This window comes from Pseudomonas sp. Sample_11, assembly GCF_004307505.1.
Classification (GTDB): Bacteria; Pseudomonadota; Gammaproteobacteria; order Pseudomonadales; family Pseudomonadaceae; genus Aquipseudomonas; species Aquipseudomonas atacamensis.
Genome location: NZ_RCOD01000028.1, coordinates 1 through 57,671, shown reverse-complemented (window position 1 = coordinate 57,671; position 57,671 = coordinate 1). Strand labels below are relative to the sequence as shown.

Here is a 57,671-nt window from a genome sequence, read left to right as displayed (position 1 = left end):
GTCTACGACACTTCCGGCCCGTACACCGATCCGAACGTGGTCATCGACGTGCGCAAAGGTCTGGCCGATGTGCGTTCAGCGTGGATCGATGACCGTGGCGATACCGAGCGCCTGCCGGGCCTGAGTTCGAACTTCGGTCAGCAGCGTCTGGCCGATGCCGAACTGACCAAACTGCGCTTTGCCCACGTCAACAACCCGCGCCGGGCCAAGGCCGGGGCCAACGTCAGCCAGATGCACTACGCGCGCAAAGGCATCATCACTGCCGAGATGGAATACGTCGCCATCCGCGAAAACATGAAGCTGCAAGAAGCGCGCGCGGCCGGCCTGCTCAAGCAGCAGCATGCCGGCCACAGCTTCGGTGCAAGCATTCCGCAAGAAATCACCCCTGAATTCGTCCGCGAAGAAATCGCTCGCGGTCGCGCGATCATTCCCGCCAACATCAACCACGTCGAACTGGAACCGATGATCATCGGCCGTAACTTCCTGGTGAAGATCAACGGCAACATCGGCAACAGCGCCCTGGGTTCTTCGATCGAAGAAGAAGTGGCGAAGCTGACCTGGGGCATTCGCTGGGGCTCGGACACGGTGATGGACCTGTCCACCGGTAAACACATTCACGAAACCCGCGAGTGGATCATCCGCAACTCGCCGGTGCCGATCGGTACCGTGCCGATCTATCAGGCGCTGGAGAAGGTCAACGGCGTCGCTGAAGACCTGACCTGGGAGCTGTTCCGCGACACCCTGATCGAACAGGCCGAGCAGGGCGTCGACTACTTCACCATTCACGCCGGCGTGCTCCTGCGTTACGTGCCGCTGACCGCCAAACGCGTCACCGGCATCGTCTCCCGTGGTGGTTCGATCATGGCCAAGTGGTGCCTGGCGCACCACAAAGAGAACTTCCTCTACACCCACTTCGACGAAATCTGCGAAATCATGAAGGCCTACGACGTCAGCTTCTCGCTGGGCGATGGCCTGCGTCCGGGCTCGATTGCCGACGCCAACGACGAAGCGCAATTCGGCGAACTGGAAACCCTCGGCGAGCTGACCAAGATCGCCTGGAAACACGACGTGCAATGCATGATCGAAGGCCCGGGCCACGTGCCTATGCAGTTGATCAAAGAGAACATGGACAAGCAGCTCGAATGCTGCGACGAGGCGCCGTTCTACACCCTCGGCCCGCTGACTACCGACATTGCGCCGGGCTATGACCACATCACTTCCGGTATCGGCGCGGCGATGATCGGCTGGTTCGGTTGCGCGATGCTCTGCTACGTGACGCCGAAGGAGCACCTGGGCCTGCCGAACAAGGATGACGTGAAAACCGGGATCATCACTTACAAGATCGCCGCGCATGCGGCGGACTTGGCCAAGGGACACCCGGGCGCGCAGATCCGTGACAACGCGCTGAGCAAGGCGCGTTTCGAATTCCGCTGGGAAGACCAGTTCAACCTCGGCCTGGACCCGGACACCGCGCGCTCCTATCACGACGAAACCCTGCCGAAGGACTCGGCCAAGGTCGCGCATTTCTGCTCGATGTGCGGGCCGAAATTCTGCTCGATGAAGATCACCCAGGAAGTCCGCGAGTATGCGGCCAACCAGCGCATCGACGCGGTCGATGTGGACGTCGCCAAGGGGCTAGCTGAGCAGGCCGAGCGGTTCAAGAAGGAAGGCAGTCAGCTGTACAAGAAAGTCTAGTCACAAGCGGCAAGCGGCAAGCGGCAAGCTGCAAGCGGCAAGCTGCAAGCGGCAAGCTGCAAGATTAGAAGCAGTCCGCGTACCGCTTTTAACTTGCGGCTTGCAGCTTGCAGCTTGCAGCTTGCAGCTTTTTCCTGCTCCTCTTTGAGATAACACCCTTGAGCATTCAACCCGGCACTTATTCCCCCGACCTTGCCGTGCCCGCTGAAAAGCGTGTGTTCGGCGGTCGCGATCTGTTTTCCCTGTGGTTCTCCCTCGGCATCGGCCTGATGGTCTTGCAGACCGGCGCATTGCTCGCGCCGGGCCTGGGCCTGTCCGGTTCTTTGCTGGCCATCTTCCTCGGCACGCTGGTGGGCGTGCTGTTGCTGGCTGCAGTCGGCGTGATCGGCAGCGACACCGGCCTGTCATCGATGGCGGCGCTGAAGCTCAGCCTCGGCAGCAAAGGCGCGAGCCTGCCGGCGCTGCTCAATCTGCTGCAACTGATCGGCTGGGGCTCGTTCGAAATCATCGTCATGCGCGATGCCGCCAGCCTGCTCGGCACCCGCGCCTTCAGCGAAGGTTCGCTGTGGGCCAATCCGATTCTGTGGACGCTGTTCTTCGGTGCGCTGGCGACCTTGCTCGCGGTGAGCGGGCCGTTGACGTTCGTGCGGCAGATTCTGCGCAAGTGGGGCATCTGGCTGCTGCTCGCCGCGTGCCTGTGGTTGACCTGGAACCTGTTCGCCAAAGCCGACCTCGTGGCGCTGTGGGCGCGCGCCGGTGACGGCTCGATGCCGTTCGCGGTGGGCTTCGACATTGCCATCGCCATGCCGCTGTCGTGGCTGCCGTTGATTGCCGACTATTCGCGTTTCGGCAAACGCGCAAAGAATGTTTTCGGTGGCACGGCTGTGGGTTTCTTCATCGGCAATTTCTGGCTGATGAGCCTTGGTGTGGCCTACACCCTGGCGTTTGCGCCGAGCGGTGAAGTCAACGCGCTGCTGCTGGCCTTGGCTGGCGCCGGTCTGGGCATTCCGCTGTTGCTGATTCTGCTCGACGAGTCGGAAAACGCTTTTGCCGATATTCATTCGGCAGCGGTCTCGAGCGGGATTCTGTTGCGTCTGAAAGTCGAGCACCTGGCCTTGGCCATCGGCGTGATCTGCACGCTGATCGCACTGCTGGCGCCGTTGGCGCAGTACCAGAATTTCCTGCTGTTGATCGGCTCGGTGTTTGCGCCGCTGTTCGGCGTGGTGCTGGTGGATCACTTCATCCTGCGCAAGCGCAGTGCTCAGGTCGCCTCAGCCGCATTGCGCTGGCCGGCGTTGCTGGCGTGGCTGGGTGGTGTGAGCACCTACCACTTGCTGGCGAATCTGTATCCGGATGTCGGCGCAACCCTGCCGGCGCTGGTGCTGGCAGGGCTGTTGCAGTTAGTGCTGGGCCGGGCCTTCAGTTACGGCCGGGAAACAGCTCAGGCTTGAGAATGCCGTTCAGGCGCGGATAAGGAATCTTCAGTTCGACGTGGCCCAGCGCATAGGGCGCGATGGTGGTCACGTCGTACTTGAGGATCACGCCACCGTAGGTCAGCGCCACGTGCGGGGTTTTCACGAACGGCCAGTTCGCGACGAATTCCGCCTCCTGATCGAGCTTGGTGCTGATCAGCCAACTGTTGTGCGCCACTTGCGCGGCTTTCCAGAACGCCTCTTCCTGACCCGGCAGCAACATATCGGAGAGATTCAGCACCTTGTGCTGCTGGCGCGAATAGTTGATGAAACCGCGACCCGGCGTGCCGTGGGCGCCGCCGGTATCGAGGTAGCTCGACAGCTCGATGATCACCAGTCCGTCATGCTGCTCGCGTACTTTCGCTTGCAGATAGCTGCTGTTGCGCGGGCCGGCGCTGGCCAGGAACTGCTCGCGGTAGGCGGCCAGGGTTGGCGCTACGGGTGCGTTCTTCTCGGTGCGGGTCATTTGCAGCAGACGTTTTTCGATGATGCCGTCCAGTGCCGGCTCGTCCGGGAAGCGCAGAGTGTCGATGTTCACCAGCGGGCAATCGGGATTGGAACAGCCGGGTTTGAGTTGTTCCGAGGCGTCGCGGGTGGTTTCCAGCGGCGTGCGATAGTTAGGCTGGAACAGGCTGGCACAAGCGCCCAGAGTCAGGGCAATAGCGGCCACAGAGGCAATTTTGAAAAGCGACATGGGCGTCCTTTCGAAAGCAGGGGAAGGCAAAAAGATACCGCTTCGACTCTCAACGGAGCAGTCAGTTCGCCACTAAGCTGATTAGAGTGTGTTTCAGCTTCACCGTCCATCCCGCTGACGGTAAAGGGGCTGCATCAAACGGTGCGGGCGCGTTAGGATGGCGCGAAGTCGAGGTTGCCGGTTGTACGCGCAAACCCCGTAAAGGATATGCAGTAAAGAGGATGATCATGACTGACTTTGCCAACGCCATTCCGACCGCCGTCGATATCGTGCGGCGCGAAAAATGCTACGAGGGCTTCTACAAGCTCGACCGTGTGCACTTGCGCCATGAGCTGTTCGCCGGGGGCATGAGCCGCGAGATCAACCGGGAAATCTTCGTGCGCCACGATGCCGTGTGCGTCCTGCCTTACGATCCGCAGCGCGATGAAGTGGTGTTGATCGAGCAGTTTCGTGTCGGCGCCATGGGCAAGGCCGACAACCCGTGGCTGGTCGAACTGGTCGCCGGTCTGATCGACAAAGATGAGCAACCGGAAGAAGTTGCTCACCGCGAGGCGCAGGAGGAAGCTGGGCTGGACATCAAGGCGTTGTGGCCGATGACCAAGTACTTTCCATCGCCGGGTGGCAGCAACGAATTCGTGCATTTGTATCTGGGGCGTTGCAGCACCGACGGTGTCGGCGGTCTGCACGGGCTGGAAGAAGAGGCCGAAGACATTCGCGTAACGGTCTGGGCCTTTGAAGATGCCTTGCAGGCCGTGCGTGATGGACGGATTGCCAACGCGGCGAGCATCATCGCCTTGCAGTGGCTGGCGCTCAACCGCGCCGAAGTGAGGGGGCTATGGTCGTAAACAAGCTGCGCGATCGTTATCGGGTTGACCTCGTAGGGCTGCAAGCCGCCTGCGAGGCCAACTACGCGCGCCTGATGCGACTGCTGCCGGACATGCGCAACGAACCCGAGGCGCGGCGTATCGCCGTGACCCAGGGCGAGCAGATGCTCGGCGTGCTCGCCCTCGAAGTGCTGCAGACCTGCCCGTACACCACGACCTTGCAGGTACGCCAGGAGCACAGCCTGCCATGGTTGCCGGTGCCGCAACTGGAAGTGCAGGTCTACCACGACGCGCGCATGGCCGAAGTGGTCAGCGCCGAACATGCACGACGCTTTCGCGGCATCTATCCTTATCCGAACGCCGCCATGCACCAGCCCGATGAAAAGGCCCAGCTCAATGTGTTTCTGGGCGAATGGCTGAGTCATTGCCTGGCGTTGGGGCACGAGTACGAAGTCGTTCGCTAGTTGTGAACTGCGTCCGCTTCGGCGGTTTCCCCTTTTTGTCATCCCCCAGCATAATTGCCGCACCCATCCATTGCGTGCCTAGCCCCGGGAGAGCGCCTTGCCCAGCGTATCGACAATTACCAGCGCCGACCCGGCGCTGCTGGTGCAGTTGTCCGACAGCCACCTGTTCGCTGAAGCGCACAGCAAGCTGCTGGGCATGAAGACCCGCGAGAGCCTGCAACAGGTCATCGACCTGGTGTTGGCGCAACAGGCGCAGATCGATCTGCTGCTGGCGACCGGAGATATTTCCCAGGACGGCACGCTGGAGTCGTATCAGGCCTTCCGCCACATGAGCGCGCAGATCAATGCCCCGGCGCGCTGGATTCCCGGCAATCACGACGAGCCGATGGTCATGGCCGAGGCGGCGGTGCAGAGCACGCTCCTGGAGCCGGTGGTCGATATTGGCAATTGGCGGGTGACGATGCTGGATTCGGCGGTGCCGGGTTCGGTGCCGGGCTATCTGCAGGATGATCAATTGCAACTGCTGGCCCGCGCGCTGAGCGAGGCGCCGGAGCGTCATCATCTGGTGTGCCTGCATCATCATCCGGTGTCGATCGGCTGCGCGTGGATGGAGCCGATCGGCCTGCGCAACCCGGAAGCGTTCTTTGAAGTGCTGGATCGCTTCCCGCAGGTTCGCGCGGTGTTATGGGGGCATGTGCATCAGCAAATCGATCGCGAACGCAATGGCGTGCGCTTGATGGCCTCGCCTTCGACGTGCATCCAGTTCGAGCCCGGGAGTGCGGATTTCAAAGTGGGCGAGCAGGCGCCGGGGTATCGCTGGCTGCGGTTGTTGCCGGATGGCCAACTGGAAACCGGCGTCGAACGAGTCACCGACTTCGAGTTCACCGTCGATTACGGCTCCAACGGTTACTGAGACCTCCGTGTAGGAGCTGCCGAAGGCTGCGATCTGTTGATTTTCGCTTTAAAAGACAAGATCAAAAGATCGCAGCCTTCGGCAGCTCCTACAGGTGCATTTGTATGGCCCATCCAATGCAGACTCCCTGTAAACTCCGCTATCTTTCGCCGACAGCCAGGGAGCTCAAATGTCCGGTTCGATCCTCTATATCCACGGTTTCAACAGCGCGCCGGCCTCGAAGAAGGCCTGTCAGCTGGTCGCGGTCATGGAGCGGCTGGGTTTGAGCGAGCAATTGCGCGTGCCGGCGCTGCATCACTATCCGCGCGAAGCCATCGGTCAGCTCGAGCAGGCAATCGCCGAGCTGGGCCGGCCGTTGCTGGTGGGAAGTTCGCTCGGCGGCTACTATGCGACTCACCTGGCCGAGCGCCATGGCCTGAAAGCCCTGCTGGTCAACCCGGCGGTCAGCCCGCACCGGATGTTCGATGGTTATCTGGGCACGCAGCAGAACCTCTACACCGATGAAACCTGGGAACTGACCCACGACCACGTCACGGCGCTGGCCGAACTGGAAGTGCCGCCACCGCAGGATCCGCAGCGTTATCAGGTCTGGTTGCAAACCGGCGACGAAACGCTGGATTATCGCCTCGCCCAACAGTATTACCGCGCCTGTGCCTTGCGCATCCAGGCTGGCGGCGACCACAGTTTCCAGGGCTTTGCCGGGCAATTGCCGGCGTTGCTGAGTTTTGCCGGCATGGCTGCCGATATGTATCAGGCAATCGATTTCACCACGCTGTGAAGTCTTGCCCCTCTTTCATGAATGACTGACGACGAGACCTTATGGCCACTCCCAGCGCTAGTTCTTATAACGCCGACGCCATCGAAGTCCTCTCGGGCCTCGACCCGGTGCGCAAACGCCCCGGCATGTACACCGACACCAGTCGGCCGAACCACCTCGCCCAGGAAGTCATCGACAACAGCGTCGACGAAGCCCTGGCCGGCCACGCCAAATCGGTGCAGGTCATCCTGCACGCCGACCATTCGCTGGAAGTCAGCGACGACGGCCGTGGCATGCCGGTCGACATCCACCCGGAAGAGGGTGTGTCCGGCGTCGAACTGATCCTTACCAAGCTGCATGCGGGCGGCAAGTTCTCCAACAAGAACTACCAGTTCTCCGGCGGTCTGCACGGGGTGGGTATTTCCGTGGTCAACGCGCTGTCGACCGAAGTGCGCGTACGGGTCAAGCGTGACGGCAACGAATACCAGATGACCTTCAAGGACGGCTTCAAGGCGTCCGAGCTGGAAATCGTCGGCACCGTCGGCAAGCGCAACACCGGCACCAGCGTGTACTTCGCGCCGGACCCGAAATACTTCGATTCTCCCAAATTCTCCATCAGCCGCCTCAAGCACGTGCTCAAGGCCAAGGCTGTGTTGTGCCCGGGCTTGCTGGTCAGCTTCGAAGACAAAGGCACCGGCGAGAAAGTCGAGTGGCATTACGAAGACGGCCTGCGCTCTTATCTGGTCGATGCGGTCAGCGAATTCGAACGTCTGCCGAACGAGCCGTTCTGCGGCGCTTTCGCCGGTAATAAGGAAGCGGTCGACTGGGCGCTGCTGTGGCTGCCGGAAGGCGGCGACGCGGTGCAGGAAAGCTACGTCAACCTGATCCCGACCGCCCAGGGCGGTACGCACGTCAACGGTCTGCGTCAGGGCCTGCTCGACGCGATGCGCGAGTTCTGCGAGTTCCGCAGCCTGCTGCCGCGCGGCGTGAAGCTGGCGCCGGAAGACGTCTGGGAGCGCATCGCTTTCGTCTTGTCGATGAAAATGCAGGAGCCGCAATTCTCCGGCCAGACCAAAGAGCGTCTATCTTCCCGTGAAGCAGCGGCGTTCGTTTCCGGTGTGGTCAAGGATGCGTTCAGCCTGTGGCTCAACGCCAACCCGGAAACCGGTCTGGCCCTGGCCGAACTGGCGATCAACAACGCCGGCCGCCGCCTCAAGGCGAGCAAGAAAGTCGAGCGCAAACGCGTCACCCAAGGTCCGGCGCTGCCGGGCAAACTGGCTGACTGCGCCGGGCAGGACCCGATGCGTTCCGAGCTGTTCCTGGTCGAGGGTGACTCCGCCGGCGGTTCGGCCAAACAGGCGCGGGACAAAGAGTTCCAGGCGATCCTGCCGTTGCGCGGCAAGATCCTCAACACCTGGGAAGTCGACGGCAGCGAAGTGCTGGCCAGCCAGGAAGTGCACAACATCGCCGTGGCCATCGGCGTCGATCCGGGCGCGGCGGACATGAGCCAGCTGCGCTACGGCAAGATCTGCATCCTCGCCGACGCTGACTCCGACGGTCTGCACATTGCGACCTTGCTGTGCGCGCTGTTCGTCCAGCACTTCCGCCCGCTGGTGGATGCCGGTCACGTCTATGTGGCGATGCCGCCGCTGTACCGCATCGACCTCGGCAAAGAGATTTACTACGCCCTCGACGAGGCCGAGCGCGACGGTATTCTCGATCGCCTGGTGGCCGAGAAGAAACGCGGCAAGCCGCAGGTCACCCGATTCAAGGGTCTGGGCGAAATGAATCCGCCGCAACTGCGTGAAACCACCATGGACCCGAACACTCGGCGTCTGGTGCAGTTGACGCTGGGCGAAGACTTCGCCGAAACCTCGGAAATGATGGACATGCTGCTGGCGAAGAAACGCGCTGGTGACCGCAAATCCTGGCTGGAATCCAAAGGCAACCTCGCCGAGGTGCTGGCCTGATGCAGTTTGGCTGGGCCTTGGCGGGTGCGTTGCTGCTGAGTGCGCTGAGCGTGTCGGCCGAGCCGCTGCAACAATTGCGGCTGCTTTCCGAACACCCGGTCGAAGGCATGCGCGGCGGTAACCTGTCGGGGCTGGCCATGTGCGGCAATGAGCTGTGGACGGTTTCCGATCGCGATGACGAGCAGATCTATCGGCTCGATACCCGCGATCCGGTCTGGCAGGCGCAGACCGTGCACATCGACGTGCCGCCCGTGCCGGAGAGCGGCTTGCCGTGGGGCTTGAGTTCGCGCACTTGGGCGGCGTCGTTCATTCGCGGTGGCGATCTGGATTTCGAGGGCATCAGTTGCGACAGCGTAGGCAATCGCTACATCGTCAGTGAGGCCCATGCGGCGGTGTTGCAGGTGCCGGTCAGTGGCCCGGCGAACTGGCTGAAAATCTCGCCGCTGCTGGTTCGCGAAGCGCGGGCGAGCGGCCTGCTGCTCAAGTTCAATTCGATCTTCGAAGGCCTGGCGATCAACCCGGCCGGTGATCAGATATGGCTGGCCGCCGAACGGCAAAAACGCGGCCTGCTGCTGATCAAGCGCCAGCAGACGGTGTGGGATTGTGACGGTCGCTGCGTGCTGCTCAGTGAGGGCGGCAAGGAGATGCAGCCGCCACAGTTTCCCAAGGCGAAAGCGGTGCATCGCGACTTTTCCGACATTTCCTTGTTCAACGGCAAGCTGTTTACCCTTGAACGCAACGCTTTCGAGATCTGCCGTCGCGATGCACAGACGGCCAAGGTCGAGCAATGCTGGTCGTATGCCGGCGAACTGTTGCAGGAACAACGTCGGTATTCGCAGAACTACGGGCTGGAAGAAGCGCTGATCATTGATGCCGAAGGTGCGTGGATCGGCGTCGACAACAATTTTGGCCCGCGTGCTGATGGCGAAGTCCGCCCGGTGGTCTGGCGCTTTGCCGCGCCGGACGGTGGCTGGAGTGCCAGGCCATGAGCCAGCAGCCACCGGGCAAGCGTGCCGGTCGGGTGTTGATGATCCTCGCCTGGTGCGCGGCGCTGTTTCTCGCGACGCGGTTTTTCGGTCAGTGGGAACAGCGCCAGCAGAATCCGAACATCGTGGTCACGTCGGAGCAGGGCGAAGGTTTTATCGAAGTGAAACTGGCGAGCAATGCCCAAGGGCATTTTGTCGCCAGTGGCCAGATCAACGGCGAACCGGTCGAGTTCATGCTCGATACCGGCGCCACTGATGTGGCGATCCCGGCGGATCTGGCCAAGCGTTTGAAGCTGCAAGAAGGTTTCGGCGTGACCCTGAGTACGGCCAACGGCCTGAGCCAGGGCTATCGAACGAAGATTGCCCGCCTGCAATTGGGCGACATCGTCCTGCGGGATGTCCGCGCACTGGTGGCGCCGGGGCTGCATGGCGATCAGGTGCTGCTCGGCATGAGCGCCCTTAACAGACTTGAATTTACCCAGCGCGGTGGCACCATGCTGCTGCGCCAGACAACGAACCGATGAGGCCCGCATGAGCGACTCCCTTGATCTCAGCCTGGACGGTGTAGAACGCCGCTCGCTGGCTGACTTCACCGAAAATGCCTACCTCAACTACTCCATGTACGTGATCATGGACCGCGCCTTGCCGCATATCGGCGACGGCCTGAAGCCGGTACAGCGGCGTATTGTCTACGCCATGAGCGAACTGGGGCTGGACGCTGATTCCAAGCACAAGAAATCGGCGCGTACCGTCGGTGACGTGCTCGGCAAGTTCCACCCCCACGGCGACTCGGCGTGCTACGAAGCGATGGTGCTGATGGCGCAGCCGTTCAGCTATCGCTACACGCTGGTCGACGGCCAGGGCAACTGGGGTGCGCCGGACGATCCCAAGTCCTTCGCCGCCATGCGTTACACCGAAGCGCGGCTGTCGCGCTATTCCGAAGTGCTGCTCAGCGAGCTGGGCCAGGGCACCGCTGACTGGGGGCCGAACTTCGACGGCACCCTGCAGGAACCGCTGGTGTTGCCAGCGCGCCTGCCGAACATTCTGCTCAACGGCACCACCGGTATCGCCGTGGGCATGGCCACCGACGTGCCGCCGCACAACCTGCGTGAAGTCGCCACCGCCTGCGTGCGTCTGCTCGATGAGCCGAAAGCCACGGTCGAGCAGCTCTGCGAACACATTCAGGGGCCGGACTATCCGACCGAAGCGGAAATCATCACGCCGCGTGCCGACCTGCTGAAAATGTACGAAACCGGCAAGGGCTCGGTGCGCATGCGCGCCGTGTACCACGTCGAGGATGGCGACATCATCGTTACCGCGCTGCCGCATCAGGTCTCCGGCGCCAAAGTGCTGGAGCAGATCGCCGCGCTGATGCAGGCCAAACCGTCGAAAGCGCCGCAGATCGCCGATCTGCGTGACGAATCCGACCACGAAAACCCGTGCCGCATCGTGATCATCCCGGTCAATAGCCGCGTCGATCACGAAGCGCTGATGCAGCACCTGTTCGCCAGCACCGAGCTGGAGTCGACCTACCGGGTCAACGTCAACATCATCGGTCTGGACGGCAAGCCGCAGCTGAAAAACCTCCGTGCGCTGCTGGTCGAATGGCTGGAGTTCCGCGTGCTGACCGTGCGTCGCCGCCTGCAATTCCGCCTCGACAAGGTCGAGCGTCGCCTGCACCTGTTGGATGGTTTGCTGATCGCCTACCTCAACCTGGATGAAGTGATCCACATCATCCGCACCGAGGAACACCCGAAAGCCAAGCTGATCGAGCGTTTCGCCCTCAGCGAGATCCAGGCCGACTACATTCTCGACACCCGTCTGCGTCAGTTGGCGCGACTGGAAGAAATGAAGCTGCGCGACGAGCAGGACGAACTGCTCAAGGAACAGGCCAAGCTGCAAGCGCTGCTGGGCAGCGAAGCGAAGCTGAAGAAGCTGGTGCGCACCGAGCTGCTCAAAGACGCCGAAACCTACGGCGACGACCGCCGCTCGCCAATCGTCGAGCGCGCCGAAGCCAAGGCGTTGAGCGAGCACGACCTGCTGCCGAACGAGAAAGTCACTGTCGTGCTCTCGGAAAAAGGCTGGGTGCGTTCGGCCAAGGGCCATGACATCGACGCCACCGGTCTGTCGTACAAGGCCGGCGATGGCTTCAAGACCTCGGCGGCGGGGCGCTCCAACCAGTTTGCCGTGTTCATCGACTCCACCGGCCGCAGCTATTCGGTCGCTGCGCATACCTTGCCGTCGGCCCGTGGTCAGGGCGAACCGTTGACCGGCCGCCTGACGCCGCCACCGGGCGCCTCGTTCGAATGCGTGCTGATGCCCGAAGACGATGCGTTGTACGTGATTGCCTCCGATGCCGGTTATGGCTTCGTGGTCAAAGGCGAAGACCTGCAAGCGAAGAACAAGGCTGGCAAGGCGCTGTTGAGCTTGCCGAACAACGCCAAGGTCATCGCGCCGCGCCCTGTGGCCGATCGTGAGCAGAACTGGCTGGCCTCGGTCACGACCGAAGGTCGCCTGCTGATCTTCAAAATCAGTGATCTGCCACAATTGGGTAAGGGCAAAGGCAACAAGATCATCGGTATTTCCGGTGAGCGCGTGGCCAGTCGCGAAGAATATGTCACGGACATCGCCGTTCTGCCGGAAGGCGCCACCCTGGTTTTGCAGGCTGGCAAACGGACCTTGTCACTGAAAGCCGACGACCTCGAGCACTACAAAGGTGAGCGTGGACGGCGCGGAAACAAACTTCCGCGGGGCTTCCAACGGGTCGATGCGCTGCTCGTCGAAAACCTCAATTAGGCGAGAACGCCTTCCTAGAGCGTTCGATCTGCGATTAAACGCGTAGATCGACGCTTTGGCGCTGGAGTCGGAACGCATATTCACGGATGATATGGCCTTTCAAGCGCCGGCGTGGCCGAGCGTTCTTCATATTTATTGAGTATTTTCACTGTGGTCAGCCTTGTGGCGGCCACCTGGACGGGATGATGACTGCTCTACGCCCCCTTATTTTGTTGCTCGCCGGCGTTCTTGGCCTGGCGGGTTGCAGCGTTCACCAGCCGGTGTCGCTGTACCAACTGGACAGCGGAAGTCCGGTTCAGCCTGCGCAAAGCGCGGGCATGGCGGTTTTGCTGGGGCCGGTGGTTGTTGCCGATTACCTGCAACGCGAAACCCTGCTGCAACGTCAACCGGACGGCAGCCTGCAAGCGGCGACCGACGGTCGTTGGGCTGGCAGCCTTTCGTCGGATATCGATCAGCTGCTGATGCGTCAGGTCGCCGGTCATCTGGACAGCCAGCGCGTGGTGCTGGCGCCGGCCACGGCCGGGTTCACGCCGGATGTGCAGGTTTTGCTGACCATCACTCGTCTGGATTCCGGGGCGAAACAACCGGCGATTCTCGATGCACAGTGGCGGTTGATCGATCGTCGCGGCAAGGTGCGCGATAACCGCATCATTCACCTGCAGGAAACGCACGCTGGCAGCACCGCTTCCCAGGTGCAGGCACAAGGGGTTCTGTTGCAGCGTCTGGCCGAGCAGCTGTCGGTGGCGCTCAAGCCACTGGCCAACCAGCCGCCAGTGGCCGAGGCACCGCGCAAGGCCGCGCCGAAACCCGCAGCGCCGGCGGCGGATGCCGAGAAGCAGCCGAAGATTCCAATGGCCTCGCCGATTCGTACGGATATGGAAGTGTTTCGCTTCTGAGGCTGGAACGAGTCAGAACAGAGCCCGCCTTGTGCGGGCTTTGTTTTGTCTGGAGGTGGGGTGGAAGATCAAAAGCCCCTCACCCTAACCCTCTCCCGGAGGGAGAGGGGACCGATTGGGGGATATTCGATAGCTACACCGACGTGAACGCGCGGAGGTGAATCCATAATCGCCAAGATCTGTCAGGTCGATATATGGCGCCAGACACCTCGGTCGGTTCCCTCTCCCTCTGGGAGAGGGCTAGGGTGAGGGGCTTTTCAGGGATGCACACATTCCAGTAACGCCGCGCACAAAAAAGCCCGCAGACAATCACTCGTCTGCGGGCTTTTGCGTATCGGGCCTAGGCCTTACGCCCGGCGCTCATGCATCCGCGCCAGTTGCCGCTCCAGCATCGATGGATAAGGCTCCATCAACCGCTCCACACAGCACGCGCCTTCAGGGCTGGCGATCGGCCGGATCCGCGCACGCTGGCGGATCAACGCGTCATCGCTGATCTTGCGTTCAACCAGTAGCAGATTGCGGCTGTGTTGCGACAAGGCCAGTGCATCCTGGGCCGAATCGGTCAGCAGCAGATCAATCTGGCTCAGACCGAACAACTCATCGCCCAGGGTCAGGCCCAACTGCAATTGCAGGGTGATGCCGCTGTCTGCGACCTCGATCTGCAACTGATGACCCAGAGCACGAAGCAGTTCGCCGCAGCAGATGGCATTGGTCAGGTAATCGTCGCCGCAATCTTCGGTGTGGAACAGCAACAGCGTGCTGCCATCGTTGAGGGTTTCGATTTCGCCCTGATACAGCGACGCTGCCTGCTCGAGGCAGTCGCGATAGCGATCCTGCAGTTCTTCCAGGCGTGCGCGAGGCAAGCGACGCAGTTGTTCCTGCGATCCCAATTGCACGGCCAGTACGGCGGTGTGCTGTGGCACGTCAGGGCTCGGTTTGCGCGTGAGCGGTTGGGCGGCGCCGTTGAGCGATTCGTCGCGCAGGTCGGCGAAGGCGTCATCTTCATCATCGTCTTCGACGGTGCTGACCAGGTGACGCGGCGCCGGTTTCTTCGCGGCCAGCGGGCGGCTTTCGTCGAAACTTGGATCGCGCAGGTTACGCACCTCGAATTCCGGCTCGTCTTCTTCCTCGGCGAATTCCGGCTCGGGTTCAGGTTCAGGCTCCGGTTCCGGGGCGTAGCTGGCGTGCAGCTGGCGCGCCAGATCGCCGATTTCATCCTGGCGATCGATGCCCGGTGTATGCGCGTCGATGCGGCGCAGCCACACACGCAATTGCAGCAGTGGCGTCGACAGATAACGGCCCATGCGCAGGCTCAGAGCCAGCGACAGTGCCAGCAGAATCGCGCTCAGAATGCCCATGCTTTGCAGGCTGATGGTCATTGGCTGCTGGAACTGATCCATGTCCAGGCTGATGCGCAGTTGCCCGGCCGTCACGTCCTGGAAAGTGATCTTGCTCTCGTACATGCCCTCGGCTTCGCCCAGAAGGCTGTGCTTGGGACGCTGACCGGACTCGGCGAGGATGCGGTTGTCCACACTGTAGATTGCCGCGTGGGCGACCAGTTTGTTCTTGGTCAGGTTGTTGAGCAGCACGTTGAGGCTGAGGATGTCGTTGGACACCAGCAGCTCGGTGGCGGAGGTGGCAGTCTGCGTGGTCAGGCTTTCGCCCAGCGCATCGGCCTGCTCGTGCATGGCCTGCTTGAATTGCAGCCCCATCACCCCGGCATAGATCACCAGGGCCAGAGCGACCAGGATCACGTTGTGGCTGGCAATGCGCAATGCAATCGGTACACGGCGATGGCGCAGTGCACGGAAGATCAGCAGGAAGAAGTTATCGGTTTTGACTGGCGTGGGCCGGTTCACTTGAGCTCGGCTCTTTGTCCGTGAAGTTGACGCGCAGTATAGCGACAGGCCCCAGACCGGCAAAGCGCTCGCGGTGCCCGATGGTCACTGAAAGTGGGTAGAATGCGGTTTTTTTCCAGTTGCGGGGGTGCGCGTTGCGCGAAATCGTCCTGATTAACATCACGGGAGTCGACCGTCCGGGTCTGACGGCGGCCATCACCGGTGTTCTGGCACAAGGTGGTGTGAACATTCTCGACATCGGTCAGGCGGTGATCCACGACACCCTGTCGTTCGGCATCCTGGTTGAAATTCCCGATTCCGAACAGGGCAAGTCAGTGCTCAAGGACATCCTGTTCAAGGGCTACGAACTGGATCAGCAAGTGCGCTTCACCCCGGTGTCCGAAGAGGATTACCAGCAGTGGGTGGGCAATCAGGGCAAGAAGCGCCATATCGTCACCTTGCTGACGCGCAAGGTCACTGCCGGCCAGTTGCAGGCGGTCAGCGCCATCACCGCCAAATATGGCTTGAACATCGACCATATCGACCGTCTGTCGGGGCGCATGCCGCTGGACACTCCGGCCGACAAGGGCAAGGGCTGCATCGAGTTTTCCGTGCGCGGTGAAGCGGCCGATCCGCAGGCCCTGCGCGCCGAATTCCTCAGCGTTGCCCAGGAATTGAACGTCGATATCGCCTTCCAGGAAGATTCGCTGTTCCGTCGCAACCGGCGTTTGGCCGTGTTCGACATGGACTCGACGCTGATCGAAGCGGAAGTCATCGATGAGCTGGCCAAGGCGGCCGGCGTGGGTGACCGGGTCTCGGAAATCACCGAGCGCGCCATGGCCGGCGAACTGGATTTCCGCGCCAGCTTCAAGGAGCGTCTGGCGCTGCTCAAGGGCCTCGACGTCAGCGTGCTCGACTCGATCGGCGCCTCGCTGCGCCTGACCGAAGGCGCCGAAACCCTGTTCGCCGAACTCAAGCGCCTCGGCTACAAAACCGCCATCCTGTCCGGCGGCTTCACTTATTTCGCCAAGCAGTTGCAAGCCAGGCTTGGCATCGATTACGTGTTTGCCAACGAGCTGGAAGTGGTCGACGGCAAGTGCACCGGCGTGGCGATCGAGCCGATTGTCGATGCGCAGCGCAAGGCTGACTTGCTCAAGGAACTGGCGCACAAGGAAGGTCTGCGTCTGGAGCAGACCATTGCCGTCGGCGACGGCGCCAACGACTTGCCGATGCTGGCGATTGCCGGGCTGGGCGTGGCGTTCCGCGCCAAACCACTGGTCAAGCAGTCGGCGAAGCAGGCGATCTCAACGCTGGGGCTGGATGGTGTGTTGTATCTGTTGGGCTTCCGGGATCGCGACGGGCAGTTGTAACTGACAAAGCACAAAGATCGCAGCCTTCGGCAGCTCCTGCATTTGGAATGCATTTCCCTGTAGGAGCTGCCGAAGGCTGCGATCTTTTGCTTTAAAGCGAATTCCACAACGAATCAAAATCCTCCTCACCTCCGCCATTCTGCGCAGGATCCAGCGAGCGATAGGCGAACTGGTTGAAGCTGTGCGTACTCGCCACCCGCCGATCCAGCCCGGCGCGGTGTTCTTCGCCCTGTGTATTGATTAACACCTTGTTGCCTTCCTGAAAGGGCAGGCGCGGCGCAAGCACGGTGGCCGGCACATCGATCGCACTGATTTCCGGCAACAGCAAACCGCGCAAATACTGGCTGTGATCATCTTTCGTTCGGACCAGTTGCAGCCCGCACGGCTGCGCGTGTGGTGCGACCAGTTCAATGCCCATCTGCGTGCCGCTGCCGCGCACCTGGCGGATCCAGCGAATCACCGCAATGCTCCAGCCTTTGCCCTCGCTGTCCTGAATGCCGAGCATTTCCCCGGCCTGCAAGTCCGCCGGTACTTCGCTGGGCCAGGCCAGGCAATAACCGCCGGGACTATGGTTGATCACCGGCAAGGCGTAAGTCGGATAATTCGGCGCGTTGCCCGGGCCTTCTTCTTCGCTCAACTGGTCGTACTGGATTTCCTCGTACGGCAACAGCTCATCGTTACTTTGCGGGGCAGCGTCGAACGCCTGACTCCAGCTGTCCTTTTCGCCCCTGGCCACGACGCTGCTGAAGTTTGCCGCGCGGGCACCGGGATGTTTGAGCAACTCGCTGAAGGTTCGCTCGCCGCCGAGGTAGAAGTGCAGGGCGCTCATGCCAACGCACACGGTCAGCGTGCCCTGGCCGGCGATGCGTTGAAAGCTCCGTTCGGCCGCCTGGCCCCAAGTGGCATGGAGATGTTGCCGGGTATCGATGCTGAGCCCGGCCGAGACAGGCAAAGGTGTCGAAGTCGGCTGTTGCAGCAGGTGCGTTTCGAGCTGTTTGACCAGCGGTTGCGGATCGAAGCCCAGCAGTCCGCTCTGTTGTTCGCTGCGAAACATCTTGCGGTAGCGCGGGCCGACATCGAGTTCCGGACTGACCGCAAACAAGCCGTCGTCGGCGCTGTCGGGATGCAGTTTGAGCAGGGCGCTCCACGGCTCGATCACCTCGGCCAGCCGGGCAATCTGGCTCTGGCGCAATTGATTGCAACGGGCACAGCCCAATAGCAGCGCGGCGATGTAGGTCTGTTCGACGCTCAGTTCGCTGATCAAAAAGGCCAGATCATCGCGCAGCCGCCGTTGTTGCAGCTGCAATTGCGCCGCGCTGCGATACAGCTGGTGCAATTCGAACCACACATGTTCCGGCGGAGAACTGTACAACTGCGTGGCGCGCACCAGTTGCGCCTTGAGAGCATGCGCCGCGCGTTGCAAGGCGGTGCTGACCAACGTCGCGCGGTCTTTGCTGTATTTGGGCAGGATGCGCAGAACGATCTGTTTATAGCCGATGGCCAGCTGACCTTGCAGCGCCTGACACAGGTTGCTGACTTTGCGCGAGCGCTCGTCGAGCATGATCGCCTGATGCAGAAAGTGCCGCTCCAGATGCTGGCAGACGAAATACACCTCGGGCCGCAACAGTTCCAGGAGTTGCAGGCGATTGTCGCTGGGAGTGAGCAACAGGTTCAGTTCGCCGAGGCCTTGATAGAGCAGGCGGGCGGTTTCGCCGATGTTGGCCTTGGGCAGGCCGGCGATCCAGCGCTTGAGGTCACGCGGGCTGGCGTCGCAGAACGACAGGCGCGTTTGCGTGGGAGTCGGAGCGCGCAGCTTGGGAGATAAGATGGTCTGGCTCATGAGCAAAACCATAGCAGCAAATGCCGCGGTTTGCGGAAGCAGCCTCGGCTGCTTCCGCAAATTGGGTCACGCTTTTGGCAGTGCCAGGCCTTGGCCCATCTGCACTGGCGAGCCGGCCACCAGTTCTTCGGCCCACTTCACCTGATCCGGACCAAACAGCACGATTGCCGTCGAACCGAGCTTGAAGCGCCCCAGTTCCGCGCCTTTTTCCAGATGAATCGGTGCGCGTGCGGCTTCGTCGTAGCGGAAGGTTTTCAGCTCGCGCTTCGGTGGCGTGACCAGACCGGCCCACACGGTTTCGATCGAAGCGACAATCATCGCGCCGACCAGCACCACGGCCATTGGCCCGCGCTCGGTATCGAAAATGCACGCCACGCGCTCGTTGCGGGCGAACAGTTCCGGGACGTTTTCGGCGGTGGTCTGGTTCACCGAGAAAATGCGGCCCGGGATGTAGACCATTTCGCGCAGGGTGCCGGCCAGCGGCATGTGCACGCGGTGGTAGTCCTTCGGCGACAGGTAGATCGTGGCGAAATCGCCGCCCATGAACGGCGCTGCGTTGGCCGCATCACCGCCGAGCAATTCGAGCACGCTGAAACTGTGGCCCTTGGCCTGGAAAACGCGACCGTGCTCGATCGGGCCGAGCTGACTCACCGCACCGTCGGCCGGGCTGAGGATCGCACCCGGAGTTTCGTCCAGTGGACGCGCGCCGTCTTTCAACGCACGCGTGAAGAATGCGTTGAAGTGCTCGTAAGCGGTCAGGTCTTCGACCAGTGCTTGCGACATGTCCACTTGATAACGCTTGGCGAACCATTGGGTGAAGGCATTCTTGAACCAGCGCACACGGCATTCGGCGATGCAGCCGGCCAGGCGCGACAGCAGGTGATGCGGCAGCAGGTACTGGCTGAGGATAAACAGACGCTCTTTCATTAGTTGTCCTTAAAAACCTTGAATCTCGACTGGCGTGTCGGGGTGGTTGCCCCATTCGCCCCAGGAACCGGCGTAGCCCTTGACCCGCGGATAACCGAGGGCTTTGGCCACCAGATAAGTGAAGCCCGACCGGTGATGGGTCTGGCAGTGGGTAATGATTTCCTTGTCCTTGGTGATCCCGAGGTTTTCGAGGATCTGCTGCATGTCGCTGCGGATACGCAACTGACGAGTCTGGTCCATGCCGGCGGTCCATTCGAAATTGACCGCACCAGGGATGTGTCCGCCCTTGGCGGCGAGGACTTTCTCGCCGGAATATTCCAGCGGCCCGCGCGCATCCCAGATCGCCAGATCGGCAGCACCGAGACGGCTTTGCAGGTATTCGCGGGTGGCGGTCGGTTCGTCGTGCAGGGTCAGCGAGACCGGGCCACCGACGGCGGCCGGCACCTGAATCGACATCGGCATACCGTCCGCCAGCCAGGCCGGCAGACCACCGTCTATATAGTGGTACTTGTCGTGGCCAATGACATCGAGCAGCCAGATGAAACGCCCGGCCCAGCCACCGCCCTCATCGTCATACACGACGTATACCGCGTCTTTGCGATGACCGAGCTCACCAAACAACGCTTCCAGATCGGCCTTCGCCGGCATCAGCCCGGGCGCCGGTGGCTGGCCGAGCTGGGTGCGTTTCGGGTCGACAAAACGTGCGCCGGGCAAGTGACCTTCGGCATACCGGGCAGGGCTGGTCAGGTCCACCAGAATCAGTTCCGGGGACTCCAGACGCGGCAGCAGGTCGCTCGGCTCGATGACAAGCGGCAAGCCAGAGAAGTCAGACATGTGAGGTCTCCAGAGCACAAAGGGGAGGATTGTAGCGCAGGCTCATTGGCCGCGGCTGCTAAAGCTGTGCAGGGCTTTTTCGATGCACTGCGCGGTTTTGCCGAAGGCTTGTACGGTGATGTCGGCGAACGGCCCGCCACCCTGATCGGCAACGACGATCATGATCACCCGGCCGTTATTCACCAGCGAACGCAAGAATAAGTGCTCGCCGCGAAACAGCGTGCGCAGGCTCGCTGGCAATAAGGCAGAGAATTGCCCGTTGTTCTCCGGCGTGATCCGCACCTGCGCCTGCTGAGCGAGCAGGCGTTGCAGGACTTTGCTCTGGCTGACGACAAAACTCAGCGCCGCCGCATCCTTCGGCAAACCGGCGGTCTGGTGCACGCGCAGGGTCGAGTGCGTGCGGTCGGCCATCAGAATCATCACCCGACGCATGCCGCTCGCCACCAGTGCCTCGCGGGCGGCGACGGTCAGGCTCATGGCATTGGTGAAGCGGCTGGGCTCGGCGAGGAGTTCGGCGCATTGCCGACGCCACTGGCCCAGATCATCCGCATTCGGCGCTGCGGCCGGGAGCATGCCGGCCGGCAAGCGACGAGTGCCCCACGGCCAGATCAGCGAAACCGCCGGGTGCCATAAATCAGGCATCGCATGCTGACGCGCGCTGTTCGCCGCTTGCTGGTGCAACTGTTGCTGCACTTCGTCCATGGAAATTTGCAGATAGAGGCTGGTCAGGTACTGCCAGCGCTTGCTGTGCGGACTGTCCCAGGCCTGTTGCGCCGACAGCGCCAGCCCATTGGCGAGCAGCACGGTATTGGCGGGTTGATTGAGCCAGCGGCGTAGCGTCGGGTCTTCGTCGAGGCGATTTTGCTGGCGCAGTGGGTGCTCGCTGTCGCGGGCGATGCGCAGCACTTTGACCAGTTCGCGTTGTTCGCTGAGCAGCAACTTGTAGCCTTGCTCGACCCAGATCGGCAGATGCCAGGCCTGGACCAGTGCCTCGGCAATCTTCAACAGGCGCACGCCGAACAATTGCTTTTCGACCACACGTGCCGACTCGCCCTTGTGGATCACCCGCAGTTCCCACTCCTCAAGCAACTGCGGATAGGTCAGTGCCAAGGGCCACAGCGGCGACAAAAACAGCAGACTGCCCCAGTGGATGTCCTGCCACAGCCGCGCCAGGCGACTGGCAAAAAAGCCGTTGGCCTGCTGTGTTGCGTGTTGGCTGATCAACTGCAATTGGCGCAAAGCCTTGGGGATCTGCCGGTGCGGTTCGGCGGGCAGGCGCGCGAGCAATTCTTCGGTGCGCGCAAGGCCCAGGCGATTGATTGCCACCTCGAGATTTTCCGCTGGCGCGGCCATGGTGCCGTGGGTGTGACGATTCGCCTCACGGATGATGCTCAAGGCCAGCGCCGGGCTGTCCTGCATCAACTCGGCGATGTCGCGCAGCGAGCTGCGATTGTCGCGGATCGCCCGGCAGACTTTGTCGTGAGCCTCTTGTGGTACGGGCAGGCGGACGCTGTCGAGCAGCTTGACCCAAGCTTGGAGGGTGCTCGGTTTTACCGATGGAATGTTCGTTTCATTAGCCATGTCTGGACGAGATCTTCACTGACTGTAGACGCGCCCGGCATGGGCTAAATTGGCTTTTCGCCTGAACTGGCTATAGTCTGGCGCAGTTTTGCCGATAAGTAGAAGAAGAGATTTTTTAACTTCCGAATATGACCTTGAACCCGACTTAAACAAGTACCTTCTACCTATGGCTAAAATTATCGGCATCATCGTCGTATTCGCGAGCGTGCTCGGCGGATACGTGCTCTCCCACGGCAAGATTGCCGCCCTGATCCAGCCCTTCGAGGTGTTGATCATCGGTGGTGCGGCCCTTGGCGCGTTCCTCCAGGCCAACCCCGGTTACATGACGATGCACGTGCTCAAGAAATCCCTGAGCATGTTCGGTTCGCGTTTTACCCACACCTTCTATCTGGAAGTGCTCGGGCTGATCTACGAGATCCTCAACAAGAGCCGCCGCGAAGGCATGATGGCCATCGAAGGCGACATCGAAGATGCCGCCGCGAGCCCGATCTTCGCCAAGTACCCGGCGGTGCTCAAGGATGAACGCATGACTGCGTTCGTCTGCGATTACCTGCGCATCATGTCTTCCGGCAACATGGCTCCGCACGAACTGGAAGGCCTGTTCGACATGGAACTGTACAGCCTCAAGGAAGACCTCGAGCACCCATCCCACGCAGTCAACGGCATCGCCGACGGCATGCCCGGTTTCGGTATCGTTGCGGCGGTACTCGGTATCGTGGTGACCATGGCTTCGTTGGGCGAGGGCGACCAGGCGTCGATCGGTCTGCACGTGGGTGCGGCACTGGTCGGTACCTTCTTCGGTATTCTCGCGGCGTACGGTTTCTTCGGTCCGCTGGCGCATTCCCTGGCCCACGATGCCAAGGAAGAGCTCAACGTCTACGAAGCCATCAAGGCCTCGCTGGTGGCTTCGGCGTCCGGCATGCCGCCGTCGCTGGCGGTCGAGTTCGGGCGCAAGGTTCTGTACCCGGCGCACCGTCCAAGCTTCGCCGAGCTGGAACAAGCGGTTCGCGGTCGCTAAGTCATGGAAAATAATCAGCCGATCATCGTCAAGCGCGTCAAGCGCATTGCCGCCGGGCACCACGGCGGGGCGTGGAAAATCGCCTTCGCCGACTTTGCCACGGCGATGATGGCGTTCTTCCTCGTGCTGTGGCTGCTGTCCACCGCTACGCCGGAACAGAAGATCGCCATCGCCGGTTATTTCAAGGACCCGGTCGGCTTCTCCGAAAGCGGCACGCCGTACATCATCGACCTGGGCGGTACACCGACCCTGGCGCCGGAAAACACCCTCAACCCGGAAGTGAAGTCGCAGCCGCAACCGGACAAGGTCACGGTCGACACCGATCAGGTTGAAGGTATGGCCGAGCAGGTCGAGAAGGAGCGTCTCGAACTGCTCCTGCAAGAACTGCAGAACAAGGTCGACGAGAACCCGCAACTGCAGAAGTTCAAGGATCAGATCCTCTTCGAGATCACGCCGAACGGTTTGCGCATCCAGATCATGGACGCCGAGAACCGGCCGATGTTCGACTCCGGATCCGCACGCCTGAAGCCGTACTTCGAAGACATCCTGCTGGCCATGGCCGACACCATCAAAGCGGTGCCGAACAAGATCAGCATCAGCGGCCACACCGACGCCAAGCCGTATATCGGCACTGGCGACTACGGCAACTGGGAGCTCTCGGCCAACCGCGCCAACGCGGCTCGCCGTGCCCTGGTCGCGGGCAGCTATCCGGATGCACAGGTGGCGCGGGTGGTCGGTTATGCCTCGTCGGCATTGTTTGATCGGGAAAATCCGTTCAACCCGGTCAACCGCCGGATCGACATTGTCGTGCTGACCAAAAAAGCCCAGGCCGCCATCGAAGGTGCGCAGGGGCCTGAGGCGGCGAAACCGGCAGATCAAGGTCAGAACGGTGCTGCTCCGGCAGCCCCGGTTGATCCGAATGCCTTGCCGGCGGACAAACAGCCAGTGCCGGCTCACGAGTTGCGCGAGCGGTTGAATCTGTTTGACGATGCGGCGCCGAAACCGGCCGAGCCGGGGAGTGCAGCGCCTGCGCCGAAGCAGTAAGTGAAAAAAAGCCGACAGTGATGTCGGCTTTTTTGTGGCTATCACAGGCCGGCACAGTCTCAGAATCCCCGACGAATCCGATTCTTCAACTGTTCATGAAACATCTCCGCATCGCGCTTGTAAGCCCCCTTGACCGATTCGCTGATCGAATCCAGCGCCATCGAGCGCTTGTTCGACACCTCATCACGATACGCATCGATGAAGAAATCCAGATCACTGGCCGTGCTCAGTTTCGGCCACTTGTCCAGATAGATCGGCAATTGCGCCGGCCCGGTCTTGAACGTACAGATCCGCCGGTTACTGATCGTCGCCTCGCCAATTTCGAACGGCACCCACCAGGACTGCGCAGTCTTCTCCGATACCACCGCCAGCAGATGCGTGCACTCGGTGATGTTGCGGGTAATGACCCCGGTGATGTCGTCGGTGGTCTGCGATTCCGGATCCAGTACGTCGAGGTAAGTCCTGATTTTCGCCTGGGTCAGGCGGGTGTTGATGGCGATCGCATGGGCGCGATCCATGTGGCGATAGCTGATAAAGACTGGCATCAGAAATGTCCTTTGAGGGCGAGTTCGCGGTAATAGGCGCCGAGTGCCGTCAGGCGGCAGCCGGTCGAGTGAATGGCGGCGTAGTACATGTGCTCGGCGTCGACCGGTTCGATCAGGCTGTGGCGGTTGCACTTCTGCAACTGGGCGAAGATCTCGCCGTGCTCAGGCACGAACGCCTTTTCGGTGGGTTCGTAGCTGGGGTCGAGCGGGTAGACCGATTCGGCTTCGGCGAACCAGTCCGGTAATTTGCGCAGGATCTCCTTGGGAATCAGCGGCGAGACTTCGCGCAGGGAAATGAACTGCGACACATTGGTCTTGAACACCGGACGCTGTTCCCAGGCGCCGAGAGCGTTGTCGACGAAGGAATACAGACTGCCGGGGGTGATTTTGCCGAGGATATTCGCCGCGCCGCCGTGCAACGCTTGCAGGAGCAGGCCGGTGAACACGCCGTGCTGCGCGCCCTCCAGCGCCGGCTCGGCTTTTTTGCAGGCGGTGAGGATGGTCATGCCTTCGCTGACCATGCTGCTCTCGCTGCGCAGGGCGCGCACTTCGCCGGCCGAACCGCTTTCGCAGCAGTCGAGGATGATCACTTTGTTTTTGATCCGCGTGGCCTTGTCCGCCCAGTTGAGGATGTCGCTGATGCGGATGCCGTCCTTGGCGTTGCGGTAGTCCTGCGGGATCAACATGCCTTCGTCAGTGTCGGCATCGAAACCGCCATGACCGGCGAAATACAGCAGGGCGACGTTGCAGTCACCGGAAAACAACTCGCGGATCTGGTCTTCGAGTTTTTCCCGGCTCAGATAATCCTCGGCGGACGTCAGTAGCACATTCTTGAAGTTGGGGTCGCCATTGGCGTTGCTTTTCAATACCGAAGCCATGGCCATGGCGTCGTTGCAACAGCCGCTCAGCCCGCCGATATGCGTGTAATCGTTGATACCGATGAACAATCCCTTGCGCATGGTCACACCGCCTTGTGCAGGCGGATCGCGCCGGGGATTCTGTGGGTATTGCTCGGGCGGGCGCAGCGAGACAAATGGCTGATGAACACAAGATGTTTTTTCATGGCTTTCCTCGATGGTCGCTGTGAGCGAAGGAGGAAAGAAATGTAGGCCGCTGGCTCAGGCCTACAAGGTCTGCGCGGCAAAACAGAAAGGTCCTGCAAGCAGTCGCGCAAGTGCCTACAGAAGAAGCTGACGTTTAAGAGGAGAGAGGTGAGTCAGATGCAGTCCGACAGCCGGCAACCCATGGCACAGGGTTGCCGGCGCGACTGTTTAATAGCCGTTTTCAGGCAGGCAGGCTGGCGATGATCGAGCGATAGCTGTTCATCCGTTGCTGCTGGATGCGGCCATCTTCCAGGGCCTTGAGCAGTGCACAACCCGGCTCGCGATCGTGCTTGCAGTCGCGGAAGCGGCAAGTGCCAAGCAGGTCATCGAACTCGATGAAACCGGCTTCGACGTCGGCGCGGCTGACGTGGCCCAGACCGAATTCGCGGATGCCCGGGGAGTCGATCAGTTCACCGCCACCGGGGAAGTGGAACAGCCGCGCAGTGGTGGTGGTGTGCGTGCCTTGACCGGATAGCTCGGACAACGGTCCGACGCGGGTTTCGACCTCAGGCAGCAGGCTGTTGACCAGCGACGACTTGCCGACGCCGGACTGGCCGACGAACACGCTGATGCGTCCGTCGAGCTGCTTTTGCAGCTGCTCCATGCCATCGCCGTGGTGCGCCGAGACTTCCAGCACCGGATAACCCAGTGTGCGATACACCGCCAGCAACGCGTTCAGCGCCGGGGCGTTCTGCTCGTCGATCAGGTCGAATTTGTTCAGCAGCAAAAGCGGGCGGATGCCGGCATGTTCGGCGGCGACCAGATAGCGGTCGATCAGGTTGGCGTGGGGCTCGGGCAGCGGCGCGAACACGATGACGATCATGTCGACGTTGGCAGCAACCGGTTTGAGCTGGCCACGGCTGTCGGGGCGGCACAGTTCGGTGCTGCGCGACAGTTGCGCGACGATCACGCCAATGCCCTGGTTGCCGGCGCGCCAGACCACTTTGTCGCCGGTGACCAGCGCTGGCAGGTTGGCGCGCAAGTGGCAGCGGAACACTTGGCCGGCGAGTTCGCCGTCAACGGCTTCGACTTCGACCTGCACGCCGAAGTGGGCGATCACCAGGCCGTGCTGCTCAGGGCCAAGGTCGCCGCCCTCGAGGGCCTCGACCGCCGAGGACTCGCGTTTGGCGGCGCGTGCGGCGCGCTCGCCCTGAATCTTTTCGATGCGCCAGTTTTGACGACGATTGAGTTGGCGTTTGGCCATGGGTGTTCCGTCTGAAGAATGCAGCGATTAGGTAAAACGGCCGCGAGTTTAGCACGCCCGGCCACCGGCCTAGGCTAAACTGCGCAGCATTGCCTAGGAGCCCGAATATGCAAAACCCGCAGAACCTGATCTGGATCGACCTGGAAATGACCGGTCTGGACCCGGACAACGATGTCATCATCGAAATGGCCACCATCGTCACCGACAGTGAGCTGAATACATTGGCCGAAGGCCCGGTGATCGCCATCCATCACAGCGACGAAGTGCTCGCGCGCATGGACGAATGGAACACCCGCACCCACGGCAATTCCGGCCTGACCCAGCGTGTACGCGACAGCCGCATCAGCATGGCTGAGGCAGAAGCTGAGACCATTGCCTTCCTGGAAAAGTGGGTGCCGAAGGGCAAATCGCCGATCTGCGGCAACAGCATCTGCCAGGACCGTCGCTTCCTTTATACCCACATGAAGGCGCTGGAAAGCTACTTCCACTATCGCAACCTCGACGTCTCCACGCTCAAGGAACTGGCCGCGCGCTGGGCGCCGGATGTGCGCGACAGCTTCAAGAAGGGCAGCACCCACCTGGCTTTGGATGACATCCGCGAATCGATCGCCGAGTTGCAGCATTACCGCAAGCACTTCATCAAGTTCTGAGGGAGCGGCTTTCCGCCTTCGCGAGCCTGCTCGCGAAAGGCGCGCCCTCTTCTGGTGCGGCGCTGAAATGGCTAGACTGCGCGCCTTCCTGCCTGGACTGCCATCATGTTGCTGATGCTCTATCTGATCGCCATTACCGCCGAAGCCATGACTGGCGCGCTGTCCGCCGGACGACGAGGCATGGACTGGTTCGGCGTGGTGCTGATCGCCTGCATCACCGCGCTCGGTGGCGGTTCGGTGCGCGACGTGTTGCTCGGGCACTACCCGCTGACCTGGGTCAAACATCCGGAATATCTGGTGCTGACCTCGGTGGCGGCGATGTTCACCGTATTCGCTGCGCGCTGGATGCGCCACCTGCGCTCGCTGTTTCTGGTGCTCGACGCGGTGGGGCTGGTGGCGTTCACCTTGATCGGCTGCATGACCGCGCTGGAAATGGGGCACGGCATGTTGGTGGCTTCCGTCAGCGGAGTCATCACCGGCGTCTTTGGCGGTATTCTTCGCGATATCTTCTGCAACGATATTCCCTTGATCTTTCGCCGCGAACTTTACGCCAGCGTCTCTTTTGCTGCGGCGTGGTGCTACATGTTGTGTCTTTATCTCAATGTGCCGGGTGAACAAGCCATTCTGATCACTTTGTTTGGCGGATTCCTGTTGCGTCTGCTGGCCATTCGTTTTCATTGGGAAATGCCGAAGTTCGTTTATAACGATGAACACTGATAGATCGTGCGTTCTTGTCATTGAAGTTGATTAATGGCAAATATGTTGTTTGTGACTGGCGCGCGCAAATTTCTTACACTTTTCACTTTGATCTTTGCTTGATGGGTATGTAGTTTTTTCGCTGACATATTTTCGATGTCAGTATCAAATTATATTCTTACAAAGGAGCTGCATTGTGAGTGAAAGCATGGATCTTCAAGATAATCAAAATGACAATCCGCCCACTCTGGCGGGGCTGTCCAGTTTAAAAGTCAAGTTTGATGCCGGTAATAATACTCAAAGCAGGGCACTTGTCGCTAATGGCCGAATGCAGGTCAAAGTTCAAGTACTCGTTGCCGGAGTGGACGCCGACGGCAACGCAATGCATGTACCCGCAGATGTAATGGAAAGCATCCAGCTTGTTCATTACGCGACCGGCAAGACCTTGCGCGATGGTTGGGTCGCGAGCGCAGTCCAAGGGCGGTTTACGCGTGAGGCACGTCCTGCACCTGACGCCGAAGACAGGCACGACGATGATCTTGAGAATGACAGCGTTCACCCACAGGTTCGTACGTTCTGGGTTTCCTCATCGAGCGCCGGAACGACTGAGATCGGTGCGCGCCTGTCCGTGAATGGCGAGACGATCCTCAGTAACGGAACCACGCCTGCCAGTGTTCATTACAGCAGCGTGACTGTAGAAGCGGAAACGCCTTCGACATATGGTGTAGACGGAGTATTTCGGTTGTACCAGACCAGGATTGGTAATGAGTCGCCCGGTAACCGTATCTGGAAGTACCATTTGGGACTGTACCCGGGTGGGAAGCAGATCCGGCTGGTCGATTGGATTGCAGAGGGGGCAGAAGAGGGCAAGGATTACGATTTTGCGGGTGGTAACCGGCTTAACGAAATAAAAACAAATTACATGGAATGCATTTTCGTGCGTCCCGAAACATCCAGTGTCGTCGTCTCTTTGCCTGACAGGGGTGATCCGTTTGCATACACTTTTACCAGTGATGCGCAAACATGGAACTCGAAGCATTATCACGTAAATACTCAAAGCGACGGGGAGTTGACCATCGTTCAGGCTCTATCTGAATACTCGAAAAACACCGGGCCACAAAAATATGGCGGCGTCCTCCCCTTCATCGCGATCGATGAATATGGTACTGAGCATAAACTGGCAATCCGCGTGAATTTTCACGAGCGTAATTTATATCTCCAACGAGGCTGAGTTCGTTCACTGATGCAATGTCGGTGAATGTAGTAGATGTATATGCGTTTGGCATTTCGACTGCAGATAAGCTGCCATGTCGATGATCAGGCATATGCACGAAAGTGCTTTTCTGATGACTCGCGTTGGCCCTGCACTCTGTGTGGCCAGCGCACCCCCTCTCAAGGATGAGCGATCATGACTGGCAAACCGCCGAAGATCAAACCTGTATCTGTCCCAACCAAACCCTCCGATTCCAGCATCGATGTCTCCCACCGACCGTTGTCCTCGTCTTCGACAGTGGCGCATTTGACTGTTGCACATCATCAGGAACCGCTGCATTCGCCATCTTCATCAGATCCGCTGGCGATGACGCCTGGCGTCAATGTGAGCACGTCCACGACGTATTCCACATTCGACGAGTTCCCAAGGTTTTCCGTGAACGATTCCCTGGAAAGCTATTGGATACCCTCACAAGAGGGTCTCGATGAGTCCGTTGCACTGGGTATCAAAACCTTGAAGCATCGCCAGTATGTTGCCGTGGCTGATAACCACATCGTGCAAGTGGTCCGAGACGCTGAGAGCGGTCTGCTTCGCGCCACGCATGCCAGAGAACTGCATCCTTCCGGTCCGCTGTTGAGGCCTGACAGCGAGGGCCGGTTGTGGCACCCGGCGGACGACCCTGAGTCGACCAACCCGCTTGCAACTGTCTATTCCGAACACAAACGTGCGGCAGAGCTGCTTACCGGCGCGGAATATTCAATAGAAGATTTTTCTCCATTGATGATCAAACGCATGCTCGCAGTGAGCGGCGTAAACACAACGATAGTGCACAGGTCCGAGATTCATCCCACCTCGCTGGCATTGCTGCAGGACACAGCGAGACGTTTTGCCCTCGATCAAAAGATCCAGCTGTTCATCACCCAGGTGCAACATTCCGATCCCACCGTGCGTGCGCAGGCTGATTCACAACTGCAGGCTTTGTTGCCGCCACGGGCAGATGATCTGAGCGAGCGCGTTATCGAACAATCCAGCGCCTTGCTGTTTGAGCAGAGTGAGCGGGCGTTCGAACTTGATTGCGATGCCAACACATTGCAGATGCGACGGATCTTTCCCGATCTGCCCAAGACAATCGCTCAGGCGTTGTGGCGAGAGGCCAGTGCCGCCGACCATATGCATTTGCGCCTGCAGCCGGGAATGCCGAGGCACATGGCAGAAAAGACGCTGGGGGCGCTACGCGAGGTGCGTCTCGCCAGGGCGTGCGCAGGAATCTATCTGGATTCGGTCGCCAGTCTGGACAGTGATCTGCTGGCATTGCAGATGATCGGCCAGCTTGAATTGTGGCCCCGACAGATTCGTATCGAGATTCGTCGGCAAGCGTCAGAGGGTGAGTTATTGAGTGCTATTGGCGATGCTCGGTCGCCAGTGCGTCACACGTTTATTCGTCAGCATGAAGGCTACGTTATCCAACTCAGCGGCGTCCCGTCACCCCAAGGTCGGACGGATCTGTATGCCGCCGTCTGGCTCCTTTTACTGCCCGGGCAGCGCCAATTGCTCGGTGTAGCGCAGGGCGGTGGTGCGGCTCTGCGGCAGCTGGTACGTGCACAGCCATTGCCGTCGCGCCAACGCGTGAGCGAATTGCTGGGACTGGCACCGGTGCAGGTAACGGCTGTTCCGGCCAGCGCCCAGCACGTGCAAGCGGGGCTGCGAGGGGGCGGCGATGTCAACCCGACGTCGACAAAGTCCGTTGAAGAGCGTGTCCGTGATCTTTATCCGCAGCTTGCCGAACAAGAACTGGCCATGTTCATTTCCGAGCGTCTGAAGTCGGACGCAGCCAGGGTCTTGACTCGCCTGGAGACAGAGTTGGCAACACTGCGTAGTGAGTTGACGATCTGGAGTGCGCAAGGATTGTCGACCCGAACGGATTCATCGCAGGGCGCACCGCAAACCGCAGAGCAACGGCTGGCTCGCGAGCGGTTCAGCGCAAAGCTGCAGGATATCTGGCAGCGCAAGTCGGTTTCGAGGTGGGGGGAGGGCGATTATCACTTTTCTTACTATGTCGATTTTTCTGGTGAGTTACCGAGATTGTCCAGCAGATTCGAGTACGTCACAGAGTTGATCCTGACCGCAAATGAACCGGGCGCACGGATAGGTGCGTTTCTTGACAGCTTTCCCAATATTCAATCTTTGGGAGTCTTTGGCATTGAAATGGAGGCTTTTCCCTCAGGAATATTTCAAATGCGCCAGTTAAGCGAGCTTACGCTGGACGGGTGCTCGCTAAGGCTGTCGGAGGTCGAAGTTGAAGGGTTGTCCAGAATCGAAACACTTACCCGGTTGAATCTGGCAAACAACCCTCTGACGGTTACTCCACATGTAGGCTACATGACAGGGTTAACCGGATTGATGCTGAGCAACGCAAATCTTGCCAGCGTTCCTTCAGGTATAGATACCCTCAGGAAACTGGGTGTGATCGCATTGCATGATAATAATATTGCCGACGTGGGATATGAGTTGTTCGAGATTCCGGATACACAGAATCTGTTTGTCGGGCTGTTAAATAACCCGTTAAGTGACGCATCGAGGCATCGAATTAATCAGTTTCTTGAAAATTCCAGTATGGACCGCAAGATGGAAATTCAGATGGAGGAGGAAGTTCCTCAGTTTGATTCCGATAGTGAGTCCTCTGAGAGCGGATTCTCGACACAGTCAGACAGTGATTGAGTGTTGGCGAAAGTAACAGCTGCTTTATCGGTCTAACACGTACTGACAAGAATAAACCGCTCGGTGGCACCCCTCCTGATTATGTGGGGTTTTGAGGTCAGGAGGGGAAGGAGTTGCAGGGTGCTGAAATCATGGGGCGGGAGCGATGTTATAAGCCTCACATCATGAGAGAGTGGGTTCTTTTTGAATGTATGAGGGTTTGTGTGAGTTGCTGATAGAAGTGTTAGGTTGTTGCTGGCTTACAATTGGTTGAATGTTTCGGCTGTTTTAATTCAAACCGGACCTCAATACTTTGCTGTGTCCTTAAGGGGCGAGGTCTATTAATCGGCAAGGTATTGTGAAATGTTTGATGAGCAAGTTGGTATATCTCGTATCGAGGTAAAACTCGACACCACGAATCATGGTCAGCACAAAGTGCTTTATGCCAACGGTCGCATGCAGGTGCGTGTGTTGGTGCTGCTACACGGGATCGATAACAATGGCGACGGCGTATCGCTGCACGGACATCCCGCATTGCAATCACTGCGGCTGATTGCCTATAACGGTGCTCGCCCACTGGAGGGAGACTGGAGTGTAGCGATTCAGGAAAATCGTTACGCTCACGAAATGTCGGGTGGGGCAACGCGGCTGACAGAAGTCCCGCGGGTCATTGACAACCGGATCAGCAACGCCGCAGATCCGGTACAGATTTTACAATTCTGGGTTTCGGCTTCCCGACCTGGAATCATGGAAGTGGCTGCCGAGATTTCCTTGAACGGCGCGGTATTGCGAAGTAATGGGGTTGGTTTCGACAGCAGTGTCACGCTGGAGGCGATTCCGCCGAAAGAGTACTCGTCGAGCAGCTTTTCATTGAGCAAGTATGACAAGAAACAGAATCGGGGCCTGTATGAGTGGGTTCAGCATTATCATATTGGTCTGCGGGCGGATGGCAGGCAGGTTCACCTCCTTGACTGGTACAGCAGTGAAGTAAAACTTGATCCTTATGATTCCGAAGATGCGGTGCAGGTTTATGTGTCCGGGAATATTCCCGGTGAGCAAGGTAGTCGCAAAACCTTTTATGGGTATATGGCGCCGATATATGGCCCGCAGGCAACATTTCGCAGTCCCCATGGTTACGTCACCGTACCTATCAACAAAGTGCCTGGACAGTTGACGCTCGTTCAGTATGTTTCCGCTGACCCGCAAGCGGCGCGGGAAAGTGATAGCGCCTTCGAATTTGCCGTGATCGATGAATTCGGTTCGGAACACCGGCTTAGTATCGATGGTGATAAAAAGCAGCTCACTTTTATTCTGGATCAATCCAAGCGGTCAATGAAGCGACTTGTCTGACTTCTTGTCTGGTCAGCGTACTTCGCTGGCCAGTGTTGACTGCCAAAATCTGAGTCTGGAAATAAAAGGACGATTTAATAATGGAAAGTAATTTCTCTCCCTCTGTTCATTCGAACGCTTTCAACTTCGGTGAGTTTGTTTCGGGAGGCGTTGATCCCCGTACGGGCATGTATACGTGTGCATTTTCGCTTGGCAAGTTGCACTCGGCAGATCTCAATGGTCCGGAGCTTGCACTTTCAGTGAGTTTCAATCCGCTCAATCAGGCCGATAGTGGTTTCGGCGTTGGCTGGTCTTTGACCCTGACCAATTATGACTTGCGCAGCAAAGTCATGACCTTGGCCAACGGTGAACGCTACAAGGCTGTCGAGACGTCTAGCGGCCTGAAGTTCAAGGAAATGAAACTGCAAAAAGCAAAGGTGTCAGTCACTGGAGCAGGGCGCTATGAAGTCCGATACAAGGATGGTCGGCGGGAACTGCTCAAAGTCCTGGCGGGCACTCAGGTCGCCGTCGCGGAAAAAATAATCGCGGCGAACGGCGTGAGCATTACGCTGAAACATGAGTTGTTCAACCAGTCTCCCCGTTTGGCCGAAGTCCGTGATGCCACGCGCTGCCTGTTGAAAATTTCTCGTACGGCAGGTCAGGTGACGTTGTCGCGATATCCCGACACTACTTTGAGCTCCAACTTCAGGCTGATCTTGAAAAACAGTCGGGTAACGGCCATCGAGCTTCCGGTGGGTAAAGGTTGGGAGCTCGAGTATGAAGTCATCGCTGGGGCCAGCTATGTTCATCGCATCGTCAACCCGCTGCGCGGGGTCGAAATCGTTCGCTACAAGCGGCACGGCCACCGCTTCATCAGCGGTGTGGAACAGACACTGCCGTTTGTTATCGCTCACGATGTCTACCCAGGGCGCGGCCAGCCCAGAGTGTGCAAGACATACACGTACTCCGACCATAACTTCCTTGGGCAGGGCCTCCTTCCAGCCAAGGATAGTGACCTGGATCCGCTCTATCTGGCGCCCAGCAACTACGTTTACACCTCGGATGAGCACTTGCTGGTCAGCGGCAAAGTACATACCCGCATTAAACGCACCTACAACAAATTCCATCTGTTGGTGGCTGAGGTTACGAGCTGTGGCGACGCGCAGATCGCCACTGCCACGGAGTATCACTGTTCCGTTACCAAGCCGTTCAGTGAGCAGGTGGCCCAGTTCCGCATGCCTAAAGTCCATACGGTGACGTACCTCGATCGGCGCACCCAACAGCAGCGTGTGGAAACCACGATCACCGAGTTCGATGGCGAAGGTAACTTGCTCAAGCAGGTTGAGCCCACGGGGGTGACGACTACGACGGAATACTATCCGGCCATTGGCGGGGATAACTGCCCGGAGGATCCGCTGGGCTTTTCCAGGTTCCCGAAAAAGAGGACGGTGACTGCTGCCGCATCGGATGGTGCTTCGACAGTCACGTACTACGACTACGCTTTGCAACCGGCGCTTGAGGGTGCCGAACTGGCCTCTGTGTTACCGGTCGAGGAGCGTTTTTTCGAAGTGGTGGAGGGTGTAGAGGTGTTGCGTTCGAAAACCGCACGCAGCTATCTGAATACGCCCGAGGATCCACTCAAGCATGGAGCCACAAAAGAGCAAAGTGTCACCCTGAATGATAAAAAAACCGCTATCGAATTTTCCTATGAGCTTGAGGGTGACAGGCTGCGAGTCAGGTCCAGCACGCGCGGGTTCGACGGCGCGCTGCAGACCAGTGAGAAGGTGCTTTCGACGCTGACCGGATTACAGGTCTCTGAAGTCGGTGTCGATGGCGAGCACATCGAATATGAATACGATGCAATCGGCCGGGCAGTGGGCAAAACAGTTGCTGCCGGCACCCCCTTTGCGGCCGCTACCCGGTGGGCCTATCTGGCCGCCAGCAAACATCAGCCGGCGACAATAGTGACCACGGATCCTGCTGGCGGCGAGCAAAAAGTCGCCTATGACGGACTGGAACGGGTGATCACCGTTGAGGAAAAGGACTGCGACCATCCCGACAAGGACGGTCTCATTCAGACACGCACGCTTTATGCTGCCTTGCATGATTCGGTCGGTCACAAGGTGAAAGTGACGCTGACTGATTGGCGTGATGGCAAGCCTTGTCCGGTCAGCACTTGCTATGAATTCGATTCCTGGGGCCAGGTCAGCAAGACGCTGCACGATGATGGGCGTATCGAACACAGCGAAGCGGATCCGGTGCTTCGCCAGCAAACCAATTGGCTCCAGGGCATGGGCAAGACGATCACCCTCGTCAATGATTTCGGTAAACCGCTGAGTGTCGAAAGCTTCAATGTGAAGAACAAGAGTCTGGGCAAAACCGTTTACACCTATGACGGTTATGGGCGCACAGCCAGCCAGACAGACCCTGTCGGCAACACCAGCCGATATGAGTACGACGTTTTTGACCGAATGACCCGCAATGTCCTGCCCGACGGCAGCGAGGTCGTGACCGAGTACGCCGAGCATAGTGATGAAGGGCTGGCGATCGACATCAAGGTCGGTGACAAAGTGCTGGGCCAGCAAACGTATGACGGTCTGGGGCGGTTGATCCAGAGTACTGTGGGCGGGCGAAAGTCCGAGGCGGGTTATGAAGCGGGCTTCACTCAGCCGCAGTGGTACAAGAGTGCTGATGGCAAAAAAACCGAATTCACTTATTTGCGGGAACTGGGCGGTTTGCTGACTGAGCGCAAGGCAGAGGACCTGGTCACAACCATGACCTATGACCCCGTCAGTGGCAAACCCTTGACCTGTACCGAAAGCGGCAGGAGCCGCAGCTTTGCCTATCACCCTTCCGGGCGCCTGAAATCCGAAACGACGACCTTCGGCGCTGTCACGAAAGCAACGTCCAGTACCTGGTCCCTGCAGGGGCGACCGATCAGCCACGTTGATGTGCTCGGTACCGACAACAGATCTGAATACGATGAGTTCGGCCGCCTTCTATCCGCCTCGCAAGGCTTGCTGACAACCGAGTTCCACTACAACGCCCAGACGGGGATGCTGGAGTGGACGAAAACCGAAGACACCTCGATCAAGCGTCAGATGATCACCCGGTTCGCCTATGACGATATCGGTCGTGAAACCCGGCGTACGTTCGAGATTCAGGGTCAGCCTGACCAGACCCTCGAATCGACTTACTCGCTGGCTGGCAAACTGGCGCAGAAAGTGTCCAGACGTGGCACTCAACTCTTACGTGATGAACAGTTCACCTACGATGTGCGCGGGCGCTTGATCCAGTACGACTGTGCTGGCACCCAAAAGCCCCGTGACCCGTATGGCAAGGAAATTATCCAGCAGACGTTCACCTTTGATGCGCTGGACAACATTCTTACCGTGCAGACGAAGTTCCCGCTGGGCGTGAATCTGACCACCTTCAGTTATGACAATCCCGATCCGGTACAGCTCAGCGCAGTCAAACATTCCCATGTCGACTATCCACCGGCAGTGACGCTGGAATACGACGCCAACGGCAGGATGGTCAAGGACGATCAGGCGCGAACGCTGGCCTATGACGCGTTCGGACGTCTTGAGCAGTTGTCCGACACAGGGGGATCAGTGATCCGTGGTTACCATTACGACGGTTTCGACGATCTGGTTGAACTGTCGCAACCCGAAAAGGCGACTGTGCAGCGTTACTACCACGCAGGCCGGGTTGCCAATGAGGTCAGTGGTGAAAATTCATTCAGTGTCGTGCGTCACGGTGGCGCGCTTGTGGGCCAGCGGCAACTCGGTCTGAACGCCAGCGCGCAGCTGTTTGGCACCGATCAACAGCAAAGCGTGCTGGCAACACTGGGTAAGGAGCAGCTCACCGATTGCGCCTACAGCCCTTATGGGCATCGTCCTGCCGACGGCGGATTGTTCAGCTTGGCGGGGTTCAACGGCGAACAGCTGGATCCGGTTACCGGGCTGTATCTGCTGGGCAACGGTTACCGGGCCTATAGTCCTACACTGATGCGTTTTCTTGCCCCCGATAGCATGAGTCCGTTCGGTGCGGGCGGATTGAATGCCTACAGTTATTGCCTGGGCGACCCGGTCAACCGGGTTGACCCTACCGGGCATGTCTCCTGGCAATCGATCCTGGGCATCGGCCTGAGTATTCTCGGGATTGTTGCCAGCGTAGTGACGATGGGCGCGGCGACGCCATGGGCAGTGACTGCATTGGGGCTGGCGGTTGCTTCGGGCCTGGCGGGTATTGCCAGCGAGGTGGTCAATGAACTCGCACCGGGTTCTCAGGCGGGCGAGATATTGGGCTGGATCAGTTTTGGTCTCGGGCTCGCTTCGCTCGGTGCAGGTTTGGCGGCGGGTGCAAAAGCTGCCGTGAATGCGGGCAGGAAGATGGCTTCAGCCTTTGGCAAAGGTCTCAGTCCTGGTGCCAAGGACTCCGCCAAAGCGGCACGACATATGAAAAAGGGCGGAAAAGGCGCCAGGGATGCGACCAAAAAAGCCAATGCAGCTGTGGAGGAAACGGCGCAAGAGCCTTGGCAATTGCAGAGAGCCAGGGAAAACTCAATCTCGACTGAGGCCAGGGATAAGATGGCTGAAGAGTTCTACAGGCATGTGGAAAGCAATAAGTCACCCAGACAAGCTGCGGGCTTGACCGAGATGTATTACGAGGAGTTCGGCGCAGCCGGCAATGGAAGAAAAGTAACGCATGTCTTTTTTGCGAGGTCGAAAGGGCGTGGGGAACGTATTTATCTTCTGGAAGACAGTAATACGAGAGTTTGCAAAGTCCTGCAGGCGGGCGGCCATTGGGACGAGGGGGACACCAACGCAATAATGAGATCGGCCAAAAATATGGTTACAGCGCGTAGATGAGCAGGCTGAGAACTTTGCCTGCACGTTATGGGTGTGAAGGTCTGGAGTGTTGTTCGAGCGCCCACTCCACATGTTCTTTGACCAACTCGGACGGATAATCCCGTCGCGCCTTCAACGCTTCCAGCACCGGAATCGTTGAAGGCGCATTTCCCAGCCCCACCGCCAGATTGCGCAACCAGCGCTCATACCCGGCGCGCCGCAATGGCGAACCTTCGGTGCTGCTTAGAAACTTCTCTTCATCCCACAAAAACAACTCGGCCAACTGTGCGTTATCCAGATTGTGCCGTGGCTTGAAATCGTTTTCCCCGGTCGGCCGGGCGAAACGGTTCCACGGGCAGACGATCTGGCAATCGTCGCAGCCAAACACGCGATTGCCAATCAACGGCCGCAACTCTTTGGGAATCGCGGTTTTCAGCTCGATGGTCAGATAGGAAATGCAGCGCCGCGCGTCCAGCACATAGGGGCCGACGAAGGCGTTGGTCGGGCAGATATCCAGACACGCAGTGCAACGGCCGCAATGTTCGCTTCTGTGCGGTTCATCCACCGGCAACGGCAGGTCGACGAACAACTCACTGAGGAAGAAATAGCTGCCGGCCTTGCGATTCAGTACAAGGGTGTTTTTGCCGATCCAGCCCAGCCCGGCCTGTTCGGCGATGGCTTTTTCCAGCACCGGTGCGCTGTCGACAAAGGCACGGAAACCGAACGGGCCGATCTCTGCCTGGATCCTGTCGGCCAATTGTTGAACGCGTTTACGGATCAATTTGTGGTAATCGCGGCCCAAGGCATAACGCGACACGTAAGCCTTTTCCGGTTCAGCCAGGCGTTTGGCCATTTCGGTATCGCCCGGCAAGTAGTCCATGCGCAGGGAAACCACGCGCAACGTGCCCGGCACCAGCTCGTCGGGGTGCGAGCGTTTGCTGCCATGGGCGCCCATGTAGTCCATTTCGCCGTGATAGCCGGCGTCGAGCCAGCGTTGCAGATGCTGCTCGTGCTCGGCCAGGTCCAGACCGCTGATGCCGACTTGCTGGAAGCCCAGCTCGCGGCCCCAATCCTTGATCGATTGGGCGAGGGCGGGCAGGTCTGTGGTGATGGCGGACATGAGGCGAGAGAAACCGGAGCTGAGGTGCGTATAATTCTGCCAGACATCGGAGCCCGAAGACGCATGCCGCAGACGAAAGATGAATTACCCGACGCGCTGTACCGCGCCGCGCAGGTGCGCGAACTCGACGCGCGGCTGATCGCCGCCGGCACGCCGGGCTTCGAATTGATGCAGCGCGCCGCCCGCGCGACGTGGCGCGCACTGGTGCGCAAGTGGCCGGCAGCGAACGAACTGACGGTGCTCGCCGGGCACGGCAACAACGCTGGCGACGGTTATCTGGTGGCCGGGCTGGCGCTGCGGGCCGGTTGGACGGTGCGCGTTCTCGCCGTCGGCGATCCGCAGCGTTTGCAGGGCGATGCCGCACTGGCCCATGCCGAATCGGTGGCTGCTGGTGTTGTGGTGCAAGGCTGGCAGGGGCAAAGCGAGCTGCGCGGTGTCGTCCTCGATGCCTTGCTCGGCACAGGTCTGAGCGGCGAAGTGCGCGAGCCGTATGCATCGGCGATCAAGGCGATCAACGCCTGCGGTTTGCCGGTAGCGGCGGTCGATATCCCTTCCGGGCTATGTGCCGATACCGGGCGTGAACTGGGGGTCGCGGTCCACGCCGATCTAACGGTGACATTCATTGCTATGAAGATCGGGCTGTTGACTGGCGACGCGGCGGATCAAATCGGCGAACTGGTCTTCAACGACTTGCAAGCCACCGACGAAATTTTCAGTGACATTCCCGTCTGCGCTCAACGCCTGAGCGCCGCTAATCTTCCAGCACTTGCGCCGCGTGCGCCGACCTCGCACAAGGGGCGCTTTGGTCATGTGTTACTGATTGGCGGCGATCACGGGTTCGGTGGAGCGATTCTGCTCAGCACGGAAATGGCCTTGCGCGGCGGCGCGGGCATGGTTTCGCTGGCGACTCGCCCAGAGCATGTGCCGGCGGCGCTGACTCGGGTGCCGGAGGCGATGGCGCTCGGTACCTCGTCAGCCAATCAACTGATGGGTCTGCTGGAAAAGGTTTCGGTATTGGTGGTCGGGCCGGGACTCGGTCAGGCCAGTTGGGGCCGTGCCCTGTTGTCGGCTGCCGCCAATGCACCATTGCCGCAGGTGTGGGACGCTGACGCGTTGAACCTGCTGGCCAGCGATTTTGTCCAGTTGCCCAAGGATTGCGTGATCACCCCGCATCCGGGGGAAGCGGCGCGCTTGCTTGGCATCAGTACCGCCGAAGTGCAGGCCGATCGCCCGGCCGCTGCTCTGGCGTTGAGCAAAAAGTATTCAGCGGTAGTGGTTCTGAAAGGTGCCGGCAGTCTGATCGCCCATCCAGACGGGCGTCTGGCCCTCTGTCATCAGGGTCATCCGGCGATGGCCACGGGCGGGTTGGGTGATGTGCTGGCCGGTCTCACCGGCGCATTGCTGGCCCAAGGCATGGACGCGTTCGATGCGGCATGCCTGGCCGTCTGGCTGCACGCCAACGCGGGTATGCAACAAGGCAAATTCGGCCGTGGGCTGGCGGCCAGTGATCTGATTCCAGCCATTCGTCAGTTGTTGGAGGAGCAAGCACCGTGTCTGAAGTAACCCTGTACCTGGCCGATGAACAGGCGATGAGCGACTTTGGCGCACGGATCGCCCGCGTCACCCAGGGCCATGGCCTGATTTTTCTCGAAGGCAATCTGGGTATGGGCAAAACCACCCTGTCGCGGGGCATCATTCGCGGTTTGGGGCATGTTGGCGCGGTAAAAAGTCCGACCTTCACATTGGTCGAGCCTTACGAGATCGGTGACATTCGTGCCTTCCACTTCGACCTGTATCGCCTGGTCGATCCCGAGGAGCTGGAGTTTCTCGGCATCCGTGACTACTTCGAAGACGATGCCCTGTGCCTGATCGAGTGGCCCGATAAAGGTGCAGGCTTTTTGCCAAAGCCCGACCTGACCATTACCATTAGCCCGCAAGACAGCGGGCGTTCGCTGAAAATTTTAGCCCAGGGCTCGCGTGGCGAGGCCTGGTGTGCCGCTTTGGCATTGGAATCCAATTAAATGATGGGGTTTGGTATGCGCTTTCGCGCGTTGGTGGCTGCCGCTGGACTGATGTTGATGGCAGTAACCGTCAACGCTGTGGCCGATTCAAAGGTCAACAGCGTGCGCCTGTGGCGGGCGCCGGACAACACGCGACTGGTCTTTGACCTCAGCGGACCGGTGCAGCACAGCGTTTTCACCCTGACCGCGCCGGACCGGCTAGTGATCGACATAAACGGCGCCACCCTCGGCGCGCCGTTGAACGTGCAGACGGCGAACACGCCGATCACCGCGATGCGCTCGGCCCAGCGCACCCCGACCGACCTGCGCGTGGTCATCGACCTGAAAAAAGCCGTCACCCCGAAAAGCTTCTCGCTGGCGCCGAACGCGCAATACGGCAACCGTCTGGTGGTCGATCTGTTCGACAACCCGGCCGATGCCGCGCCGCCGCCGGCCCCGACGCCATCGGTGGCAACCGTGCCGGCAGTGCCGGTGACCCCGACCGAACCGGCGATCAAGCTGCCGCCAGCCCCGGCCGGCAAACGCGACATTATCGTGGTGATCGACGCCGGCCACGGTGGCGAAGACCCGGGCGCGTCCGGCTCGCGCGGCCAGCGTGAGAAAGACGTGGTACTGCAGATCGCTCGCGAGCTGCAGCGTCAGGTCAACGGCATGAAAGGCTTCCGCGCCGAGCTGACCCGTACCGGCGACTACTTCATTCCATTGCGCGGGCGAACCGAAATCGCCCGCAAGAAGGGCGCCGACCTGTTCGTCTCGATCCACGCCGACGCCGCGCCGTCCGCAGCCGCGTTCGGTGCGTCGGTGTTCGCCCTGTCTGATCGTGGCGCTACGTCCGAGACCGCCCGTTGGCTGGCCGACAGTGAAAACCGTTCCGACCTGATTGGCGGTGCCGGCAACGTCAGCCTCGACGACAAGGACCGTATGCTGGCGGGCGTGTTGCTCGACCTGTCGATGACTGCGTCGCTGACTTCCAGCCTCAACGTCGGGCAAAAGGTGCTGACCAACATCGGTCGCGTTACGCCGCTGCACAAACAACGTGTGGAACAAGCCGGGTTCATGGTGCTGAAGTCGCCGGACATTCCATCGATCCTGGTCGAAACCGGCTTCATCTCCAACGCCAACGAAGCGAACAAACTGTCCGCATCCAGCCACCAGCAAGCGCTGGCCCGTTCGATCAGCAGCGGCGTGCGCCAGTTCTTCCAGCAGAATCCGCCACCGGGCACTTACATTGCCTGGCTGCGTGATTCCGGCAAGATTGCCCAAGGTCCGCGCGACCACCGTGTCGGCCCGGGGGAAACCCTGGCGATGATCGGCGTGCGCTATCAGGTTTCGCCGGCCACCTTGCGTGCCGCCAACAACCTGAAAAGCGATGAGCTGAAAGTCGGTCAGCACCTGACCATTCCAGGCACCGAACTGGCGTCCAAAGAATGAACCAGGTATTGAACACGGCGCGCATCGAGCTGCTCAGCCCGCGGCTGGCGAACCAGATTGCCGCCGGTGAGGTGGTTGAGCGCCCGGCTTCGGTGATCAAGGAGTTGCTGGAAAACAGCCTCGACTCCGGCGCCAAGCGTATTGACGTCGATGTCGAGCAGGGCGGCGTCAAGCTGCTGCGCGTGCGCGATGACGGCAGCGGTATTTCCGCCGATGACCTGCCGCTGGCCTTGGCCCGTCACGCCACCAGCAAGATTCGCAACCTCGAAGATCTCGAGCAGGTGATGAGCCTGGGTTTCCGTGGCGAGGCGCTGGCGTCGATCAGCTCCGTGGCGCGTCTGACCCTGACCTCGCGCACCCGCGATGCCGATCAGGCCTGGCAGGTCGAAACCGAAGGCCGGGACATGGCGCCGCGCGTGCAGCCGGCGGCGCATCCGGTCGGCACTTCGGTGGAAGTCCGCGACCTGTTCTTCAACACCCCGGCCCGGCGCAAATTTCTCAAGACTGAAAAAACCGAATTCGATCACTTGCAGGAAGTGATCAAGCGTCTGGCGCTGGCGCGCTTCGACGTGGCTTTTCATCTGCGCCACAACGGCAAGACCATCCTCAGCCTGCACGAGGCCCACGATGATGCAGCCCGCGCCCGGCGTGTGGCGGCGATCTGCGGTTCAGGTTTCCTTGAGCAGGCGCTGCCGATCGAGATCGAACGCAACGGCTTGCACCTGTGGGGCTGGGTCGGTTTGCCGACCTTCAACCGCAGTCAGGCGGATTTGCAGTATTTCTTCGTAAACGGCCGTGCGGTGCGCGACAAACTGGTGGCCCATGCGGTACGTCAGGCTTATCGCGACGTGCTGTTCAATGGCCGGCACCCGACCTTCGCGCTGTTTTTCGAAGTCGATCCGGCAGCGGTCGACGTCAACGTCCACCCGACCAAACACGAAGTGCGTTTCCGTGACGGGCGCATGGTTCACGACTTCCTGTATGGCACGCTGCACCGTGCGCTGGGCGATGTGCGTCCGGAAGATCAACTGGCCGGTTCGGTGACCACGGCGATCGTTCGGCCGAGCGGGATCGAGGCGGGCGAATTCGGCCCACAGGGCGAGATGCGTCTGGCCGCCAATGCGCTGCTGGAGCAGCCGCAGGCGCAACCGGCGTTCAACACGTCATCCGGGGCCAGCGCTGGCGGCGCTTATCAGTATCAATACACGCCGCGTCCGCAATCGGCGCTGCCCGCTGCCGAGGCTCAAGCCGCTTACAAAGAGTTTTTCGCGCCGCTGCCTGAAGCCAATGCCAGCGCGCTGCCAACCGGTCAGGAAGATATCCCGCCGCTCGGCTATGCACTGGCGCAGCTCAAGGGCATCTATATTTTGTCCGAGAACGCCCATGGTCTGGTGCTGGTGGACATGCATGCCGCCCACGAGCGGATCATGTACGAGCGCCTGAAAATCGCCATGGCCAGCGAAGGTCTAAGTGGCCAGCCGTTGCTGGTGCCGGAGTCGCTGGCCGTGAGTCAGCGCGAGGCCGATTGTGCTGAAGAACACGCCGCTTGGTTTCAGCGCCTTGGTTTTGAATTGCAGCGTCTGGGGCCGGAAACCTTGGCGATCCGGCAGATTCCCGCATTGCTCAAGCAGGCCGAAGCCAATCGACTGGTCGGCGACGTGCTTTCGGATTTGATGGAGTACGGCACCAGCGACCGTATCCAGGCGCACCTCAACGAATTGCTCGGCACCATGGCCTGCCACGGCGCGATCCGCGCCAACCGGCGTCTGGCTCTGCCGGAAATGAACGGCCTGCTGCGTGATATGGAAAACACTGAGCGCAGCGGTCAATGCAACCATGGCCGACCGACCTGGACCCAGCTGGGTCTGGACGATCTGGACAAACTGTTCCTGCGCGGTCGTTGATGAGCCAGCTTCCTCCAGCGATTTTCCTGATGGGCCCGACCGCTGCGGGCAAGACCGATCTGGCCATCGAGCTGACCAAAGTGCTGCCGTGCGAATTGATCAGTGTCGATTCGGCGCTGGTCTACCGCGGCATGGACATCGGCACGGCCAAGCCTTCGAAAGAGTTGCTGGCGCAATACCCGCACCGGCTGATCGACATCCTCGACCCCGCTGAAGCGTATTCAGCCGCCGATTTCCGTCGCGACGCGTTGCAGGCCATGGCCGAAATCACTGGGCGAGGAAAGATCCCGCTGTTGGTCGGCGGCACCATGCTCTATTACAAGGCTTTGGTTGAAGGACTGGCGGACATGCCGGCGGCCGATCCTGAGGTCCGTGCGCAGATCGAGGAAGAAGCTGCACGCCTCGGCTGGCAAGCCCTGCACGATCAACTGGCGCAGATCGATCCGGTGTCGGCGGCGCGCATTCATCCCAATGATCCGCAGCGCTTGAGTCGGGCACTGGAAGTGTATCGAGTCAGCGGGCAGAGCATGACCACCCTGCGCGAGCAACAATCTGCGCAAAGTACTGAAGCAGCCGCTTCGGGACGCCAACAATTGCCCTATACTGTCGCGAACCTGGCCATTGCTCCGGCGAATCGTCAGGTTTTGCACCAGCGAATTGAACAAAGATTCACAAATATGTTGGAACAGGGATTCATCGACGAGGTCGTAGCCCTGCGTAAAAGAAGTGGCCTGCATTCCGGGTTGCCGTCTATACGTGCGGTAGGCTACCGCCAAGTCTGGGATTACCTGGACGGCAAGCTGACATTGGCCCAGATGCAGGAGCGGGGCATCATCGCCACGCGCCAATTGGCCAAACGCCAGTTTACCTGGCTGCGCAGCTGGGAGGATTTGCACTGGCTGGACAGTCTTGATTGCGACAATCTGCCACGCGCCTTGAAATACCTTGGGACCATCTCCATATTGAGCTGAGTCCTTGCAATTGCCGTCTATCCTTGGGGGTGTGACGGCCGAAGCCATCTGAATTTACCTGTTTTTATTATTGAATCCTTAAAGGAGTGCGGCACATGTCAAAAGGGCATTCGCTACAAGACCCTTACCTGAACACTTTACGTAAAGAGAAAGTCGGGGTTTCCATCTACCTGGTCAACGGTATCAAGCTGCAGGGGACGATCGAGTCGTTCGACCAGTTCGTGATCCTGCTTAAAAACACCGTAAGCCAGATGGTCTACAAACACGCTATCTCGACCGTCGTGCCGGTTCGTCCAATTCGTCTGCCTAGCGCAACCGAAAACGAACAGGGCGATGCCGATGCAGCGCCGGGTAACGCCTGATAGGAGTCTCCTTTGTTCTTTGAGCGCCACGGTGGTGGTGAACGAGTCATCCTCGTTCACTTGGATGGACAGGACCCTGAGGCGCGCGAAGATCCGCAGGAGTTTCAGGAGTTGGCAAATTCGGCTGGCGCCGAGACCGTCGCGTTTTTTAACGTGCCGCGTCATCGGCCAACCGCCAAATATCTGATCGGCAGCGGCAAGGTCGAGGAACTGCGCGACCTGGTCAAGGCTGAAGAAGCCGATCTGGTGATTTTCAATCACATCCTCACGCCCAGTCAGGAACGCAACCTCGAACGTGTTTTCGAGTGTCGCGTGATCGACCGCACCGGGCTGATTCTCGATATTTTTGCCCAACGCGCACGCACCCATGAGGGCAAGCTGCAGGTCGAACTGGCCCAGCTTGACCACATGAGCACGCGGCTGGTTCGCGGCTGGACTCACCTTGAACGTCAGGGTGGCGGTATCGGTATGCGCGGCCCGGGTGAAACCCAGCTGGAAACCGACCGCCGTCTGCTGCGGGTTCGCCTGCGTCAGATCAAGGGGCGGCTGGAGAAGGTGCGCAGTCAGCGCGAGCAGTCGCGCCGTGGCCGATCCCGTGCGGACATTCCTACCGTTTCGCTGGTGGGATACACCAACGCGGGCAAATCGACACTCTTCAACAACGTGACGAAGTCCGAGGTGTACGCGGCCGATCAACTGTTCGCCACGCTCGACCCGACCCTGCGCCGGCTGGAGCTTGACGACCTCGGTCCGATTGTCCTCGCCGACACCGTGGGCTTCATTCGTCACCTGCCACACAAGCTGGTCGAGGCATTTCGGTCTACGCTCGAAGAGTCGAGCAATTCCGACCTGCTGTTGCACGTGATCGATGCGGCCGAACCGGATCGCATGTTGCAGATCGAGCAGGTGATGGTGGTGCTGGGCGAGATTGGTGCCCAGGACTTGCCGATCCTCGAGGTCTATAACAAACTCGATTTGCTCGAAGGCGTCGAGCCGCAGATCCAGCGCGATGCCGATGGCAAGCCGCAACGGGTCTGGCTCTCGGCGCGCGATGGCAGCGGTCTGGAATTGCTTGAACAGGCCATCGCCGAGTTGCTCGGCAGTGATCTGTTCGTCGGTACCTTGCGCTTGCCGCAACGATTCGCTCGGCTGCGTGCGCAGTTCTTCGAACTCGGTGCGGTGCAGAAAGAAGAATACGATGAAGAAGGTGTCAGCCTGCTGGCCGTTCGTTTGCCCCGGATCGAGCTGAATCGATTGGTAAGCCGCGAAGGATTGCAGCCGATGGAATTCATCGAGCAACACACTTTGCAATAAAAGCCTGACAAAGCGGTTGTGCCGCAACGGCAGGCATTCTGTAGCATTGGTCGGCGCGCCGTGGGTGCGTCTTTGCTTTATCAGATGGAGAGCGCTATGGCTTGGAATGAGCCGGGTGGCAACTCGAATAATCAGGATCCTTGGGGTGGCAAGCGCCGCAATAACGGCGACCGCAAGGGGCCACCGGATCTCGACGAGGCCTTCCGAAAGCTGCAGGAAAGCCTGAACGGGTTGTTCGGTGGTGGTAAGAAACGCGGTGATGACGGCGGCGGGTCGGGGCGCAGCAGTGGCGGCTTCGGCGGTCTGCTCGGCATCGGCCTGGTCGTGCTGGCGGCTGTCTGGCTGTACAGCGCGGTCTACGTGGTGGACGAGCAGGAGCAAGCCGTGGTGCTGCGCTTCGGCAAGTACTACGAGACTGTCGGCCCGGGCTTGAACATCTACTTCCCGCCGATCGACAAGAAGTACATGGAGAACGTGACGCGTGAGCGTGCGTACACCAAGCAGGGCCAGATGCTGACTGAAGACGAGAATATCGTCGAAGTGCCGCTGACCGTGCAGTACAAGATCAGCAACCTGCAGGACTTCGTGCTGAACGTCGATCAGCCGGAAATCAGCCTGCAGCACGCGACCGAAAGTGCACTGCGTCACGTGGTCGGTTCCACCGCCATGGACCAGGTGCTGACCGAAGGTCGTGAATTGATGGCCAGCGAAATCAAGGAGCGTCTGCAACGTTTCCTCGATACCTATCGCACCGGTATCACCGTCACCCAGGTCAACGTACAGAGCGCAGCGGCACCGCGTGAAGTGCAGGAAGCCTTCGATGACGTGATCCGCGCCCGTGAAGACGAGCAGCGTTCGCGCAACCAGGCTGAAACCTACGCCAACGGCGTTGTGCCGGAAGCCCGTGGTCAGGCCCAGCGCATCATCGAAGATGCCAACGGTTATCGCGACGAGACCATCTCGCGCGCCAAGGGTGAGGCCGATCGCTTCACCAAACTGGTCGCCGAGTATCGCAAGGCACCTGAAGTCACCCGCGAGCGTCTGTACCTGGACACCATGCAGGAAGTCTTCAGCAATACCAGCAAGGTCCTCGTGACCGGCAACAAGAACGGCCAGAGCAATCTGCTCTACCTGCCGTTGGACAAGATGATCCAGAACAGTTCGGGTAATGCACCGGTGACCGGTTCGGCCGCCAGCAACAACACGGACGTCACGCCGCATGTCACCGACGTGCCGCAGACGCGTACAAGGGAGACCCGCTGATGAGCAATAAATCGCTGATCGCCCTGATCGTTGGCGTCGTTGTGGTACTGGTGGGCTGGAATTGCTTCTACATCGTCGCTCAGACCGAGCGCGCGGTGCTGCTGCAATTCGGTCGTGTGGTTCAGGCCGATGTCCAGCCGGGTCTGCATGTGAAGGTGCCTTACGTCAACCAGGTGCGCAAATTCGACGCGCGTCTGCTGACGCTGGATGCACCGACGCAGCGCTTCCTGACTCTGGAAAAGAAAGCCGTGATGGTCGATGCCTACGCCAAGTGGCGGGTGAAAGATGCCGAGCGCTTCTACACCGCGACTTCGGGTCTGAAGCAGATCGCCGACGAGCGTCTGTCCCGTCGTCTCGAATCGGGCCTGCGTGACCAGTTCGGCAAGCGCACCCTGCACGAAGTGGTGTCGGGTGAACGTGATGCGCTGATGGCTGACATCACTGCGTCGCTGAACAAGATGGCGGAAAAAGAGCTGGGTATCGAAGTGGTCGATGTCCGGGTCAAGGCCATCGATCTGCCGAAGGAAGTGAACCGCAGCGTGTTCGAACGTATGAGCACCGAGCGTGAGCGTGAAGCTCGCGAGCACCGCGCCAAGGGTAACGAGCTGGCCGAAGGCATCCGTGCCGACGCCGATCGTCAACGCCGCGTGCTGCTGGCCGAAGCCTATCGTGAATCCGAAGAGGTTCGCGGTGACGGTGACGCCCAGGCTGCTGCGATCTACTCCAAGGCTTACGGCCAGGACCAGGAGTTCTACGGTTTCTACCGTAGCCTGCGTGCCTACCGTGAAAGCTTCGCGAACAAATCCGACGTCCTGGTCCTCGACCCAAGCAGCGACTTCTTCCGTTATCTGGAAAAAGCCAAACCTTGATACGACGTTGACCTGAATCAGTCCGCCCGGCGGCTAAAACCTCGGGCGGGGTGATCCTTTCGGAAAACGTGTGTATGATGCGGCAGCCGGGAAATTCCCGGCTTTTTTGCGTCTGCACGTTTGATTGCTGTTTTTGTTGCAGACGTCGGGTTTGAATAGCCCGAGCGTTTTTCGAGGAAAGTGATGGGCGAAGCCGCCAGCCGGCCTTTCGCTGCGTCGTTCATGCGCGTGCGTTTTGAACGCCCCGATCATTTTCTGCTTCACTCAAGGCTCGCCTAGTGCTGGCCGCCCGGATCAAAGGGGAATGGCGTAATGGCAACGGTAGACCGCTGGCTGCTGCCAGATGGCATCGAAGAAGTACTGCCACCGGAGGCGGCGCGCATTGAAGTCGCGCGTCGTCAGGTGTTGGATCTGTTCCAGAGCTGGGGTTACGAGTTTGTCGTGACTCCCCATATCGAGTACCTGGAATCCCTGCTGACCGGCGCGGGCCAGGACCTGGATCTGCGTACCTTCAAGGTCATCGACCCGCAATCGGGCCGGCAGATGGGTTTCCGCGCCGACATCACGCCGCAAGTGGCGCGCATCGATGCGCACACCCTGCGTCGCGAAGGCCCGAGTCGTCTGTGCTACGCCGGCAGCGTCCTGCATGCCCAGCCGCGTGCATTGTCGTCCTCGCGCAGCCCGATCCAGCTGGGCGCCGAGCTGTACGGCGACGCCAGCCCGAGCAGCGATGTCGAAGTCATCAGCCTGATGCTGGCCATGCTGCAGCTGGCCGATGTGCCGGACGTGCACATGGACCTCGGCCATGTCGGCATCTACCGTGGTCTGGCGCGCGCCGCCGGTCTGTCTGGTGAAGTCGAGCAGCAGTTGTTCGATGCCCTGCAGCGCAAGGCCATCGATGAAGTGATTACCCTGACCGAAGGCCTGCCGGCCGATCTGTCGGGCATGCTCCGCGCACTGGTTGATCTGTGTGGCGGCCGTGAAGTGTTGAGCGCTGCCCGCGAGCGTCTGGCCAATGCGCCGGCGCCGGTGCTGGCGGCGCTGGAAGATCTGCTGGCGATCGCCGAGCGTCTTTCCGTGCGCTTCCCGCAGCTGCCGCTGTATTTCGACCTCGGCGAGTTGCGCGGCTACCACTACCACACCGGTGTGGTGTTCGCGGTGTTCGTGCCGGGCGTTGGCCAGTCCATCGCTCAGGGCGGTCGTTACGATGACATCGGTGCCGACTTCGGTCGCGCCCGTCCGGCGACTGGTTTCTCTACCGATTTGAAAACCCTGGTGACCCTGGGGCGTGCTGAGATCGAGCTACCGTCTGGCGGTATCTGGATGCCTGACAGTACGGATGCGGCACTCTGGCAGCAGGTTTGCCAGTTGCGCAGTGAGGGTCAGCGTGTCGTTCAGGCCTTGCCTGGACAACCTTTGGCCGCCGCCCGTGATGCGGACTGCGACCGGCAATTGATTCAGCAGAACGGGCTTTGGCAAGTATCGCCACTGGCTTCTTGAGTTTTCCTGCCGGCCATCGCCGGCACCAAGTTTGCGCGAATGAGGACAAGTGTTATGGGTAAGAATGTCGTAGTCCTGGGCACCCAGTGGGGTGATGAGGGCAAAGGCAAGATCGTTGATCTGCTGACCGAACATGCTGCCGCCGTAGTGCGCTACCAGGGTGGCCACAACGCGGGTCACACGCTGGTGATCGACGGCGAGAAAACCGTCTTGCACCTGATTCCGTCGGGCGTGCTGCGCGAAGGCGTGCAATGCCTGATCGGCAACGGCGTGGTGGTTGCACCTGACGCCCTGCTGCGCGAGATCACCAAGCTGGAAGAGAAAGGCGTACCGGTGCGCGAGCGCCTGCGTATCAGCCCGTCCTGCCCGCTGATCCTGTCCTTCCACGTCGCGCTGGACCAGGCCCGTGAAAAGGCCCGTGGCGAGCTGAAGATCGGTACCACCGGTCGCGGCATCGGCCCGGCTTACGAAGATAAAGTTGCCCGTCGTGGCCTGCGTGTCGGCGACCTGCTGAACATGCCGCGCTTCGAAGACAAACTGCGTGAACTGGTGGATTACCACAACTTCATGCTGGTCGGTTACTACAAAGAACCAGCCATCGAATTCGAAAAGACCCTGGCCGAGTGCAAGGAATACGCTGAGCTGCTCAAGCCGCTGATGCTCGACGTGACTGCCGAGCTGCACGACCTGCGTCGTGCCGGCAAGGACATCATGTTCGAAGGCGCGCAAGGTTCGTTGCTCGACATCGACCACGGCACCTACCCGTACGTGACCAGCTCCAACACCACCGCTGGTGGCGTGGCGACCGGTTCGGGCGTGGGTCCGATGTTCCTCGACTACATCCTGGGCATCACCAAGGCCTACACCACTCGCGTTGGTTCCGGCCCGTTCCCGACCGAGCTGTTTGACGAAGTCGGTGCGCACCTGGCCAAGCAAGGTCACGAGTTCGGCGCCACCACTGGTCGCGCCCGTCGTTGCGGCTGGTTTGACGCCGTCATCCTGCGTCGCGCTATCGACGTGAACAGCATCTCGGGCATCTGCCTGACCAAGCTGGACGTACTCGACGGCCTGGAAACCATCAACATCTGCGTCGGCTACAAGGACGCGCAGGGCAATGCTGTTGCGCCGACCGATGCTGACAGCTACGTCGGCCTGCAGCCGGTGTACGAAGAAGTACCGGGCTGGAGCGAATCGACCGTGGGTGCCAAGACCCTGGAAGAGCTGCCGGCCAATGCTCGTGCCTACATCAAACGCGTTGAAGAGTTGATCGGCGCGCCGATCGACATTATTTCGACGGGCCCGGACCGCAACGAAACCATCGTTCTGCGTCATCCGTTCGCTTGATAAGTTGTTGATGTAAAAAACAAAGGCCCCTTAATCGGGGCCTTTGTCGTTTATGCCTGTTGGACGGCATGACCTTTGCTGTGAATCTGTCTACAAGAGTGCCATCAAATTAATGGCGTCAGAAGTAGAGGGATTTAAAGTGTCAGCCGTTCTCTCACTGTTACAAAGCCGTTTGTTGCGCCCGGTGTTCGTTACCCTTGGTATCGCCCTTTTGGTGCAGGTGTTGGTGGCGGTTGCCCTGACGCGGAGCACGGTGACCGCGCTGGAAGCCGATCTGGCTGTGCGCCTGGGTGCCGACAGCCAGAAGCTCTCCGGTGAGCTGGAGCAGGCCGGGCGTGAAGTCACTTCAAGTCTTGATGCGTTGTCGGCCAGCACTCGTCAGCGCCTCACGGCTGGCCTGTCGGCGCGCCTCAAAGAAGAGCAGGCGCAACTGCGTGCAACGCTGGAAAAGGATCTGAAAGATTCGGCCAACGACATGGCGCAGTTGCTTGCATCCGTAGCGCCGCGTGCGATGTGGGACAGCGACGTGCCGACGCTCTCGGAGTTCGCTCGTCGCGCCCAGCGCAATCCCAACGTGCTGTTCGTGGTGTATGACGACGCCACCGGCCAGCATTTGACTCGTTACCTCAACCGTGAAAACCCGATCAACAAGGCCTTGCTGGAAAAAGGTCAGGGCGAGCGTGCGCTGGATAAAGTACTCGATGCGGCGAAAAACGATCCTTCGGTTTACTACCTCGAAGCCTCGATCAATCCCAATGGCGTGGAGATCGGCAAAGTGCTGATGGGTGTGTCCACGGCCTCGGTGGAAACCGATCTGGCCGAGCTCGACAAGCGCTTCCTTGCGCTGATTGCCAGCAGCGATCAACTGGTCGGCGACAGCCTCAAAGGCGCAGCGGCGGACAGCGCCAAGGCAATGCAGGCGCGCCTGCAATCGGCGCAGGGCACCGCTGGCGAAATGAAAGCCAACACCGCACAAACCGTTCAAGACGCTGCCGCGACACTGCGCTGGCGTATCGGCCTTGGCCTGGCACTGGTCGGTTGCGGCGTGCTGCTGTTGCTGGCCGTGGTGCTCGGTCATCGTGTGGTCAATCGCCTGAAAATGCTCAATGCGGCGATGGACGATCTGGCAGCGGGCGAGGGCGATCTGACCAAGCGTGTGCAGATCAACAGCAAGGATGAAATCGGCGACATGGCTTCGGCGGTCAATCGCTTTGTGGATAAATTGCAGCCGATCGTACGCGAGGCGGGTGATGTCGCGCAGCGCACTGGCGTGGAAATCGGCGCGATGACTTTGCGCAACGCTGGCGCCGATGCGGCTGCCGGAATGCAGCGCGATGAAGTTGCAGAAAGCCTTCGCGCGCTGTCGCAAATGGCAGACGAGGCGCAGTCGGAAAGTCAGGCAATGCAGGCGGCGCTCAAGCAGGTTGTCGATATTCGTCAGGCCACCGATGAGAACACCCGGACTTCGGCGAAAGTTGGCAGCCTGATCGAAGCGCTGGCCGGGCAGGTCGATACCGGGGCGAAGGTTATCGAGCGACTGGCGCAGCAGAGCGAGCAGATTGAGGTGGTGCTGACGGTGATTCACGGCATCGCCGAACAGACCAACCTGCTGGCATTGAATGCTGCGATCGAGGCGGCGCGCGCCGGTGAAACCGGGCGTGGGTTTGCCGTGGTGGCGGATGAAGTGCGTGCACTGGCGAGCAAAACGCAGAGCTCGACGGGCGATATTCAAGCGCACATCGTCGCTTTGCAGCAGGGCGCACGTGAGGCGGTCGAGGCGATTGGTCAGGCCGGACGGCAGGCCAGCGAAGGTTTGCTGGTGTTGCGCGACAGTGCGCGGTTGCAGCAGTCGGTGCAGGCTTCGGTTGAGCAGGTGCATGCGGCGATCGGTCTGGCGACGCAAGCAGCAGCGCATCAGGCGCAGGGTGCACAGGCAGTGCGTGGGCGCGTCGAGACGATTCATGCGCAGGCCGAGAAAGCGGCGCAGGCAGTGGTGGAAACCACGGCCAGTGGCAAGGTGCTGGATGGTCTGGCGGCGCAATTGAAAGCCAGCCTGGGACAATTCCGCGCTTAAGATCAAAAGATCGCAGCCTGCGGCAGCTCCTACAGGGAAACGCAAATTCCGATGTAGGAGCTGCCGAAGGCTGCGATCTTTTAGCGGCTGAGATACATCCGCGTCGTCAGCAGATAAACCGGCAACCCCGAGACCACAATCAACAACGCCGCATAAGGCGCCGCCGCCGCAAACTCGACATTCGCCGTGTGCGCCCAGACTTCGGTCGCCAATGTATTGAGTCCGGTTGGGCTGAGCAGCAACGTTGCCGTCAATTCCTTCATCGCATCAAGAAATACCAGTGCAAACGCTGCGCCCAGTGCCGGGAAAATGATCGGCAAGGTCACCCGGCAAAACGCGGTGAACGACGATGCGCCTAATGTCCGCGCCGCTTCTTCCAGCTGCGGTGCAGCCTTGTTCAGCGCGGTACGGATCGGCGCCTGCGCCAATGGCAGGAACAGCAGCGCATAGGCGATCAGCAGCAAGCCTGACGTCTGATACAGCACTGGCACGTAATGCAGGGCGAAATACACCAGCGTCAACGCAATCACCAGCCCCGGCAGCGCGTGCAACAGATAAGGCAGGCGTTCGGCCCAGATTGCCAATCGGCCTTTATAGCGCACCACCAGCAACCCGACCGGCACCGCCAGCACCAGACACAGCGCCGCGCCGCCCAATGACAATGCCAGCGATGACAACAGCGCCTCGGTGATCGCCGCTACCGGGAACGCCGCCGATGAGCCGACCGCCAGCCAATACGCCAACATCCCCAACGGAATGCCGCTGCCGATAATCGCCAGCAACAGGCAATACAACTGACCAAGCGCCGCCCACGGTCCAAGCTTTACCTGTTCAGCTTGCCGCGCCGCGCCCTGGCCGGTGCGCACATGCCGGCCCTTGCCACGCACCCGCAGTTCCAGCCACAACAACAGCAGACACAGCGCCAGCAACACCGCCGAAAGCATCGCGGCGTTGGCGTTACTGAATTCCAGTTCGAATTGCTGGTAGATCGCCGTGGTGAAGGTTTGCAGGCCAATGATCGACAGCGCGCCGAATTCCACCAGCATGTGCAGGGCAATCAGCAGCGAACCGGCCAGCAGCGATGGCCACAGCAGCGGCAGGGTGACGCGGAAAAATACGCCCCAGCGATTCTGTCCCAACGTGCGGGCGGATTCTTCGAGGGAGGGATCGAGATTGCGCAGGGTCGCCGCAACTGGCAGGAAGATCAGCGGATACTTCGACAGGCTCATCACCAGAATCGCCCCGCCGAGGCCTTCGAATTGCGCGCTGAGCGAGACCCAGGTGAAGCTGCTGACAAACGCCGGCACCGCAAACGGCAGGCACAGGATCACGCCCCACAGGCGCCGCCCCGGCAGATTGCTGCGCTCCAGCAGCCACGCCAGCGACAGACCTATCACGGCGCATGTAACCGTCACGCCGACCATCAGTGCCAAGGTGTTGCGCAACAGGCCGAACACATACGGGCGCCACAGCAAATGCAGCGCCTCGGCCCAGCCGGCCTGCCAGGCTTTCAGTCCGACATAGGCCAGTGGCAGCAGGCTCATGACCACCAGTAGCAATACCGGCAGCACCAGCCAGATTGACGGCCGTTTGCGTCGTGGCACGTAACCCCCGCGCGCGGCGGGGGCCGATAACGATGCTGCCATCAGTTCAGGCCAACTTCGCGTTCCAGTTCCAGCGCTTCTTCAGCGTTGCCCAGATCCGCCGGAGTGACGTTCGGCGCTTCCAGTTCGCTGAACGGCTTGAGGCCGCGATCCGATTCCATGCCTTTGTGCAGCGGGTATTCGGCGGTGGTCTGAGTGATCACCCGCTGACCTTCTTCGCTGGCCATGAAGGCGAGGAATTGCTGGGCTTCTTTTGGATGTTTGCTGGATTTCAGCACGGCAGCGCTGGACACGGTGATCAGGCCGCCAGCGTCGCCGCCGGTGAAATAATGCAGCTTGGAGTCGAGCTTGCCTTTCTCGCGTTGCAGGGCGAACCAGTAGTAGTTGTTCACCAGTACGGTAGCGACTTCGCCGTTTTCCACAGCTTTGAGTGCGACCATGTTGTTGCTGTAGGTCTTGCCGAACGCGCGCAGGCCGGTCAGCCATTCTTCGGCGGCGTCACGACCGTGCAGCTTGATGATTGCTACGGCCTGTTCCTGGAAGGCGCCACTGGTCGGCACGAAGCCGACCTTGCCTTGCCATTGCGGCTCGGAGAATTCCATCACCGATTTCGGCAGGTCTTTTTCATCGATCAGTTTCGGGTTGAACGCGACCACGCGCACGCGGGCGGTAACGCCGATCCAGGTACCGTTGGCGGCGACGTATTTTTCCGGCAAAACCGCTAGGGTGGCGTCATCGGCCTTGGCCAGCAGACCCTGTTCGCCGAGGTTATTCAGCGGCGGCGACTCTTCGGTGTAGATCACATCGGCGGGGGAGCGGTCGCCTTCTTCGATGATCTGGCTCGCGAGCTGGTTGCTGCTGCCTTTGCGCACGTTGACGTGGATGCCGGTCTTGGCTTCGAAAGCCTTGGCAATCGCGTCGCCGACTTCCTTGTGCTGGCCGTTGTAGAGAGTCAGGGAAACCGCATCGGCAGCCTGGGTGAGGGGAGTGGCGAGTGCCAGGCCGAGGAGGGTGAAGGTCAGGCCTCGGCGCAGGGTATTTCGAAACGTCATTCGCAGGGTTCCTCACTGTCGCATTGCAAAAACTTGCAACAATGATAAACGATATTGTTTCTCAAGTGCGCCTTGTGGGGCGACTGGTGATTGTGTAGGAGCTGCCGAAGGCTGCGATCTTTTTGATCTTGCTGTTAAACGGTAGGGGGTCAAAAGCAAGATCAAAAGATCGCAGCCTCGTTGCACTCGTCAGCTCCTACACGCTCCTACAAGACCTGCGGAAATTCAGGAAGCCAGAAACGCAAAAACCCGCTTTCGCGGGTTTTTGTGAAATCCAAGGCCTGAACCTTGAATTTGAATTGGTGCCCAGAAGAAGACTCGAACTTCCACGACCGTAAGGTCACCAGCACCTGAAGCTGGCGTGTCTACCAATTTCACCATCTGGGCAATCATCGCAAGCGTTGCCGCTGTTGATGTGGCGCACTATACGGAGGCCTTTTTGATCTGTAAACCCCTGATTTGGTTTTAATAAATCAGTGTGAGCAAAAGCTTTCCCGCAAATGCAAAAAACCCGCTTTCGCGGGTTTTGTGTGAGTGTTGAAACTGATCTAGTCTCAAACTCGAAATTGGTGCCCAGGAGAAGACTCGAACTTCCACGACCGTAAGGTCACCAGCACCTGAAGCTGGCGTGTC

General features: G+C 60.0%; 44 protein-coding genes and 1 tRNA gene (1 of these 45 running past the window's edge). 32 read left to right on the top strand and 13 right to left on the bottom strand.

Annotated elements, in window-relative coordinates:
* Positions 1-1,695, top strand: the 3' portion of a protein-coding gene (thiC, locus tag D8U60_RS06955) for a phosphomethylpyrimidine synthase ThiC (protein ID WP_130899797.1). The gene continues 195 nt to the left of window position 1, outside the view; 1,695 of the gene's 1,890 nt are visible here — the last part of the coding sequence; its start codon lies beyond the left edge, outside the window; its stop codon occupies positions 1,693-1,695.
* Between the two features lie 158 nt (positions 1,696-1,853).
* On the top strand, positions 1,854-3,146 hold the full coding sequence (cytX, locus tag D8U60_RS06950) for a putative hydroxymethylpyrimidine transporter CytX (RefSeq protein ID WP_125917487.1): 1,293 nt from the start codon (positions 1,854-1,856) through the stop codon (positions 3,144-3,146).
* On the opposite strand, the gene D8U60_RS06945 is transcribed toward cytX, so the two are convergent.
* A complete protein-coding gene (locus D8U60_RS06945; RefSeq protein WP_016771974.1) occupies positions 3,115-3,861 on the bottom strand; it encodes an RsiV family protein in 747 nt (248 codons plus the stop codon). The genes cytX and D8U60_RS06945 overlap by 32 nt on opposite strands.
* 227 nt (positions 3,862-4,088) lie before the next feature.
* Here D8U60_RS06945 and D8U60_RS06940 point away from each other — a divergent pair, with 227 nt between their 5' ends.
* The 9 genes from D8U60_RS06940 to D8U60_RS06895 all read left to right on the top strand — a co-directional run bounded on the left by D8U60_RS06940 (position 4,089) and on the right by D8U60_RS06895 (position 13,467).
* The gene (locus D8U60_RS06940; RefSeq protein WP_024011344.1) at positions 4,089-4,706 is read left to right on the top strand and encodes an NUDIX domain-containing protein; all 618 of its coding nucleotides are present in this window, start codon (positions 4,089-4,091) and stop codon (positions 4,704-4,706) included.
* A complete protein-coding gene (locus D8U60_RS06935) occupies positions 4,697-5,149 on the top strand; it encodes a DUF1249 domain-containing protein (RefSeq protein WP_016771972.1) in 453 nt (150 codons plus the stop codon). The genes D8U60_RS06940 and D8U60_RS06935 overlap by 10 nt, the downstream gene beginning before the upstream one ends.
* A 97-nt stretch (positions 5,150-5,246) precedes the next feature.
* Positions 5,247-6,062, top strand: a complete 816-nt coding sequence (cpdA, locus tag D8U60_RS06930) for a 3',5'-cyclic-AMP phosphodiesterase (protein ID WP_122881202.1) — start codon at positions 5,247-5,249, stop codon at positions 6,060-6,062.
* 169 nt (positions 6,063-6,231) lie between these two features.
* The gene (locus tag D8U60_RS06920) at positions 6,232-6,840 is read left to right on the top strand and encodes a YqiA/YcfP family alpha/beta fold hydrolase (protein ID WP_130899796.1); all 609 of its coding nucleotides are present in this window, start codon (positions 6,232-6,234) and stop codon (positions 6,838-6,840) included.
* Between the two features lie 41 nt (positions 6,841-6,881).
* On the top strand, positions 6,882-8,789 hold the full coding sequence (gene parE, locus D8U60_RS06915; protein WP_024011346.1) for a DNA topoisomerase IV subunit B: 1,908 nt from the start codon (positions 6,882-6,884) through the stop codon (positions 8,787-8,789).
* A complete protein-coding gene (locus D8U60_RS06910) occupies positions 8,789-9,778 on the top strand; it encodes an esterase-like activity of phytase family protein (protein WP_122881201.1) in 990 nt (329 codons plus the stop codon). The genes parE and D8U60_RS06910 overlap by 1 nt, the downstream gene beginning before the upstream one ends.
* Positions 9,775-10,299: a TIGR02281 family clan AA aspartic protease gene (locus D8U60_RS06905; RefSeq protein ID WP_024011348.1), complete on the top strand. Its 525-nt coding sequence runs from the start codon at positions 9,775-9,777 to the stop codon at positions 10,297-10,299. Before D8U60_RS06910 ends, D8U60_RS06905 begins: the two co-directional genes overlap by 4 nt.
* Positions 10,300-10,306: 7 nt before the next feature.
* Positions 10,307-12,571, top strand: a complete 2,265-nt coding sequence (parC, locus tag D8U60_RS06900) for a DNA topoisomerase IV subunit A (protein ID WP_024011349.1) — start codon at positions 10,307-10,309, stop codon at positions 12,569-12,571.
* 185 nt (positions 12,572-12,756) lie between these two features.
* Entirely contained in the window at positions 12,757-13,467 is a 711-nt protein-coding gene (locus tag D8U60_RS06895) for a PqiC family protein (protein WP_024011350.1), read from the top strand.
* A gap of 347 nt (positions 13,468-13,814) precedes the next feature.
* On the opposite strand, the gene D8U60_RS06890 is transcribed toward D8U60_RS06895, so the two are convergent.
* Entirely contained in the window at positions 13,815-15,326 is a 1,512-nt protein-coding gene (locus D8U60_RS06890; protein WP_130899795.1) for an AhpA/YtjB family protein, read from the bottom strand.
* Positions 15,327-15,460: 134 nt separating this feature from the next.
* On the opposite strand from D8U60_RS06890, the gene serB reads away from it, so the two are divergent.
* Positions 15,461-16,675, top strand: coding sequence for a phosphoserine phosphatase SerB (gene serB, locus D8U60_RS06885; protein WP_041477650.1), 1,215 nt, complete (start codon positions 15,461-15,463; stop codon positions 16,673-16,675).
* 91 nt (positions 16,676-16,766) lie between these two features.
* Here serB and D8U60_RS06880 read toward each other — a convergent pair whose 3' ends face one another.
* From D8U60_RS06880 to D8U60_RS06865, 4 genes are all read right to left on the bottom strand, one after another.
* Positions 16,767-18,515 carry a molecular chaperone gene (locus tag D8U60_RS06880; RefSeq protein ID WP_130899794.1) on the bottom strand — a complete coding sequence of 583 codons (1,749 nt, stop codon included), beginning with the start codon at positions 18,513-18,515 and terminating at the stop codon, positions 16,767-16,769.
* A 66-nt stretch (positions 18,516-18,581) separates the two neighbouring features.
* Positions 18,582-19,442, bottom strand: a complete 861-nt coding sequence (gene asd, locus D8U60_RS06875) for an archaetidylserine decarboxylase (protein WP_024011354.1) — start codon at positions 19,440-19,442, stop codon at positions 18,582-18,584.
* 9 nt (positions 19,443-19,451) lie between these two features.
* Positions 19,452-20,276: a thiosulfate sulfurtransferase gene (gene rhdA, locus D8U60_RS06870; RefSeq protein WP_122610348.1), complete on the bottom strand. Its 825-nt coding sequence runs from the start codon at positions 20,274-20,276 to the stop codon at positions 19,452-19,454.
* Positions 20,277-20,318: 42 nt separating this feature from the next.
* Positions 20,319-21,857 carry an HDOD domain-containing protein gene (locus D8U60_RS06865; RefSeq protein ID WP_122748033.1) on the bottom strand — a complete coding sequence of 513 codons (1,539 nt, stop codon included), beginning with the start codon at positions 21,855-21,857 and terminating at the stop codon, positions 20,319-20,321.
* A 166-nt stretch (positions 21,858-22,023) separates the two neighbouring features.
* Between D8U60_RS06865 and motA the strand changes: the two genes are divergently transcribed.
* Both motA and motB read left to right on the top strand, forming a co-directional pair.
* Positions 22,024-22,875: a flagellar motor stator protein MotA gene (gene motA / locus D8U60_RS06860; RefSeq protein WP_016771962.1), complete on the top strand. Its 852-nt coding sequence runs from the start codon at positions 22,024-22,026 to the stop codon at positions 22,873-22,875.
* Positions 22,876-22,878: 3 nt separating this feature from the next.
* Positions 22,879-23,919, top strand: a complete 1,041-nt coding sequence (gene motB, locus D8U60_RS06855) for a flagellar motor protein MotB (protein WP_016771961.1) — start codon at positions 22,879-22,881, stop codon at positions 23,917-23,919.
* A 59-nt stretch (positions 23,920-23,978) separates the two neighbouring features.
* On the opposite strand, the gene D8U60_RS06850 is transcribed toward motB, so the two are convergent.
* From D8U60_RS06850 to rsgA, 3 genes are all read right to left on the bottom strand, one after another.
* Positions 23,979-24,464, bottom strand: a complete 486-nt coding sequence (locus D8U60_RS06850; protein ID WP_016771960.1) for a toll/interleukin-1 receptor domain-containing protein — start codon at positions 24,462-24,464, stop codon at positions 23,979-23,981.
* On the bottom strand, positions 24,464-25,423 hold the full coding sequence (locus D8U60_RS06845; RefSeq protein WP_122699799.1) for a caspase family protein: 960 nt from the start codon (positions 25,421-25,423) through the stop codon (positions 24,464-24,466). Before D8U60_RS06845 ends, D8U60_RS06850 begins: the two co-directional genes overlap by 1 nt.
* Positions 25,424-25,748: 325 nt before the next feature.
* Positions 25,749-26,771, bottom strand: coding sequence for a small ribosomal subunit biogenesis GTPase RsgA (gene rsgA, locus D8U60_RS06840; protein WP_130899793.1), 1,023 nt, complete (start codon positions 26,769-26,771; stop codon positions 25,749-25,751).
* 107 nt (positions 26,772-26,878) lie between these two features.
* On the opposite strand from rsgA, the gene orn reads away from it, so the two are divergent.
* The 6 genes from orn (at position 26,879) to D8U60_RS06810 (ending at position 38,230) form a co-directional block, all read left to right on the top strand.
* A complete protein-coding gene (gene orn, locus D8U60_RS06835) occupies positions 26,879-27,421 on the top strand; it encodes an oligoribonuclease (RefSeq protein ID WP_016771957.1) in 543 nt (180 codons plus the stop codon).
* A 102-nt stretch (positions 27,422-27,523) separates the two neighbouring features.
* Entirely contained in the window at positions 27,524-28,138 is a 615-nt protein-coding gene (locus tag D8U60_RS06830) for a trimeric intracellular cation channel family protein (RefSeq protein ID WP_174823854.1), read from the top strand.
* Between the two features lie 175 nt (positions 28,139-28,313).
* Complete coding sequence (locus D8U60_RS06825) at positions 28,314-29,348, top strand: hypothetical protein (RefSeq protein ID WP_122699798.1); 1,035 nt, start codon at positions 28,314-28,316, stop codon at positions 29,346-29,348.
* A gap of 177 nt (positions 29,349-29,525) precedes the next feature.
* Entirely contained in the window at positions 29,526-32,048 is a 2,523-nt protein-coding gene (locus tag D8U60_RS06820) for a leucine-rich repeat domain-containing protein (protein WP_130899792.1), read from the top strand.
* A 342-nt stretch (positions 32,049-32,390) separates the two neighbouring features.
* Positions 32,391-33,377: a hypothetical protein gene (locus D8U60_RS06815; protein ID WP_130899791.1), complete on the top strand. Its 987-nt coding sequence runs from the start codon at positions 32,391-32,393 to the stop codon at positions 33,375-33,377.
* Positions 33,378-33,457: 80 nt separating this feature from the next.
* Positions 33,458-38,230 carry an RHS repeat-associated core domain-containing protein gene (locus D8U60_RS06810; protein ID WP_130899790.1) on the top strand — a complete coding sequence of 1,591 codons (4,773 nt, stop codon included), beginning with the start codon at positions 33,458-33,460 and terminating at the stop codon, positions 38,228-38,230.
* A gap of 25 nt (positions 38,231-38,255) precedes the next feature.
* Here D8U60_RS06810 and queG read toward each other — a convergent pair whose 3' ends face one another.
* Entirely contained in the window at positions 38,256-39,329 is a 1,074-nt protein-coding gene (gene queG / locus D8U60_RS06805; protein ID WP_130899789.1) for a tRNA epoxyqueuosine(34) reductase QueG, read from the bottom strand.
* A 63-nt stretch (positions 39,330-39,392) separates the two neighbouring features.
* Here queG and D8U60_RS06800 point away from each other — a divergent pair, with 63 nt between their 5' ends.
* The 12 genes from D8U60_RS06800 (at position 39,393) to D8U60_RS06745 (ending at position 54,382) form a co-directional block, all read left to right on the top strand.
* The gene (locus D8U60_RS06800) at positions 39,393-40,892 is read left to right on the top strand and encodes an NAD(P)H-hydrate dehydratase (RefSeq protein WP_130899788.1); all 1,500 of its coding nucleotides are present in this window, start codon (positions 39,393-39,395) and stop codon (positions 40,890-40,892) included.
* On the top strand, positions 40,880-41,350 hold the full coding sequence (gene tsaE, locus D8U60_RS06795; RefSeq protein ID WP_016771950.1) for a tRNA (adenosine(37)-N6)-threonylcarbamoyltransferase complex ATPase subunit type 1 TsaE: 471 nt from the start codon (positions 40,880-40,882) through the stop codon (positions 41,348-41,350). The genes D8U60_RS06800 and tsaE overlap by 13 nt, the downstream gene beginning before the upstream one ends.
* Positions 41,351-42,781 carry an N-acetylmuramoyl-L-alanine amidase gene (locus tag D8U60_RS06790; RefSeq protein ID WP_024011366.1) on the top strand — a complete coding sequence of 477 codons (1,431 nt, stop codon included), beginning with the start codon at positions 41,351-41,353 and terminating at the stop codon, positions 42,779-42,781. It begins immediately after the preceding gene.
* Positions 42,778-44,685 (top strand): DNA mismatch repair endonuclease MutL, encoded by a 1,908-nt coding sequence (gene mutL, locus D8U60_RS06785; protein WP_122881189.1) that lies wholly within the window; start codon positions 42,778-42,780, stop codon positions 44,683-44,685. The genes D8U60_RS06790 and mutL overlap by 4 nt, the downstream gene beginning before the upstream one ends.
* Positions 44,685-45,656 (top strand): tRNA (adenosine(37)-N6)-dimethylallyltransferase MiaA, encoded by a 972-nt coding sequence (gene miaA / locus D8U60_RS06780; RefSeq protein WP_130899787.1) that lies wholly within the window; start codon positions 44,685-44,687, stop codon positions 45,654-45,656. The genes mutL and miaA overlap by 1 nt, the downstream gene beginning before the upstream one ends.
* 95 nt (positions 45,657-45,751) lie before the next feature.
* Positions 45,752-46,018: an RNA chaperone Hfq gene (gene hfq, locus D8U60_RS06775; protein ID WP_016771947.1), complete on the top strand. Its 267-nt coding sequence runs from the start codon at positions 45,752-45,754 to the stop codon at positions 46,016-46,018.
* Between the two features lie 12 nt (positions 46,019-46,030).
* Positions 46,031-47,332 (top strand): ribosome rescue GTPase HflX, encoded by a 1,302-nt coding sequence (gene hflX, locus D8U60_RS06770; protein WP_016771946.1) that lies wholly within the window; start codon positions 46,031-46,033, stop codon positions 47,330-47,332.
* A 96-nt stretch (positions 47,333-47,428) separates the two neighbouring features.
* A complete protein-coding gene (gene hflK, locus D8U60_RS06765; RefSeq protein WP_024011368.1) occupies positions 47,429-48,595 on the top strand; it encodes an FtsH protease activity modulator HflK in 1,167 nt (388 codons plus the stop codon).
* Positions 48,595-49,464 (top strand): protease modulator HflC, encoded by an 870-nt coding sequence (gene hflC / locus D8U60_RS06760; protein WP_016771945.1) that lies wholly within the window; start codon positions 48,595-48,597, stop codon positions 49,462-49,464. Before hflK ends, hflC begins: the two co-directional genes overlap by 1 nt.
* Before the next feature lie 312 nt (positions 49,465-49,776).
* A complete protein-coding gene (locus tag D8U60_RS06755; RefSeq protein ID WP_016771944.1) occupies positions 49,777-50,964 on the top strand; it encodes an ATP phosphoribosyltransferase regulatory subunit in 1,188 nt (395 codons plus the stop codon).
* Between the two features lie 54 nt (positions 50,965-51,018).
* A complete protein-coding gene (locus D8U60_RS06750; protein WP_016771943.1) occupies positions 51,019-52,308 on the top strand; it encodes an adenylosuccinate synthase in 1,290 nt (429 codons plus the stop codon).
* 139 nt (positions 52,309-52,447) lie between these two features.
* Positions 52,448-54,382 carry a methyl-accepting chemotaxis protein gene (locus D8U60_RS06745; RefSeq protein WP_110602740.1) on the top strand — a complete coding sequence of 645 codons (1,935 nt, stop codon included), beginning with the start codon at positions 52,448-52,450 and terminating at the stop codon, positions 54,380-54,382.
* 80 nt (positions 54,383-54,462) lie between these two features.
* Here D8U60_RS06745 and D8U60_RS06740 read toward each other — a convergent pair whose 3' ends face one another.
* The 3 genes from D8U60_RS06740 to D8U60_RS06730 form a co-directional block, all read right to left on the bottom strand.
* A complete protein-coding gene (locus tag D8U60_RS06740) occupies positions 54,463-56,028 on the bottom strand; it encodes an iron ABC transporter permease (RefSeq protein ID WP_122601479.1) in 1,566 nt (521 codons plus the stop codon).
* Positions 56,028-57,038, bottom strand: coding sequence for an extracellular solute-binding protein (locus tag D8U60_RS06735; protein WP_016771941.1), 1,011 nt, complete (start codon positions 57,036-57,038; stop codon positions 56,028-56,030). Before D8U60_RS06735 ends, D8U60_RS06740 begins: the two co-directional genes overlap by 1 nt.
* Positions 57,039-57,338: 300 nt before the next feature.
* A tRNA-Leu gene (locus D8U60_RS06730) sits at positions 57,339-57,425 on the bottom strand.
* Positions 57,426-57,671: the final 246 nt, after the last annotated feature.

What these genes read in the sequence shown, in the direction of transcription:
- parE (WP_024011346.1), top strand. Translation starts at nt 6,882, where the DNA reads ATGGCCACTCCCAGCGCTAGTTCTTATAACGCCGACGCCATCGAAGTC.
- miaA (WP_130899787.1), top strand. Translation starts at nt 44,685, where the DNA reads ATGAGCCAGCTTCCTCCAGCGATTTTCCTGATGGGCCCGACCGCTGCG.
- D8U60_RS06735 (WP_016771941.1), bottom strand. Translation starts at nt 57,038, where the DNA reads ATGACGTTTCGAAATACCCTGCGCCGAGGCCTGACCTTCACCCTCCTC.
- D8U60_RS06790 (WP_024011366.1), top strand. Translation starts at nt 41,351, where the DNA reads ATGATGGGGTTTGGTATGCGCTTTCGCGCGTTGGTGGCTGCCGCTGGA.
- D8U60_RS06865 (WP_122748033.1), bottom strand. Translation starts at nt 21,857, where the DNA reads ATGGCTAATGAAACGAACATTCCATCGGTAAAACCGAGCACCCTCCAA.
- hfq (WP_016771947.1), top strand. Translation starts at nt 45,752, where the DNA reads ATGTCAAAAGGGCATTCGCTACAAGACCCTTACCTGAACACTTTACGT.
- queG (WP_130899789.1), bottom strand. Translation starts at nt 39,329, where the DNA reads ATGTCCGCCATCACCACAGACCTGCCCGCCCTCGCCCAATCGATCAAG.
- D8U60_RS06740 (WP_122601479.1), bottom strand. Translation starts at nt 56,028, where the DNA reads ATGGCAGCATCGTTATCGGCCCCCGCCGCGCGCGGGGGTTACGTGCCA.
- mutL (WP_122881189.1), top strand. Translation starts at nt 42,778, where the DNA reads ATGAACCAGGTATTGAACACGGCGCGCATCGAGCTGCTCAGCCCGCGG.
- D8U60_RS06905 (WP_024011348.1), top strand. Translation starts at nt 9,775, where the DNA reads ATGAGCCAGCAGCCACCGGGCAAGCGTGCCGGTCGGGTGTTGATGATC.
- D8U60_RS06845 (WP_122699799.1), bottom strand. Translation starts at nt 25,423, where the DNA reads ATGCGCAAGGGATTGTTCATCGGTATCAACGATTACACGCATATCGGC.
- D8U60_RS06810 (WP_130899790.1), top strand. Translation starts at nt 33,458, where the DNA reads ATGGAAAGTAATTTCTCTCCCTCTGTTCATTCGAACGCTTTCAACTTC.
- rhdA (WP_122610348.1), bottom strand. Translation starts at nt 20,276, where the DNA reads ATGTCTGACTTCTCTGGCTTGCCGCTTGTCATCGAGCCGAGCGACCTG.
- D8U60_RS06940 (WP_024011344.1), top strand. Translation starts at nt 4,089, where the DNA reads ATGACTGACTTTGCCAACGCCATTCCGACCGCCGTCGATATCGTGCGG.
- D8U60_RS06910 (WP_122881201.1), top strand. Translation starts at nt 8,789, where the DNA reads ATGCAGTTTGGCTGGGCCTTGGCGGGTGCGTTGCTGCTGAGTGCGCTG.
- D8U60_RS06920 (WP_130899796.1), top strand. Translation starts at nt 6,232, where the DNA reads ATGTCCGGTTCGATCCTCTATATCCACGGTTTCAACAGCGCGCCGGCC.
- motB (WP_016771961.1), top strand. Translation starts at nt 22,879, where the DNA reads ATGGAAAATAATCAGCCGATCATCGTCAAGCGCGTCAAGCGCATTGCC.
- hflK (WP_024011368.1), top strand. Translation starts at nt 47,429, where the DNA reads ATGGCTTGGAATGAGCCGGGTGGCAACTCGAATAATCAGGATCCTTGG.
- orn (WP_016771957.1), top strand. Translation starts at nt 26,879, where the DNA reads ATGCAAAACCCGCAGAACCTGATCTGGATCGACCTGGAAATGACCGGT.
- D8U60_RS06800 (WP_130899788.1), top strand. Translation starts at nt 39,393, where the DNA reads ATGCCGCAGACGAAAGATGAATTACCCGACGCGCTGTACCGCGCCGCG.
- D8U60_RS06750 (WP_016771943.1), top strand. Translation starts at nt 51,019, where the DNA reads ATGGGTAAGAATGTCGTAGTCCTGGGCACCCAGTGGGGTGATGAGGGC.
- D8U60_RS06755 (WP_016771944.1), top strand. Translation starts at nt 49,777, where the DNA reads ATGGCAACGGTAGACCGCTGGCTGCTGCCAGATGGCATCGAAGAAGTA.
- D8U60_RS06935 (WP_016771972.1), top strand. Translation starts at nt 4,697, where the DNA reads ATGGTCGTAAACAAGCTGCGCGATCGTTATCGGGTTGACCTCGTAGGG.
- D8U60_RS06880 (WP_130899794.1), bottom strand. Translation starts at nt 18,515, where the DNA reads ATGAGCCAGACCATCTTATCTCCCAAGCTGCGCGCTCCGACTCCCACG.
- D8U60_RS06815 (WP_130899791.1), top strand. Translation starts at nt 32,391, where the DNA reads ATGTTTGATGAGCAAGTTGGTATATCTCGTATCGAGGTAAAACTCGAC.
- motA (WP_016771962.1), top strand. Translation starts at nt 22,024, where the DNA reads ATGGCTAAAATTATCGGCATCATCGTCGTATTCGCGAGCGTGCTCGGC.
- D8U60_RS06895 (WP_024011350.1), top strand. Translation starts at nt 12,757, where the DNA reads ATGACTGCTCTACGCCCCCTTATTTTGTTGCTCGCCGGCGTTCTTGGC.
- parC (WP_024011349.1), top strand. Translation starts at nt 10,307, where the DNA reads ATGAGCGACTCCCTTGATCTCAGCCTGGACGGTGTAGAACGCCGCTCG.
- hflC (WP_016771945.1), top strand. Translation starts at nt 48,595, where the DNA reads ATGAGCAATAAATCGCTGATCGCCCTGATCGTTGGCGTCGTTGTGGTA.
- D8U60_RS06945 (WP_016771974.1), bottom strand. Translation starts at nt 3,861, where the DNA reads ATGTCGCTTTTCAAAATTGCCTCTGTGGCCGCTATTGCCCTGACTCTG.
- D8U60_RS06820 (WP_130899792.1), top strand. Translation starts at nt 29,526, where the DNA reads ATGACTGGCAAACCGCCGAAGATCAAACCTGTATCTGTCCCAACCAAA.
- asd (WP_024011354.1), bottom strand. Translation starts at nt 19,442, where the DNA reads ATGAAAGAGCGTCTGTTTATCCTCAGCCAGTACCTGCTGCCGCATCAC.
- D8U60_RS06850 (WP_016771960.1), bottom strand. Translation starts at nt 24,464, where the DNA reads ATGCCAGTCTTTATCAGCTATCGCCACATGGATCGCGCCCATGCGATC.
- rsgA (WP_130899793.1), bottom strand. Translation starts at nt 26,771, where the DNA reads ATGGCCAAACGCCAACTCAATCGTCGTCAAAACTGGCGCATCGAAAAG.